General features: G+C 55.0%; 54 protein-coding genes and 1 pseudogene (2 of these 55 running past the window's edge). 18 read left to right on the forward strand and 37 right to left on the reverse strand.

The window, feature by feature from the left end; translation table 11 throughout:
• The 10 genes from C7387_RS07620 to pdxR all read right to left on the reverse strand — a co-directional run.
• A protein-coding gene (locus C7387_RS07620; protein ID WP_120816414.1) for a LysM peptidoglycan-binding domain-containing protein crosses the window boundary here: on the reverse strand, positions 1–6021 show its 5' portion. Its footprint begins 5667 nt before the window's first position; only the first 6021 of its 11688 coding nucleotides appear in the window; its start codon is at positions 6019–6021; its stop codon lies off the left edge, out of view.
• Positions 6021–9689 carry a hypothetical protein gene (locus tag C7387_RS07625; RefSeq protein WP_120816415.1) on the reverse strand — a complete coding sequence of 1223 codons (3669 nt, stop codon included), beginning with the start codon at positions 9687–9689 and terminating at the stop codon, positions 6021–6023. The genes C7387_RS07620 and C7387_RS07625 overlap by 1 nt, the downstream gene beginning before the upstream one ends.
• Before the next feature lie 87 nt (positions 9690–9776).
• The gene (locus tag C7387_RS07630; RefSeq protein ID WP_120816416.1) at positions 9777–10496 is read right to left on the reverse strand and encodes a hypothetical protein; all 720 of its coding nucleotides are present in this window, start codon (positions 10494–10496) and stop codon (positions 9777–9779) included.
• A gap of 547 nt (positions 10497–11043) precedes the next feature.
• Positions 11044–11478, reverse strand: coding sequence for a hypothetical protein (locus C7387_RS07635; RefSeq protein WP_147424896.1), 435 nt, complete (start codon positions 11476–11478; stop codon positions 11044–11046).
• A 603-nt stretch (positions 11479–12081) separates the two neighbouring features.
• Positions 12082–12528: a YcgN family cysteine cluster protein gene (locus C7387_RS07640; RefSeq protein WP_209319596.1), complete on the reverse strand. Its 447-nt coding sequence runs from the start codon at positions 12526–12528 to the stop codon at positions 12082–12084.
• A 93-nt stretch (positions 12529–12621) separates the two neighbouring features.
• A complete protein-coding gene (locus tag C7387_RS07645) occupies positions 12622–13281 on the reverse strand; it encodes a fumarylacetoacetate hydrolase family protein (RefSeq protein ID WP_006819638.1) in 660 nt (219 codons plus the stop codon).
• A 13-nt stretch (positions 13282–13294) separates the two neighbouring features.
• Positions 13295–13570 (reverse strand): YcgL domain-containing protein, encoded by a 276-nt coding sequence (locus C7387_RS07650; protein ID WP_006819637.1) that lies wholly within the window; start codon positions 13568–13570, stop codon positions 13295–13297.
• A gap of 78 nt (positions 13571–13648) precedes the next feature.
• Positions 13649–13894: a DUF2543 family protein gene (locus tag C7387_RS07655; RefSeq protein ID WP_120816418.1), complete on the reverse strand. Its 246-nt coding sequence runs from the start codon at positions 13892–13894 to the stop codon at positions 13649–13651.
• Between the two features lie 28 nt (positions 13895–13922).
• A complete protein-coding gene (locus C7387_RS07660) occupies positions 13923–14405 on the reverse strand; it encodes a cold-shock protein (RefSeq protein ID WP_006819635.1) in 483 nt (160 codons plus the stop codon).
• A gap of 115 nt (positions 14406–14520) precedes the next feature.
• Positions 14521–15990 (reverse strand): MocR-like pyridoxine biosynthesis transcription factor PdxR, encoded by a 1470-nt coding sequence (gene pdxR, locus C7387_RS07665; RefSeq protein WP_120816419.1) that lies wholly within the window; start codon positions 15988–15990, stop codon positions 14521–14523.
• 126 nt (positions 15991–16116) lie between these two features.
• On the opposite strand from pdxR, the gene C7387_RS07670 reads away from it, so the two are divergent.
• The gene (locus tag C7387_RS07670; protein ID WP_120816420.1) at positions 16117–16578 is read left to right on the forward strand and encodes a GNAT family N-acetyltransferase; all 462 of its coding nucleotides are present in this window, start codon (positions 16117–16119) and stop codon (positions 16576–16578) included.
• Positions 16579–16685: 107 nt separating this feature from the next.
• Here C7387_RS07670 and umuC read toward each other — a convergent pair whose 3' ends face one another.
• From umuC to ompW, 5 genes are all read right to left on the reverse strand, one after another.
• Positions 16686–17948, reverse strand: coding sequence for a translesion error-prone DNA polymerase V subunit UmuC (gene umuC / locus C7387_RS07675; protein ID WP_120816421.1), 1263 nt, complete (start codon positions 17946–17948; stop codon positions 16686–16688).
• On the reverse strand, positions 17932–18366 hold the full coding sequence (umuD, locus tag C7387_RS07680) for a translesion error-prone DNA polymerase V autoproteolytic subunit (RefSeq protein WP_040903964.1): 435 nt from the start codon (positions 18364–18366) through the stop codon (positions 17932–17934). Before umuD ends, umuC begins: the two co-directional genes overlap by 17 nt.
• 167 nt (positions 18367–18533) lie before the next feature.
• On the reverse strand, positions 18534–19025 hold the full coding sequence (locus tag C7387_RS07685) for an anti-virulence regulator CigR family protein (protein ID WP_006819629.1): 492 nt from the start codon (positions 19023–19025) through the stop codon (positions 18534–18536).
• 90 nt (positions 19026–19115) lie between these two features.
• Positions 19116–19238, reverse strand: coding sequence for a hypothetical protein (locus C7387_RS23250; RefSeq protein WP_272953339.1), 123 nt, complete (start codon positions 19236–19238; stop codon positions 19116–19118).
• Positions 19239–19358: 120 nt separating this feature from the next.
• Positions 19359–19994, reverse strand: a complete 636-nt coding sequence (ompW, locus tag C7387_RS07690; RefSeq protein ID WP_038258120.1) for an outer membrane protein OmpW — start codon at positions 19992–19994, stop codon at positions 19359–19361.
• A 356-nt stretch (positions 19995–20350) separates the two neighbouring features.
• Here ompW and C7387_RS07695 point away from each other — a divergent pair, with 356 nt between their 5' ends.
• Genes C7387_RS07695 through yciA form a run of 3 tightly spaced genes read left to right on the forward strand, consistent with a single transcriptional unit; the run spans position 20351 to position 22082 of the window.
• The gene (locus C7387_RS07695; RefSeq protein ID WP_006819626.1) at positions 20351–21094 is read left to right on the forward strand and encodes a YciC family protein; all 744 of its coding nucleotides are present in this window, start codon (positions 20351–20353) and stop codon (positions 21092–21094) included.
• Positions 21095–21147: 53 nt separating this feature from the next.
• Complete coding sequence (locus C7387_RS07700; protein ID WP_006819625.1) at positions 21148–21684, forward strand: septation protein A; 537 nt, start codon at positions 21148–21150, stop codon at positions 21682–21684.
• Positions 21684–22082, forward strand: coding sequence for an acyl-CoA thioester hydrolase YciA (gene yciA / locus C7387_RS07705; protein ID WP_006819624.1), 399 nt, complete (start codon positions 21684–21686; stop codon positions 22080–22082). Before C7387_RS07700 ends, yciA begins: the two co-directional genes overlap by 1 nt.
• A gap of 35 nt (positions 22083–22117) precedes the next feature.
• Here yciA and C7387_RS07710 read toward each other — a convergent pair whose 3' ends face one another.
• Entirely contained in the window at positions 22118–22654 is a 537-nt protein-coding gene (locus C7387_RS07710) for a YniB family protein (RefSeq protein WP_120816422.1), read from the reverse strand.
• Positions 22655–22785: 131 nt separating this feature from the next.
• Between C7387_RS07710 and hxpB the strand changes: the two genes are divergently transcribed.
• The 3 genes from hxpB (at position 22786) to C7387_RS07725 (ending at position 25707) form a co-directional block, all read left to right on the forward strand.
• Complete coding sequence (gene hxpB / locus C7387_RS07715; RefSeq protein WP_006819622.1) at positions 22786–23454, forward strand: hexitol phosphatase HxpB; 669 nt, start codon at positions 22786–22788, stop codon at positions 23452–23454.
• Between the two features lie 135 nt (positions 23455–23589).
• Entirely contained in the window at positions 23590–24180 is a 591-nt protein-coding gene (locus C7387_RS07720) for a metal-dependent hydrolase (protein WP_006819621.1), read from the forward strand.
• Positions 24181–24315: 135 nt separating this feature from the next.
• Positions 24316–25707, forward strand: a complete 1392-nt coding sequence (locus C7387_RS07725; protein WP_038258009.1) for an L-cystine transporter — start codon at positions 24316–24318, stop codon at positions 25705–25707.
• Between the two features lie 88 nt (positions 25708–25795).
• On the opposite strand, the gene cedA is transcribed toward C7387_RS07725, so the two are convergent.
• The 8 genes from cedA to osmE form a co-directional block, all read right to left on the reverse strand.
• Entirely contained in the window at positions 25796–26050 is a 255-nt protein-coding gene (cedA, locus tag C7387_RS07730; RefSeq protein WP_258521982.1) for a cell division activator CedA, read from the reverse strand.
• Between the two features lie 123 nt (positions 26051–26173).
• Entirely contained in the window at positions 26174–26932 is a 759-nt protein-coding gene (chbG, locus tag C7387_RS07735) for a chitin disaccharide deacetylase (protein WP_006819618.1), read from the reverse strand.
• A gap of 11 nt (positions 26933–26943) precedes the next feature.
• Positions 26944–28290: a 6-phospho-beta-glucosidase gene (locus tag C7387_RS07740; protein WP_006819617.1), complete on the reverse strand. Its 1347-nt coding sequence runs from the start codon at positions 28288–28290 to the stop codon at positions 26944–26946.
• Positions 28291–28400: 110 nt separating this feature from the next.
• A complete protein-coding gene (gene chbR, locus C7387_RS07745) occupies positions 28401–29225 on the reverse strand; it encodes a transcriptional regulator ChbR (RefSeq protein ID WP_112471413.1) in 825 nt (274 codons plus the stop codon).
• A 30-nt stretch (positions 29226–29255) separates the two neighbouring features.
• Positions 29256–29603 carry a PTS N,N'-diacetylchitobiose transporter subunit IIA gene (gene chbA, locus C7387_RS07750; protein WP_006819615.1) on the reverse strand — a complete coding sequence of 116 codons (348 nt, stop codon included), beginning with the start codon at positions 29601–29603 and terminating at the stop codon, positions 29256–29258.
• 57 nt (positions 29604–29660) lie between these two features.
• Complete coding sequence (gene chbC / locus C7387_RS07755) at positions 29661–31019, reverse strand: PTS N,N'-diacetylchitobiose transporter subunit IIC (RefSeq protein WP_006819614.1); 1359 nt, start codon at positions 31017–31019, stop codon at positions 29661–29663.
• An 87-nt stretch (positions 31020–31106) separates the two neighbouring features.
• Entirely contained in the window at positions 31107–31427 is a 321-nt protein-coding gene (gene chbB, locus C7387_RS07760) for a PTS N,N'-diacetylchitobiose transporter subunit IIB (RefSeq protein WP_006819613.1), read from the reverse strand.
• Between the two features lie 290 nt (positions 31428–31717).
• Positions 31718–32059, reverse strand: a complete 342-nt coding sequence (gene osmE / locus C7387_RS07765; protein ID WP_006819611.1) for an osmotically-inducible lipoprotein OsmE — start codon at positions 32057–32059, stop codon at positions 31718–31720.
• 188 nt (positions 32060–32247) lie between these two features.
• Here osmE and nadE point away from each other — a divergent pair, with 188 nt between their 5' ends.
• Positions 32248–33075: an ammonia-dependent NAD(+) synthetase gene (gene nadE, locus C7387_RS07770; protein WP_120816423.1), complete on the forward strand. Its 828-nt coding sequence runs from the start codon at positions 32248–32250 to the stop codon at positions 33073–33075.
• 48 nt (positions 33076–33123) lie between these two features.
• On the opposite strand, the gene ves is transcribed toward nadE, so the two are convergent.
• From ves to astC, 7 genes are all read right to left on the reverse strand, one after another.
• On the reverse strand, positions 33124–33699 hold the full coding sequence (gene ves, locus C7387_RS07775; protein WP_006819609.1) for an environmental stress-induced protein Ves: 576 nt from the start codon (positions 33697–33699) through the stop codon (positions 33124–33126).
• A 200-nt stretch (positions 33700–33899) separates the two neighbouring features.
• Positions 33900–34388, reverse strand: a complete 489-nt coding sequence (gene spy, locus C7387_RS07780) for an ATP-independent periplasmic protein-refolding chaperone Spy (protein ID WP_006819608.1) — start codon at positions 34386–34388, stop codon at positions 33900–33902.
• Between the two features lie 326 nt (positions 34389–34714).
• Positions 34715–35683, reverse strand: a complete 969-nt coding sequence (gene astE / locus C7387_RS07785) for a succinylglutamate desuccinylase (RefSeq protein ID WP_120816424.1) — start codon at positions 35681–35683, stop codon at positions 34715–34717.
• 9 nt (positions 35684–35692) lie between these two features.
• Positions 35693–37018, reverse strand: a complete 1326-nt coding sequence (gene astB, locus C7387_RS07790; RefSeq protein ID WP_006819605.1) for an N-succinylarginine dihydrolase — start codon at positions 37016–37018, stop codon at positions 35693–35695.
• The gene (gene astD, locus C7387_RS07795; protein ID WP_120816425.1) at positions 37015–38493 is read right to left on the reverse strand and encodes a succinylglutamate-semialdehyde dehydrogenase; all 1479 of its coding nucleotides are present in this window, start codon (positions 38491–38493) and stop codon (positions 37015–37017) included. The genes astB and astD overlap by 4 nt, the downstream gene beginning before the upstream one ends.
• Positions 38490–39524, reverse strand: a complete 1035-nt coding sequence (gene astA, locus C7387_RS07800) for an arginine N-succinyltransferase (protein ID WP_006819603.1) — start codon at positions 39522–39524, stop codon at positions 38490–38492. Before astA ends, astD begins: the two co-directional genes overlap by 4 nt.
• Positions 39521–40741: a succinylornithine/acetylornithine transaminase gene (gene astC, locus C7387_RS07805; RefSeq protein ID WP_120816426.1), complete on the reverse strand. Its 1221-nt coding sequence runs from the start codon at positions 40739–40741 to the stop codon at positions 39521–39523. The genes astA and astC overlap by 4 nt, the downstream gene beginning before the upstream one ends.
• A 448-nt stretch (positions 40742–41189) precedes the next feature.
• Here astC and xthA point away from each other — a divergent pair, with 448 nt between their 5' ends.
• The 6 genes from xthA (at position 41190) to C7387_RS07835 (ending at position 47391) form a co-directional block, all read left to right on the forward strand.
• Positions 41190–41999 carry an exodeoxyribonuclease III gene (gene xthA / locus C7387_RS07810; protein ID WP_006819601.1) on the forward strand — a complete coding sequence of 270 codons (810 nt, stop codon included), beginning with the start codon at positions 41190–41192 and terminating at the stop codon, positions 41997–41999.
• A 6-nt stretch (positions 42000–42005) separates the two neighbouring features.
• The gene (locus C7387_RS07815; RefSeq protein WP_120816427.1) at positions 42006–42680 is read left to right on the forward strand and encodes a TVP38/TMEM64 family protein; all 675 of its coding nucleotides are present in this window, start codon (positions 42006–42008) and stop codon (positions 42678–42680) included.
• A 9-nt stretch (positions 42681–42689) separates the two neighbouring features.
• Positions 42690–43865, forward strand: a complete 1176-nt coding sequence (locus C7387_RS07820; RefSeq protein ID WP_120816428.1) for an ABC transporter substrate-binding protein — start codon at positions 42690–42692, stop codon at positions 43863–43865.
• Positions 43838–45373, forward strand: a complete 1536-nt coding sequence (locus tag C7387_RS07825) for an ABC transporter permease family protein (RefSeq protein ID WP_120816429.1) — start codon at positions 43838–43840, stop codon at positions 45371–45373. Before C7387_RS07820 ends, C7387_RS07825 begins: the two co-directional genes overlap by 28 nt.
• The gene (locus C7387_RS07830) at positions 45373–46005 is read left to right on the forward strand and encodes an ATP-binding cassette domain-containing protein (RefSeq protein ID WP_038258031.1); all 633 of its coding nucleotides are present in this window, start codon (positions 45373–45375) and stop codon (positions 46003–46005) included. Before C7387_RS07825 ends, C7387_RS07830 begins: the two co-directional genes overlap by 1 nt.
• Before the next feature lie 75 nt (positions 46006–46080).
• Positions 46081–47391, forward strand: a complete 1311-nt coding sequence (locus C7387_RS07835) for a sulfurtransferase (protein WP_120816430.1) — start codon at positions 46081–46083, stop codon at positions 47389–47391.
• 45 nt (positions 47392–47436) lie between these two features.
• Here the strand turns inward: C7387_RS07835 and C7387_RS07840 are convergent.
• Positions 47437–48062 (reverse strand): annotated as a pseudogene (locus C7387_RS07840) (CDP-alcohol phosphatidyltransferase family protein).
• Positions 48055–48621: a carboxymuconolactone decarboxylase family protein gene (locus C7387_RS07845; protein WP_120816431.1), complete on the reverse strand. Its 567-nt coding sequence runs from the start codon at positions 48619–48621 to the stop codon at positions 48055–48057. The pseudogene C7387_RS07840 and the gene C7387_RS07845 overlap by 8 nt, the downstream one beginning before the upstream one ends.
• A 78-nt stretch (positions 48622–48699) precedes the next feature.
• On the opposite strand from C7387_RS07845, the gene C7387_RS07850 reads away from it, so the two are divergent.
• Complete coding sequence (locus C7387_RS07850; protein ID WP_038258122.1) at positions 48700–49116, forward strand: pyrimidine (deoxy)nucleoside triphosphate diphosphatase; 417 nt, start codon at positions 48700–48702, stop codon at positions 49114–49116.
• On the opposite strand, the gene C7387_RS07855 is transcribed toward C7387_RS07850, so the two are convergent.
• Positions 49076–49348, reverse strand: a complete 273-nt coding sequence (locus C7387_RS07855; protein ID WP_038258040.1) for a YnjH family protein — start codon at positions 49346–49348, stop codon at positions 49076–49078. The two genes, C7387_RS07850 and C7387_RS07855, sit on opposite strands and share 41 nt — an antisense overlap.
• A gap of 174 nt (positions 49349–49522) precedes the next feature.
• Here C7387_RS07855 and gdhA point away from each other — a divergent pair, with 174 nt between their 5' ends.
• A complete protein-coding gene (gene gdhA, locus C7387_RS07860) occupies positions 49523–50866 on the forward strand; it encodes an NADP-specific glutamate dehydrogenase (protein WP_120816432.1) in 1344 nt (447 codons plus the stop codon).
• Positions 50867–50933: 67 nt separating this feature from the next.
• On the opposite strand, the gene C7387_RS07865 is transcribed toward gdhA, so the two are convergent.
• Both C7387_RS07865 and selD read right to left on the reverse strand, forming a co-directional pair.
• Positions 50934–52868 (reverse strand): DNA topoisomerase III, encoded by a 1935-nt coding sequence (locus C7387_RS07865; protein WP_120816433.1) that lies wholly within the window; start codon positions 52866–52868, stop codon positions 50934–50936.
• Positions 52869–52872: 4 nt separating this feature from the next.
• Positions 52873–53916, reverse strand: a complete 1044-nt coding sequence (gene selD, locus C7387_RS07870) for a selenide, water dikinase SelD (protein WP_040903487.1) — start codon at positions 53914–53916, stop codon at positions 52873–52875.
• A gap of 225 nt (positions 53917–54141) precedes the next feature.
• On the opposite strand from selD, the gene phoC reads away from it, so the two are divergent.
• Positions 54142–54888, forward strand: coding sequence for an acid phosphatase PhoC (phoC, locus tag C7387_RS07875; protein ID WP_038258046.1), 747 nt, complete (start codon positions 54142–54144; stop codon positions 54886–54888).
• Between the two features lie 46 nt (positions 54889–54934).
• Here the strand turns inward: phoC and C7387_RS07880 are convergent, their stop codons facing one another.
• Entirely contained in the window at positions 54935–55486 is a 552-nt protein-coding gene (locus tag C7387_RS07880) for an NAD(P)H nitroreductase (protein ID WP_006819588.1), read from the reverse strand.
• 165 nt (positions 55487–55651) lie between these two features.
• On the opposite strand from C7387_RS07880, the gene sppA reads away from it, so the two are divergent.
• Positions 55652–57258: the 5' portion of a signal peptide peptidase SppA gene (sppA, locus tag C7387_RS07885; protein WP_120816434.1), read on the forward strand. The gene runs 247 nt beyond the window's last position; the window shows 1607 of its 1854 coding nt (coding positions 1–1607); the start codon lies at positions 55652–55654; its stop codon lies beyond the right edge, outside the window.

Raw genomic sequence — 57258 nt, forward strand, 5'->3', positions numbered from 1 at the left:
AGTTTTCCCGGCTGTCAACGGATGTGACTCATTGCCCTTAAACAGATCGTAGAGCGTGAACGGCATCCCCACCGCCGACAGCTGCCCTGTTGTATTCACCCAGTCAACAATACGGTTCCCGGTATCACCGGCAGCCAGCGGGTAACTAAAGTCGCGCAGACCATCACGCATGGCCTGCAGCATCTGGCGCATGATCAGCACAAAGTAGTCACTGAAGATAAAGGCAGCGACCGACAGCTCACTGTTTCGATAAACGCTAAAGGTTTTTTCTCCATCACCGTGGCCCTCCTGCTCTACCTGAACCGCAAGCTGGTTAAAATATTCGCGCAGGAAGGTGACGAAATCATCGCTGACGCTGTTGTATTCAGCGAAGGTATAGTCAATTGCGGCCTGATTGCCGAGGGCTGGCATTGCCAGGTGCAAATCGACCGGCATCGGGAAATAGGCAGCCTCTGCGTTGCCGGCGGTAAGCGGCAGACTTAGCGTCAGACAGAACTGATGACTCATAAATTGCTCGATATCCGTCACGCTGAGCGGCATCGGCACGTTTTCCGCGTCATTGAGATAGCGAATGAACGCTTCCAGAGCCTCAGCGCTGATTACCGTGGCATCGACCTGTTCAGGAGTGAGCGCCGCAGGCTGAATCGCCGCCACGGCCCAGCGCGCCACCATCTTCGCCATTTTCTCAAATGACGTTTCCTGTGCTTCGGCAGAGGCCCGCAGGCGGTTTATGCTGCTATCCCCCGTAGCGGCACCCGGCGCATCAATGAAGAGGCTGGCAACATAGCAAGGGAACTGCTTGCTGAGATCGGCCCCGCCGTTAGCAAACGCATTATCTCCGGCAATACCCGGCGCGAAACCCAGATATCCCGTCAACGTGTTATCGCCGCTGGTCCGGGCCAACAGATGGTTCCAGTTAGGGCTGATATTCTGCGCGGTATAACGAATGCCTACCATGTGGAAAGGATCGGCTTTCATCGTCAGCAGGCGGCCGCCGTCGTTTCTGGCGGTAACCCGCCACGGTGCATCTGACGGGCGTTGCAGATAGCCAAGCGTGAACGACTCCTGAATATGAGCGGAGAAGCTGAAGCTCAGCGAGATTTTAAACAGCCCAAGGTTGATTTCGGCTTTCGCACTAACGCTCACTTCCACCGACACGCTGACAGGGATCGGGGAATAGGAGGCCAGCGTAATCTGCGCGTAGAGCTTCAGATTAATATCGACCGATGCTTTGATTATCACAAAATCGACGGCCCCGTAGAGGTGGCCGATGATGCCAAACGTCCCGCGCAGCTGGAAGTAGTACTGCCCTTCGAGCGACAACGCATTGCTGCTGCCGGTATTGCTGGCGGTGTAAGGGTTCCACTTGGCGAGTATCCCCTCAATGATGCCAAATATCGTCAGACTGAACCCCGCTTTCAGGATCCCGACATCCAGCGATTTTCCGAGGCCCATCTGCGCACCAAAGCCAAATACCAAATTCGGGTTAAAGAAGCCGTTTGACGCCAGCGGCAGATCAGTGACCACCACCGCCGGTAGCTTACCAAAGTAGAAGCCTCCGGAGCCAAGCACCGGGATCCCCGGCGGGATAATGGCCTCGACGGAGAAAGAGCGGGCGAAACTCTGATTCCACGGAAAACCGATATCAAATTTGAAATCACCGTTGGTATACACCTCGACACCGAACGTCGGCAACGTGAGGGTCACCGCGCCAACGTCAATCCGCCGCATCAGCGTAGGTAGCATGATTTCAGCCTGGAATACCCCCAGCCCTTCGCTCAGTTTGCGATAAATTATCTGGAAATCGAGCCCGGCAAAGATTTTGGCCGCCTCGCCTTCCAGCGCAATGCGCAGCGCATAAAGCGTAGGGTCAGTAAAGACCACCTGTAGGGTAAACACATAACCATTGCCCGCGTTTTCGCCTTCAGCCTTCTTATCTTCAATCTTCAGCACGCCGAAATCGGTGGCAAAAAGCCAGTTGTTCGCGGCATCAAAACCAATCTGCGGTGCACTACCGCTGTCCGGTGGCGCAAGCTGCGCCAGCAAGTCGATGGCTTCCTGTACCGAGGTTATCTTCTGCAAATCTTTGACCATCACATGCTGACCCGCCGCCAGCAGGCGTAAATCCAGATACTTGTTGCCACTGCCCGACGGCGACGGCGTCGAGGAGGGATCTGCCGCATTCCACGTCAGGTCACCGTCCTCGGTCAGCACGGCATTGTCGAACCCGAACTCCCAGCGGAAATCACCTTCCAGTTTGACGTTGACGCCTTTATTCTCACCCTGCGGCTGATACTCGAGCGAAAAACCGGTTATCTTCGCGAAAATGAGATCCAGCGGGCCAATATCGACACGGAACTGCACCGAGTTCTCGTTGAAATTCCAGATAAGCGAGAGGTTGGCAAGCGTGATGCTGTTCAATGCATTCCACGGTGCTGCCAGCCCAAAGGAGGAGCCGGTCAGCCACGAGATGAAGGTTTCAACCATTGAACCAAGCGATGTGGAATCGGTAAATTTAAGCGTTGCGATTTTCGTCTGGTTATCAATTTTCGCCGACAGCGGCCCCCAGAAGAAACCGTAAGAGTCATAGCCCTGTTCATAGTTATAAAAAATGGTCAGATCGATATTGTTCCAGAGGATTTGCGCGGAGACGTTACCGTAACGAGGATCGGTGTCCTCCTGTGCCAACAGCAGCATCGGCTTTCGCTGCATCGGGACAATCACACCCGCATCGCTCAGCACCGGCACCAGCGCGCTCCCCACCAGCGAATCATATACCTGTGCTTTTTCCTCTACGCTACCTGAGCCAAACTTACCGATAATGATGGATTTAAAATTGTTGCCAAGCGGCGTATTCCAGACGGTAATCGTGCCGCCCACCATATACGACGTCGCTTTGTCGGCATTCTCCTCACCAGCAGATGTTTTCGCCGACGCCACCTTAAAGAGCAGCTCGCTGATGTCCATATCAGGCATACCATCAACCCACCAGCCCTGCCCCAGATAGGTCTGAATGATTTGCTTCACTTTGATGGCCCGGGCACCCTGTTTACCGCTAAAAGACCAGGCACCGTCACCGAGATAGCTGGCGGTGGCATTCATATCCACCGCGATATCTGGTTGTTCGGAAAACAGCACGGTGTCCGCCGACAGTGAACCCGTGGGGGTTTCAGAACCGGTTCCCTCAATATTCATAAACAGATTGGTGAGGCTAAACGTGGCCACACCCAGAGATAACTCCCAGTCCGTCAGCTTGATCCCCGCGCTGATGGTATAGACGGACTCTGTTCCCTTCTCCCCTGGGTTCACGGTCATGTCGAAGTTTGCGAGGTCGGCATGCAGATTGATGCTGTATTCTGGCGGCAGGAAGAAGAAAATCAGATCCGCCAGAGGGATGGGGGCGCTGTCTTCCGTCAGGCTGGCAGAGGCAGTAAGGTTGGGATAACTCACTGCCACGTCAATACTGCCTGGGCCAATTGCCACCTGGGTATTGGCCTGCCAGCTACAGGTGCGCGCTCCCGTTGGCTCGGCGACCGCCAACGTAAATCTGAGCTGGTTGAGGGTCAGTTTTGGGAACAGCTCCCACGATTTGCTGTTCACCAGCAGCAGCTCGAACAGGTTAATGGAGGACGTGGCGTAGTCGTAGCCAAACTTCAGCCGCTGTAGCTCAATATTTCCCGCACCGCGTATCGCCGCCGGGAGGGTATTCATAAAGTTTATCCCCCCAAGCAGCGCCAGCAGATCGTTGAGTGACGGAGGACGAACGGAAAGATCGCCGTCGAGGACAATTTGTCCTTCTCCCGACGAGGGGAAGTCGATGGTAAAGTCGATGGGATTATCGCCCACCTTGATTTTGCAGGCGATCTGGCCGGTAACACGCTCATCGTTACCCGGGATGGTGGCGTGGACGTTGACGCTGTCGAGCGCAAACCAGGGAACAGCATCCAGGCCAATGTCCCCGAGCGTCAGATAAAACGTGGTGTCAATCGACTGACCGTCGGCATTGACGCTGAATTCAATCTTCACTTCCAGTGAGGTATTCAAAAAATTCAGCGTTGGCCCGGTGACGGTTATCTTATCCCCACCTTCTGGAAAATCGATGACCACCGACTGCTGCGCGGACCCGAGGGTGAAGCTCTTACCGTCGATGATGGTGGTGATAAATTGATAAAACGACCCGGTGGAAAATACGCTGGGGAACAGCGAGAGAACGCCTTTGCTGGTGGCATTCTGCAGCTCGTTGTCAAGTGTCTCGAGTGGATCCTCATCATCGTCTGCAGAAGGTAATCTGCTCAGTCGCTGCATACGGCGGGAGGCGACCTGCTGCTGATTCACCTGCGTCATCAAAAACATCAATGCCTGGAGTAATTTATCGTTCTCGTTGCTGGTGTACCACGCTGTCAGACCTTCAAAGTAGCGCCGCCATTCGCCATCGGTCTTCGCGTTATCTTCCACCAGTGTTACCAGAAAGTCCGACAGCAGTTCCGGCGGCATCTTGCTGGTCTTGCTAAAGCCAGTTTTAAATGCATAGATGCCTACCTGGATGTACTGATACGTGGCGTGGTAAAGCGCTTCGCTTTTCACACTGGGCATGCTGGGTTGCTGTGATGAGGAAGACGTCGTCGCTCCTGAGAGCGGGCTACCAAACGTGCTGGGGTATGGGTTAACGTCTTTTTTGCTTAATTTAAAGAACGGCTTACCGAGGTTTAGCGCCAGATTGGCTGTGCCCTGCCCCTCGAACACTGACGGCAGCACGGCAATTTCATACAGATAATTAAACAGATCCTGCGGTAGTCCGGGCAGATTAATGACAATCACCCCCTTCGTCGCCAGTTGCCCCACCAGCGCGTTTAGCGCATCACCCGTGATATCTGGATTCACATAAATTTGCCCCGGCAACTTGTCATTGGGCTGAGTCAACCCTTTGCTCAGACACCAGCGCTGCGTGTAGTAGGCAATTTTCTCTTCCTGATCCATCTCTGTGGGATCGCCCTCCGGCGGTTTCCCATTGGCTACCGGGATATAGCTTTTCAGTTCGTCAAAGGTCGTCGACTGCAACGGGTTGAGCAGTGCGATGACGACCGGCTGATTAAAGGGTTTGCCGCTTTTTTGCGCCAGGGCGACAGCGGTCGCCAGTTCAAACGGGATCGCGGCCGCACCGCCGATGACCGGTTTGCGCTCCAGCGCCGAGTCGTACAGTCCGTACACCGGCATGAGCTGCGCCTGCTGCTTACGGACCAGTTCCACAAGCGCCTGCGCACGCTTAATCACCGCCGTATCGATTCCGGGAATTTTTTGCAATTGCGCCCAGTCAGGCATCGGCGGTGTTGGCATAGCAAAAGCGCGGTAAGAAAAATCCTTCCCCTGCAGGCTATCCTGTTCCGCCAGGTTGAGAGGTTTCGCCGCATCTTTTGCCAGAATCAGGCTGAGTGGATTATCGGTGGTATTCACCACCTCCCACATGTAAGGCTGAAGCTGCAGGTAGTAGTCGACCTGTAGCGTATTTGCCAGATTCTGGTTAGTGATGCTGGTAACTTCAGCCCCGCCGTTAATGCACAGCGGCAGTTGTTCCTTGAGCCCGTCCACTGAGCGGTTTTCGCCGCCGGATTTCGCCGTTTCCTGATAAGGGTAAAACGTTACCTCTACGCCATTCAGCCGGTAGGGCTGCGGGTTTTTCGGGTTCAGCCCTGGCAGCAGCACCGCCAGCTTGTTGATAACATCGCTCCCTTTCGAAGCGTCGTAGATCAGCTCAACGTTATTACTAAAGCCCAGCGAAATCATTCGTTTGAGCAGATTAATGGTATTGGCCTGATTGCCGTAACCCGATGAACGATACACAAAATAACGCAGCGGTTTATCGCCAATCCACGCCTGCAGGTGAGTCAGCCCCTGCTCGGTAATGATTCTGTTGGTCGACTGGGCGGATGAAGAAAACGCCTTGATCAACTGAGCAAGGTTTTGCCCACCACCACGTTTCAGAACGGCACCTTTTGGAGGCAAAGGCAGGATGGATTCACTCATTACTTGCACTCCCCTTTATCGGTAAGACAAGGCGCCACGTTGTCGCCTGTGGCTTTCGGCTCATTGTTGTAAACGGCATACCAGGCAAGCCCCGTTCGGGATGCCCCCCCGTCGGCGTCGCCAAAGAGGTAAAACGCGGTACTACCGTTAGGTGGGATCTTCAGAATGCCAAAGAACTTGATCGCAATTTCATTAAGAACCAGGATGAACTGTTTACCCGCCACGGCGCTTTTGCCTGACGACCGCGCAGGCACACTTCCCCCCTGCACGGCCTGCAGTCTCAGCGGCTTACGGGAGGTGGGGTGTAACATCTGACCGGGTTTGTCGGTGTAAAGCAGTTGAATGGTGCCGTAGGAAAGTGCAATCACGCTCTGCAGGCTGATAAGTGGGGCGCCGTTGGTCGTCCCCGGCATTTTCAGCCCCGTGCTGGCCTGGTATGACTCTCCGCTACTGTCCGGTGCCCACGCCAGCAACAGCACGGCGTTCAGCCCGGCTTTTCCTGCCAGTTCACCCGCCGTGCCAAGATTGAGCCGGAACTGCAGCCCATGCCAGCCGTCTGTCACCCCGCCCATCCGGATATTTGTCACAACGTCAAGATAACCGAGCGATTCGGGGGTGACATCGCTTTCATCAGCGCTGACCATCCCCATTAATTCCATAGACAATGAATCAAACAGACTGCCTGCCCGGGCGACACTTGCTGCCATGTTGAAGGTTATCTGACTGCTGTCGAACGTAATATGCCGGGTATTCAGCGGATCGGGGGTCTTAAATGCCATGTTCAGACCCAGGTTACTGTAATTTAGCCCAGTACGCGGTCCCCATTGCTCACCTTCAGGACCAAAAGAGTAAAAATCGACCGTCCCGGCTTCATCATCCGTGTGGAAGTCTTCGCCATCCTCATCAGGATCGCTCACCTGCAACTTGTGAAAACTGAGATAGCCGGTTAGGTCAAAGCGAATTTGTGTTTCCGTTTCGTCAGAGCGCACGGTGTTCATCGCTGCCGACACCGTCTCCACTGCGCAAAGTACGTTATTATCAAACTGGAAACAGTAATCGGAGAGGGTCTTCATGCCATAGGTCAGCCTGCCGCTGTTGTTCTGGAAGCTTCCTGACATAATGATTGAGTTGTATTGATTCCCTCCCTCTTCCATTCCCGTCACCGCACTCCCGAACACCTTGTTCAACGTCAGTTGCGTAAAGCTGGAGAACTGCTTCACGCTGGTGTTCTCAAACAACACCTTCAGCGTCAGCGTAATAAAATCATAGTCTTCGCCGTAGGCTGGTGTGACCGGGCTGCCTTCGCTACTGCTGTCATAGTCGCTGTCAATGTAGTGGATAAGCCCATACACCGAACTCTGCTTTTCGATCTGGATCCCTTCTCCCTGTGGATCGCTGGTTATCTGGCTTATTTCCACTGCCAGATGATGGGCAAAAAATCGGTCGGTATTGCGGATACCGGCGGTAATACCGGCTAAATCATCCGGCACTTTGGCTATTCTGGCGCGAAGCACCAGGATCCCGGTCCAGTTGGGATCACGGGCAATCTGACAGAAGCGGCCAAAAAAGTCCTGATCGTCTTCGGCGAACGCCGCGGCGAAATAGTCCTGCAGCCATTGCGACAGATTGACCATCTGCTGCTGGTCAGGCGTTTCGCCGGGCTTCATGGTTGGAGCCGCGAACGTTTCCGCCTGGGTCCATTTAGCCGGATTAGCTATCAGGTTGTCATCGACATTGCCGTCCGGATCCCACAGAGGTCCAGGGATATTTTTTACAATCATCACGTTGGCGTAGTTGCCGTAATCGAGGGACGCTCCGACGTCAGCCTCAATCACCCAGTCGCCGATATTCAACTGATTGGCAAAATGACCCGCTTCGTTGACAAAACTATTGCTGTTGGCCGCCACAAGAAGCAGTTGGTTCGTTTGAAACGCCTGCTGAAGCTCGGGGCTTGGGTTAACAAACGCCAGTTCTTTAACCTTTGGCGTCACCACCTGTCCCAGCAAAATTTTCTCCCATGCGCCCTGCTGGTTGCCCCGATTGAGGCTGGCAATGACACCCGACGGCGTGGTGAAGTTGAGCATATTTTCACCCGGCAGCGACGACTGGCACGGCGATAACCCCGCAACGCGGCGACGCACGGACAGCGCCTGGGACAACGTTTTATTGCCGATGGCTTTACGCCGTGTCGGGCCAATAATCAGGGTTTCAAACTGACGGCTCTGCTGCTGGTTAAACTGGTTAACCCCATCACCTGGCTGGAACCCGCTATAGGGCACCAGTGGAAACGGTGCCGGCCCTTGCTGCGAAAGCACATACCCTGGATCGACATGCCCCAACATGGAAGGATTCTGCTGCCAGACAATATCGTCATAACCAAACAACGCCGCCCCATCTGGCTGGGCCGCATAGGCATTGAATTTCCCCATCGCCGGCAGCACGGTTACCCACGAGGTGACGTAATCGTTGCTGAGCAATGTTGTGCTATCGTTCGGTGCCGCGACCGGAGATGCCGCCGGTGGTGGGAATGTTTGAGCGTATGCCCCCTGCCCTGAAACAAAACGCAGGCGCGAAGCGCTCTCCAGGGTGAAGCCTTGAGTGATCGAGATAAATTCACTGCCTGAAAGCCCGCACAGTATTTCGGCGCTAATACCGTTTGGGCCTGGCCGGGTGCTTATCAGAAAATCACCAAAGGGGGCAGCATGAAAATCCATTTCGCTCTCGCTCACCCGACGACCGAGGGAGAATACCAGCCCGGCGGGTTGAACATTGCCTTGCCCACCCGTTACCGGCGTAAGCGTTACCGCATCCCCGGTTACCGTGACATAGAATGACTGAAGTCGAGTAGGCTGTGTGCTCTGGTTAGTGCCGTCAAATAACAGCCCCGAGCGGTTATGATTTCGATTGTTCAGCGTTTCAGTGATGTTGAGCGGGTTAGCAGGATCAAAATTGGCCGTGAAGTTCAGCATATCGGCAGCGCCATCTGAACCTGAGGCCAGGGGCAACCATTCTGAGGTAAAACCGTCGAACGCGCTTTCTGTCGCGAACAGAAAATGGAATCCCCAGTGCCAGTCGTCATAGAGCGATGAACGGCGGATAGCGGTATTGAAGCTGATACAGCTGCGGTTAATACCGGCAAACGGCAGCGAGGCCGTCACTGCCTTCGTCATTTGCGGTGCCGCGCCCCCGGTAAAGGTGATTTTGCCGTTGCTCAGCGTCAACGTCGTATTTGCAAGGCTCACCTTCATGCCGTTTGGCACAAATAACGTCATGTTGGGCAGGATATTCGCGTTCGCCAGGCCCGACGCTACCGACGAGCCATCATCCGTTAATCCAAGCCAGATGGGGGTGGTAGATTGCGCCAGCGCGTCTATATCCGGCGTTGCCAGCCAGAGGATCCCCCGTGAGGCGGCCTGGCGAGCGGCAATATTCTGTACCGCCGTCACAAAAGCGGCCTGAGTATCACTATCGTCGTGATAATTCAACGCCTGGGGGCAAAAGACAAATATCCCCCCAAGCGAAATACTGCTCAGCGCTTCGGAGAGTTCAATCTCTTTTTCTGTCGCCGGCACATTTACGCCCAAGACGAAGGCCAGCGCCCCCGCGTTATCGCCATTGGTACTGGCCAGATAGAGTGCCGAACTGGCGGCCTGCACAAAAAAAGCCATTGCTCATCCTCCGACGAAGAGACGAAAGGGTTAAGCCAAAGGACAGAGTCCTTTGGCTGCATGAGTTTGCTGGTGTCGAACGTCGGATCAGACGGTAAAGGTGTGTGTTGCTGCCAGGGTGGTCTGCTTCAACTGAGCATCCTGATCGGAGTAACCGGAAGCGAACAGACCCAGCGTGTAGGTCGTACCACGGGTGAGTAAAATCTTGTTAAAAGAGACGGTGCTGCTGGCGTTGCCGCTGGTTGCCACTGCACGCCACTTTGGTTTCTGGTTGTAGGAGGCAGCGACCCCTTCCCAGATCCCCACCCAGGTATTCGAGCCTGCCGGGTTGTATCCTGGCAGCATTTCAATTTTCGCCACGAGCGACGTCGAACCGCGTTTAGCCACATCAACCGTGGATTTTGTCATCTGATAATCACTGCTACCGCTCTTCGGGACAAAGGCGGAAGCAATGACGTTGCTGTATTTTGACCATGCGCCTGTGGTGTTATTCAGCGGCCCAACGGCGTAGCCGATAATGTAGGAATCATCCGTGACATCCAGTCCGCCGAAAGACTGTGTCCCCGAAGGGGAGTTCCCCTCCAACGCATCGGAATGGAGGGCCTCCGTGGACCATGGGATCATATCGCCGGACTGCCAGATATACAGCACATTACCATAGGTGCTGGGTTGGTTAGCATTTGGGCCGTTATATTCAACGGTTATCTGGGTGGCAGTGACGGAATCAGGACCTGTTATCACAACAACATTTTGATCGGCGGTAGCGGCAATGCTCAGGTCAACCTGCAAGGTTTTATCAACGAACATAATACTCTCCTAATATCAAGATGATGATGCTAATGGCCCTCGCCCTGAATAATAAAAAGCAATATTATTCAGACCTCTATATTCAAGAGGGAGCGACGGTCTGACTTTTACACAAGTGATATTAACCGTAGACGATCTTTAAGAGCAATCTCAATGATTTTGAGAAAAATATTATTTTAATAAAGAAAATTAATGTTAATATTTTATAATTCATTTGCAAATCACCAGGTTATACAGAAAATATATTTGATGTGAAAAGCATTTTATGTTGCGATATAAATAGATAATTAAGCATTGCTAACGAATGCTAAAGGGTTATTAATATTCACGCTTACGAACACAGATAACTGCTTGAGTTACAATATATACTTGTATAAGCAAAGAGCGACAGCCCTGCGCCGTAAATGGCGAGGGCTGTCACCCGGCTTTACCTTGAATAGAGGGAGGCATGTATGATCTTCAATATCATGCACATACACGGAAAAAAATCTTTCGTGCGGTTGAGTAATAAATACGCGCTGTGTTTAATCAGCAAGCAATAGCGATGCTACTCCTGCGCTGCATTAAGTGGATACATTTGCCATGCACCTTTAATGTTTTTCAATTCGATATTGCTAATTAAACAGTGATTGGGATTATTTGGTAACGGATCCGCCTTCACCGTCGCATTTTTGTTTATCAAGGTTGAAGCATTCGCGCCCCCCGCCTGCTTCCAGTCCTTTGAGCGGTTAGGATCGGTTTTTATTAAAGCCAAAACCTTTTCCTTACTCACCCCTGAGTTATCCTTCGAGCACAGCGCTGAAACGTTTTGTAATTTACCAGGATAGCCGTCCTGGCCTGCATAGTTAGCATCTGTATTGGCTGCACCATACCGTACGACCAGAGCACCTTTCGGTACTATATTAACATTATCCTCTGCGAAGGTTGATGCAGACATAAGTGCACAAGAAGCGATTAGTAACACATGTTTTATTTTCATCATAGCCCCATCAAAGAGTTGAAATAAACTACATGATATATTCCGCCGTTTTAAACCATGCACCCCAAAACAACAAATTGAAATTTGTTGAATATATCTAAGGCAAAAGCATTAGCCGGGTTTGGATGCCAATTAAGTGTGGGTGTAAAAGTTAGTTTTTACAAGAATAAATAAATTCAGATAATTCAGATGCCTAGTATTTATAAGGATCTTTCCCTTGTTGTGGTGGCTGAGTGCATGATAATGGCGTATTAAATCACCAGAGGTCACCAACATGGACGAAAAGTCCCTCTATACTCATATCCTCAACCTGTCAACCCCATGAGGTGGGTGAGGTATCAACAAAGGAATCGATGCTTAAGGTTGAATTACATAAGCATGAATTGATATTTAAAGGCATAGCCGTTCCTGATAATACTGACTGTAAATAAAGAGGGGATAAAAACAAGAGACAGAATCATCATATAAGTGTTTAACCCTAAAAAGACATACTGGAGCGAATTTTCCCACCATGTGGGACATTTTGAATGCTAATTTTGGAGGTGATGCCCCACTCATGCCCCACGCACAAAACCAGTAAGACAAAACCCCTTTCAATTCAAAGCCTCACCTGGCCCAGTCGGGTTTATTCAGGATATGATCCTGCCAGTCGACGACGTCGGCTTCTTTCACTGCAATATGGCGCACGGAAATGCGTTCACCGTGCATCGCGGCTTTTGAACCGGTCAGCAGAGGATGCCAGGTCGGTAGCGGCTGCCCTTCCGCCAGCAGACGGTAGGCGCAGGTATGCGGCAGCCATTCGAAGGTAGGCAGGTTATCGCGGGTCAGTTTGATGCAATCCGGCTCATACTCGAAGCGGCGTTCGTAGTTACGGCACTGGCAGGTTTTGATGTTCAGCTGCTTGCAGGCGACGTTGGTGAAGTAGATTTCGTCGGTGTCGTCGTCCATCAGCTTATGCAGGCAGCACTGGCCGCAGCCATCACACAGCGACTCCCACTCCGCGTCGGTCATTTCGTCGAGAGTTTTGCTTTGCCAGAAAGGAGTATCGCTCATAAGGGTGTCCGCCATTAAAAATCAGGGTGCACCTTATAACCACTCTGGCACGTCGATGCAAGTTTTGCCGCCCGAAACGGCGGCAAAGCTATTTTACAGTACGCGGGTCGTGAGGGACAGCTGGTTTAAACTCACTTCCAGCTCGTCGCCGCTCTGCAGAGGACCAACGCCTTCCGGAGTACCGGTCAGAATGACGTCACCCGGCTTGAGGGTGAAGAAGCGGCTCATGTAAGCAATCAGCGGCACAATATGATGGATCATATCTGCGGTACTGCCCTGCTGGCGTACTGCGCCATTCACCGTCAGGCTGAGCGTGCTGTTCTGCGGATCGTGTTTAAACTCGGCGGCGGGAATAAAACCGGAGATCGGACATGAATTATCAAATCCTTTCGCCTTTTCCCACGGCTGCCCGGCTTTCTTCATCTCCGCCTGAACGTCACGCAGCGTCAGATCCAGCGCTACACCATAACCGGCAATTGCTTTTCGCACGTGATCTTCTGTCGCCTGACGCAGCGTGGCGCCAATCAGGACCGCCAGTTCAACCTCGTGATGCACGGAACCCAGGTCCTGGGGGATCGCCAACGGCTGGCGGATATCACAAAGCGCCGTCTCTGGCTTAATAAACAGCACCGGATCTTTCGGCGTCGCGCTGCCCATCTCCTTAATGTGTTTAGCGTAGTTACTGCCAACACAAACCACTTTACTTACCGGGTAATCCAGCAGCGCACCCTGCCAGTTATGGTGTTGATACATTCGCTTCCCCTGATTATTTTTTCTCCGCCTTGCCGAGATGCATTTTCAGCAGGTCTTCCGGCGGGGGTGGGAGTTGTAAGTAATAGCCCTGTTCTTCCAGTGCTTTTTTCACTTTCTCAATATCAGCATTAGCCAGCTTTTTTCGTCCGTCCAGCGGCAACAGCATTGCCAGCTGCGGTTGACCAAAGCCACGCATGAGCTCTTCCGGTACACGAGAAAAGTCGTCCTTTTTCTCGACGTACAGGTAGGTTTGCTCGCGTTTAGCACTACGGTAGATAACACAAAACATAATTGACTCTTTTTACTGCCCTGTTTTGGCATAAGCTAACATCTTTGAAACCCGTACCACAAGGCATGGCGTAAGACGTTATTCATTGCCCCAGCGGTTCAGAAACTCGGCGATATCATCGATACGTTTGGCATCGATACCGACTTCACGGGCCATCTCAACCTGCGCCTCTTCGCTAATCTCTTCGTTATTCATTAAGCGGGTCAGCAGCAGCTGGAAGTAGTGCGCCAGCGAGTCATGTTCCGCCTCGCTTACCGGCTGGGCGGCTTCCGTCGCATACTCTTCCGTGATGTCGTAATATTTCAGTGGTATTTCATTGTTCATGAATCGCTCCGGGGCATTAGCGCCCGTGTCAGACCTTAAGCATTTTTACCGTGGCGTCGATGTCTATCTCATCTTCTGAGAAAATTAACGTCGTGCCCTGGAAAGTGGTGATGGCCAGTTTTTTCAGTGAGCGCATCTCACCTGGCTTCGTGTCGGTTTTGGGCCTGATACTGCTCATCAGCACGCCGACAGACAGCACCGCATTCTCTTTATCAATGCGGGTCTCAGCCGGCACTTCTTCACTGTACACGAGGTAAGATTTGATAGAAGTCAGCTTCAGTCGCTCACCGGCGATATAAATGTATTTGCTTTCCGGCACCACTTTTACCGCATACGCCGATAACCCTTTGTTATTGGTCGTGGGTTCGAAAGTGACTTCCGCATCCTTTTTAATCAGATCAGGGTTAGCGACCTTAATCACATGAAAATAGCGGTTGTCACCGTTTTCATCTTTGATAAAACCAAAACCTTTATCTTTAAACCAGGTTGTGATCGTTCCGTTCATCGCCATTGCAGCTTACCTACCTAATCGTTTATCTACTCAGTTTTTTACAGCGCGCAGTGTAATGCACAACGCCCACTCAAACCATGCCTTGCTCTATTCTTAGTTTACTGTCTGCCGTCGTTTAAATCACCTCCGCCAGGCGACGAATACCTTCAACCATCGCCTGCGGAGGATGATTGGCAAAACCAATCAGGATCCCCTCGCGTGAGGTCTCTCCGTGATAATAGTGACTTAATGACTGTATCCCCATCCCCAGTTGACGGGCTTTCACTTCAACCTCATGCCCCGTCAGACCATTATGCAGCCAGCAGACAATATGCACCCCGGAGTCCGACTGCTGGACGGTCATTTTCCCGGAAAGGTGGCGTTGAATCGCCTTTACCACCGCCGTTCGTCGCTCATAGCACGCCTTACGCACCCGTCGCACATGCCGGGCGTAGTGGCCCTCTTCAATGAAGCGCGCCAGCACCGCCTGTTCCAGATAGCCGGTACTGAGATCGGCAAGATATTTGGTGACCACGAACTGCTCTTTTAGCCCGGGGGGAACCACTAAAAATCCAATGCGGAACTCGGGATACATCATTTTTGAGAATGTCCCGGCATAGATGACCCGCTGTTGCGTATCCAGCCCCTGCAGCGCCTGCACGGAGCGATCGGCGTAGCGAAACTCACTGTTATAGTCATCTTCAAAGATCCACGCCTGGTGAGTGTCGGCCCAGTCGAGAAGCTCGCGACGGCGGGATAAGCTCAGCGTCCCGCCTAGCGGGTACTGGTCTGAAGGCACAACATAAGCAAGCTTTGCCAGCGGGAAGCGGCGGATCCCATCACTCACATCCATGCCTTCCTCATCAACCCGAACCGGCCTCACCAGCGCCCCCGTTGACATAAAGACACCACGAGCGCCTTTGTAACCTGGATCATCCAGCCAGACCTCGTCTCCCTTTGAGAGCAGCGCCCGGGCGGTGATACTCATCGCCTGCTGGATCCCATTGACGATAATAATATTATCCTCAACGCAGTTAACGCCGCGCGTCGACTGGATATAGTGGCTGATAGCCCTTCTTAAAGGCAGAAATCCCTGGGAACTGGTGTGCAGGCCGAGTTCATAGCGTGACTCTTTCCAGACCTGCCCGAGCAATCGCCCCCATATTCCATGGGGAACCAGATCCGTACAGCCAACGCCGACGCAAAAAAGTGGATTGCGCTCATCCCCCTCTGGCTCTTCAGACCACAGGTTACGCACGCGCGCGATATCGGCATTTAGCGGGCCATCAGTAGGGATATCCTTCTTTTGCGGCTTTTTTGAGAAACCATTACTGATGTTGCTATCGGGGATACTTTGCGCAACAAAGGTACCAGCCCCCTTCAGCGTGACGATATACCCCTCATCGGCCAGCCTGTCGTAACCGGCGATAACCGAGTTGCGGGAAATGGACATCATCTCTGCCAGCGCGCGGGTTGAGGGGATCTTCGACCCCAACGGCAGACGCTCCTCTACTATCGCGTTACGCAGAGCATGATAGACCTGCTCTTTGATAACACCTTTCTCCAGGAGGAGTTCCTGAAACAGAGGTGCGTTTATTTTTTTCATCGCTCTGACTCTTATGTAAAAAGTGGATCCTATAAATATCCATAAAGTGTCCCTATGCCTCGGCGTGGAAGGCATTTAGGATCGTCTCTACAGAATACCACTGATTATCCAGATATCAGGAGACCTATGAACAATAAAAGTACTGACTCCAGCAAAATAACTATTGAACCCGCCGTACAAGAAGATTTTGCCGACTGGCTACCGCTATGGAAAAATTATCTGATATTTTATCGCACAGAACTCTCAGATAATATGACGCAATTAACCTGGGACCGTTTTCTAAATCCTGTTGAACCTATGTTCTGCGCCGTTGCTAAATACGATGGTAAAATCGTCGGCTTTGTTCATTATCTTTTTCACCGTTCAACCTGGGCGGAATCAGATTATTGCTACCTTGAAGACTTATTTGTGAACGAAGGTGTTCGCGGCAAACATATTGGTAAGCAGCTCATTGAGTATGTTCAACAACATGCCCGTAAACGCCACTCCTCCCGCGTGTACTGGCACACCCATGAGACGAACCTTCGCGGACAGCGGCTTTACGACTGGGTGGCGAAGAAAAGCGGCATGATCGAATACTATATGTGAATATAGAGCACGAATATTTCGATTAATTTTTCTGCGGTCTGATTTACAGGACCGCAGATCGTGCGCCAAATACTTTTCCTCAACCCGAAATAAAAAGAAAACGTCAGCTACCTCGCTACCGGTAAATCGGCGTAGCGGGTGGTATAGCCTGGCGACAGCATTTCACGCTTCATGCTCCAGCTTTTTTGGATCCCCTGTCCGGCGAACCAGATAGTGCCACGCCCGGAATGGTTGAGACTGTCGACAACATCCATCAGCGCATCGCTGTTTTGCCGCGGCTGATATTCATCAAACAAATTAAGTTGCGCGACGCCCTGGCTAAAAAAGTCACTCAGCATCACCCCGGCCTTCATATAACGGAAGCCGTCTTTCCAGATCCGGTCAAGGCCGCTCGTGGCAATACGGATAATATCGCGGGTATCGTTGGTGGGGATAGTCAGGCGACCGCTGGCCTGCGGGCCATAGAAAACTTCGTTTTCCGCATGCGGGCTGGTGCGCATAAAAATACTTATTGCACAACAATACTGCCTTTCGCTGCGTAGCTTCTCTGCGGCGCGCTCGGCGTAGGCGCAGATGGCCTGGTGCATGTCGCGGTATTCCGTGATGCGGTGCCCAAATGAGCGGCTGCAGATTATCTGCTGTTTAGTTGGCGCAAACTCATCCAGCGCCAGGCAGGATTCGCCGCGCAGCTCGCGCACGGTGCGCTCCAGCACAACATTAAAATGGTTACGCATTACCCAGGTGGAGCTGTTCGCCAGCTGTAAGGCATTCTCGATGCCCATCGCGTTGAGCTTTTTGCTGATCCGCCGACCAACCCCCCATACCTCTGCTACCGGAACCAGAGCCAGCAGTTTCCGCTGACGTTCACCGTCGGAAAGATCCACCACCCCCTGCGTTTTACTCCACGTTTTCGCCGCAAAATTCGCTATTTTTGCCAATGTCTTGGTTGGCGCTATTCCCACACCGACGGTGAGCCCGGTATGTTTCAGCACCCGTTCACGCATCTGCTGGCCAAATAGCGCGAGCGACGTGCAGTTCTCTACACCACAGAGATCAATAAACGCCTCGTCGATGGAATAAACCTCAATGGAGGGCGCCATCTCACCCAGCGTCAGCATCACGCGGTGGCTCATATCGGCATACAGCGCATAGTTCGAGCTAAAAACCGCTACCCGCTGGCGGCGCAAATCATCTTTGATCTTGAAATATGGCGCGCCCATTTTGATATCCAGGGCTTTGGCTTCCGACGAACGCGAAATAATACAACCATCGTTATTGGAAACTACCACCACCGGTTTCCCCTGCAGATCGGGGCGAAAAACGGTCTCGCAGGAAGCATAGAAGCTGTTGACGTCAACCAGCGCGAACATATTTGTGCGCTTTAATTGTGTGCGTCACCACGCCAAAGATTTGTAACTCTTCGCCAGCATGAAAACGAATAGGAGAATAGTCAGGGTTATGCGCAACCAGCTGCAGGTATGGTCGCACCTGCAGCTCCTTCACCGTAAATTCACCCGCCACGGCAGCGACCACGATATCGCCATGCTCTGCCGTCAGGGAGCGGTCAACCACCAGCAGGTCGCCATGGCCAATGCCCACGCCAATCATGGAATCACCGCTAACTTTGATAAAGTAGGTTGCACTCGGATGCTTGACCACCAGCTGATTCAGGTCAAGCGTGTCTTCAACGTAGTCCTGGGCCGGGCTTGGAAAGCCGCACGACACCCGGTCAGTGAACAGGGGAAGTTCAACTACCGCTTCCCCTTCTCTGGATGTGAGAAACTGCATAATAATCACCATCAACAATACTGTTTTTATATACAGTAGTTTTATTGAAGGTAATGTTCAAGCCGCGTGTCGTCACGGTTTGCTGGTTTTATCGCCGACGTTATCCTAATGCTCTGGCAAGCCAGCGATTATTGTTTTGTAAATTCCAGCGCAACGCGGTAACGCAATCAGTCAAATACCCCGTTGATGATGGAGGTGACAATCGCGGTGCTGAGGGCGATAAGAACCAGGTTATCCCCAACCACGCGCCATTCATAGCCTGGATAGTGCGGCAACTGGTTGAGCATTGAGGCCGGGACGGTCTTTTTCGCAATACCGGGAGGGAGTGGTTTTCCACGGGCCAGATTTTTGGCGATCCCCGGCGGCAAGGATTTGTATCCGGTCAACCCGTACTGCACAGCGAGTCTTCGCGCATCGGAAAAACTCACATCAGCACCGACGTTCGCCGGGTTACCATTATTCTTATAGCTGCCATGAGATTCGTTATTTTTACCATTATTCCCCTGGGAACTATGGTTACCGCTATTGCCATTATTGCCGCCATTGCCGTTGCCATGACCATTGCCATTTCCGGGATTCGCCAGAACCGGCGTCGACAATAGCGAGGCAATCAGGGAAAGCGCCACAGCGGAAATAAGACCACTACGTTGCGTTGACATAATCCATCCTTAAAAGGCACTGAGATACTTTTAATCTAGAGTCCGCAAGGGTGGGTCGCAATAGTCGTCGTCTTAATTTCCGGGCCAGAATCAGTCGTCATCGCCGCCCAGGAAAATCATATCGCAATCTAACTGATCGATAGCCAGGTAGTACATCGTCACTCCCCCCAGGAAGCAAGCCAGCAGGAGCAAACCGGTACACCACTTCATCATCACTGTTACCATCCTGTCATTGCATCAATGACCGGCATCATACAGGGCCGATAGTTAACGTAAGCTATCAGGAGTGAAGAAAAAAAGCTGGTCTGAGGAGACCAGCTCTGTTGATGGGGCTTAGAAGCGGTAGCCCGCGGAGAACATGAATACCCACGGATCCAGACGAGTACTGACTTTCTGATCCACGCCGCCGGCTTTGAATTTGACGTCGGTGTCGATATCCATGTACCAGACCGACATGTTCAGCAGCCAGTCACGGTTGAGGAGGTAATCAAAACCAACCTGCCCCGCAGCGCCCCAGGAGTCCTTCAGGCTCAGGTCGGACAACCCGGCATCTTTACCCGTATCGTTAAAGTCTGCATTGAAGAAGGTGGTGTAGTTGATACCCGCGCCAATATACGGGCGCATTTTGCTGTTAGCATCGCCAAAGTACCACTGTGCCATTAACGTTGGTGGCAACTGATTCACGGTGGCGATAGTCCCGGTCGGTCCGGTTCCTACCTGGTGGCGGAACGGCGTGGCCGCCAGCAGTTCGATCCCGATGTTATCCGTCGCCATATAGGTGAAGGTTAATCCCAGTTGGGTATTGTTGCTGACGTTAAAGCTGCCGAGGCTGCCCAGAACGTTGTCTGAACCTTCGGTCGGGCGAACCGTCGCCGTCCCCGCTCGGATGAAAAATTCTCCCGCTTCATGCGCCCATGCCCCGCCAGAAAGGCTGCTTAAAACCAGTGCCGCCACTGCAAGTTTCTTCATATCCATTCCCTCATTATGGTTTTTTACAAGCGCGGGCAAATATACCCACAATGAGGTAAAAACGATCCAACTCAGATCACATTAGGTCTAATGATTTAACATTTATTGATCCAGATTAATTTTGACGTCCAATTTGAAGCAACCAAATGGAATTTATATCAATTTTCCGGTTTTCTTCATTACATACACTCACTTTCCCGGCGCCTGCCGAGTGCCCTTCGCCCGGTCATCACGTTTATGCAAACGTCGCCTTTACAAAGATATGCTTTTCCATACCCGAGTTGATGCTGCCACGCGGCGCTCATCTGAGTTACAATTGCGGCCTAATTAACACCTGCAATACTCAAGGAGAGTGCATGTCTATCACGGCGCAGTCCGTTTACCGTGACACGGGTAATTTTATTCGTAATCAGTTTGTTACCATTTTACTGATTGCACTGCTGTGCGCCTTTATCACCGTGGTGTTGGGTCATGCCTTTTCACCGAGCGAAGAGCAGCTCTCTGTACTGCGCGAGGGCGACAACCTGGCAGGCAGCGGCGGGCTGTTCGAACTGGTCCAGAACATGACGCCGGAGCAGCAGCAAATTCTGCTACGCGCCTCGGCGGCGTCTACCTTCTCCGGGTTGATTGCTAACGCCATCCTCGCGGGCGGCGTTCTGTTACTGATCCAGCTGGTTTCAGCCGGGCATCGCGTCAGCGCGCTGCGGGCTATCGGTGCCAGCGCGCCGGTGTTGCCAAAGCTGTTTCTGCTGATTCTGGTCACCACATTCCTGGTGCAGATGGGTGTGATGCTGGTCGTGGTGCCTGGCGTACTGCTGGCCATTGTGCTGGCCTTCGCCCCGGTGATGCTGGTTCAGGATAAACTCGGCATCTTTGGCGCCATGCGCAGCAGCATGAAGCTCGCGTGGGCGAACATGCGTCTGGTGGCGCCGGCGGTTATCTTCTGGCTGCTGGCAAAGACCCTGCTGCTGCTGTTCGCTTCTGATTTTGCCGTGCTGACGCCGTACATTGGCGCGGTGGTGGTAAATACCCTCAGCAACCTGATTTCCGCGGTGCTGCTGGTCTATTTATTCCGCCTGTATATGCTGATTCGCAACTAAACTTATCCCATGGCCCGGCCCGTTGGGCCATGACTGAATGACGGAACCGAAGTATGAAGCAGTTTCTGGATTTTTTACCGCTGGTCGTATTCTTCGCTTTTTATAAGCTGTACGACATCTATGCCGCGACCACGGCGCTGATTATTGCTACCGCCATCGTGCTGATTTACAGCTGGGTGCGCTATCGCAAGGTCGAAAAAATGGCCCTGATCACCTTCCTTCTGGTGGCGGTGTTTGGCGGTCTGACCCTGTTCTTCCACAACGATGAGTTCATCAAATGGAAGGTCACCGTTATCTACGCGCTGTTTGCCGGTGCCCTGCTGATTAGCCAGTGGGTGATGAAAAAGCCGCTTATCCAGCGCATGCTGGGCAAAGAGATCAGCCTGCCGCAGGAAGTGTGGTCGAAGCTGAATATCGCCTGGGCGGTATTTTTCATTCTCTGTGGGCTTGCCAATATCTATATCGCGTTCTGGCTGCCGCAGAATATCTGGGTCAATTTCAAAGTGTTCGGCCTGACGGCGCTGACGCTGGTCTTTACTCTGCTGAGTGGAGTCTATATTTACCGCCACATGCCGCAGGATGATCAATAATGACCGAAGCAACAAACGTTCCGCACGGTGAACTGGTATTACGCACCCTCGCCATGCCTTCTGATACCAACGCCAACGGTGATATTTTTGGCGGCTGGTTGATGTCTCAGATGGATATTGGCGGCGCTATCATGGCAAAAGAGATTGCCCATGGTCGCGTGGTGACCGTACGGGTCGACGGTATGACCTTTTTACGCCCGGTCGCGGTTGGCGATGTGGTGTGCTGCTACGCACGCTGCGTGAAGCGCGGCCAGACCTCGATCACTATCAATATTGAGGTGTGGGTGAAGAAAGTGTCGTCCGAGCCGATTGGCCAGCGTTATAAAGCCACCGAGGCGTTGTTTATCTACGTCGCGGTCGACAGCGAAGGGAAACCCCGCCCGCTGCCAACGCTGTAACCTCTCTCCGGCCGCACTCTGCGGCCGGAATGCTTTTATAAAAAGCCCAGCAATGAAAAGAAGAAGTAGCCCACCACGATAATAATCACCGGCAGGACATACAGTGGAAAGAATTGCAGCAGAATGGTGTGATGCGGCACGACAATCCGCGACTCAACCTGTTCACGCGTCAGCCCCTCTGCCCCTTTTGCCTTCTCAAGGATCATCTGGTCTTCCACCCCTTCACGCAGGAACTTCGCCTGGCGGCTCATTCGGGCTCCGGAGGCCTGCAGCGCCAGCCCGACAAACACCAGCACATAAATAATCCAGAACAGAATATTCAGGCTGTTTTTGAAATCCGGCAGCGGTGAGTTGTACCAGAATACGTTCAAAAAAGGCGTGTTAAAACGCGCCATCTCGATCATGACGTGTGCAAAGTCCTGCATCACGGCGCTGATCCCCGGCTTTTTTTCGCTGTGCTCATACATAAACTTCAGCACGGATATCAGTGTGGAGAGGACTGCCGGAATAAAAATCACCCATCCTGCAAGGCGTTTGAGAATGGCAATACGTCCAGCCTGTTGATACGTCATGAGTTCCCCTTGTAAAGACGCTCCAGTGCTCCTAAGTCTACCCGCAGCCAGCAAATTTCGCCCGATCTTTCAGGTGAAATACGTTACCATGCGCAGAGACTGTTCCCGATAAGCCTGAAGGAGAGGTTCTGATGTCAACCCCGCGCCAAATACTTGCCGCTATTTTCGATATGGATGGATTACTCATTGATTCCGAGCCGTTGTGGGATCGTGCTGAACTGGATGTGATAGCAAGTCTGGGGGTGGATATTTCCCGACGTAGCGAACTGCCGGATACGCTCGGTTTGCGTATCGATATGGTGGTTGATCTGTGGTTCGCCCAGCAACCGTGGGACGGCCCGAGCCGTGCCGAAGTGACGGAGCGCATCATCAGTCGTGCCATTACGCTTGTGGAAGAGAGCCGTCCGCTGCTGCCGGGCGTGCGCGAGGCCGTTGCTCTGTGCAAAGCTCAGGGGCTGAAAGTGGGCCTCGCCTCGGCTTCTCCGCTGCACATGCTGGAAAAAGTGCTGACGATGTTTGATCTGCGCGACCAGTTCGATGCGCTGGCTTCCGCTGAAAAACTGCCGTACAGCAAACCGCACCCGCAGGTGTACATCGACTGTGCTACAAAGCTGGGTATCGACCCGCTATGCTGCGTGGCGCTGGAAGACTCCGTTAACGGCATGATTGCCAGTAAAGCGGCGCGTATGCGCTCGATTGTGGTGCCGGACCACGAGCATCAGAACGACCCCCGCTATGTGCTGGCTGAAGTGAAATTAACCAGCCTGCAGCAGCTGACCGCCGAAAACCTGCTCGGTTAATCACCAGACGGGTAGCAATTCGGCTACCCGCCCTGATTTTACTGGGTTTTGTGACAAAGAGTTACAACGTCACCACTTCCGAATACTGTATAAAAACCCTATACTGGATGTATCGACAGTTTATCGGGTTTTATCATGACGGCAGAAGGTCACCTGCTCTTTTCCATCGCCTGTGCGGTATTTGCCAAAAATGCTGAGCTGACGCCTGTGCTGGCGCAGGGTGACTGGTGGCATATTGTGCCGTCGGCGGTACTGACCTGTCTGCTGCCGGATATCGATCATCCGAAGTCTTTTCTCGGCCAGCGATTGAAGTGGGTCTCCACCCCGGTCGCCCGCGCGTTTGGGCATCGGGGCTTTACCCATAGCCTGCTGGCCGTTTTTGCCGCACTGACCCTCTTCTCTCTGAAAGTGCCGGAAAGCTGGATCATCCCCGCCGACGCGCTGCAGGGTATGGTGCTCGGTTATCTGAGCCATATTCTCGCTGATATGCTGACCCCGGCAGGCGTACCGCTGCTGTGGCCGTGCCGCTGGCGTTTTCGTTTCCCCGTCCTTCGCCCGCAAAAGGGCAACCAGCTTGAACGCGTATTGTGCATGGCGTTATTTGCCTGGGCGATATGGATGCCGCAGTCGCTGCCGGAAAATAGCGCGGTGCGGTGGTCATCCGACATGATTAATTCGCTGCAAATAAACTTCAATCGTTTCATTCATCACCAAAACGAACATTAAACCAACGGAAAAATGATTTTTGTCATAAACCATTCCATTTGGATATAAGCGCCACTAATCACTTCTGCTAACCTTTCGCCATCAGAGTCGGTAATGCTACTAAGCCGACCTTATTTCCATTTCAGGAGAACGGGGATGAACTTTCCATTAATCGCGAACGTTGTTGTGTTCGCCGTATTGCTATTTGCTCTGGCGCAGACTCGCCATAAACAGTGGAGTCTTGCGAAAAAAGTATTAGTGGGTCTGGTAATTGGGGTGGTCTTTGGCCTGGCCCTGCAGCTCATTTATGGATCCGACAGCCAGGTGCTGAAAGATTCTATTCAGTGGTTCAACATCGTCGGCAACGGCTATGTACAACTGCTGCAAATGATCGTCATGCCGCTGGTCTTTGCCTCTATTTTGAGCGCAGTTGCCCGCCTGCATAACGCCTCACAGCTGGGTAAAATCAGCTTCCTGACCATCGGTACCCTGCTGTTTACCACGCTTATCGCGGCGCTGGTTGGCGTGCTGGTGACTAACCTGTTTGGCCTGACGGCGGAAGGTCTGGTTCAGGGCAGCGCCGAAACCGCGCGTCTGAACGCCATTCAGAGCAACTACGTGGGCAAACTGGCGGATCTCACCGTTCCTCAGCTGCTGCTCTCCTTTATTCCGAAAAACCCGTTTGCCGACCTGACCGGCGCGAACCCGACCTCGATCATCAGCCTGGTGATTTTCGCCGCCTTCCTCGGTGTTGCGGCGCTGAAACTGCTGAAAGATGACGAAGCCAAAGGCAAGCGCGTACTGACCGCCATCGATACCCTGCAGGGCTGGGTGATGAAGCTGGTTCGTCTGGTGATGCAGCTGACCCCGTACGGCGTACTGGCGCTGATGACCAAAGTGGTTGCTGGTTCTAACCTGCACGACATCATCAAACTCGGCAGCTTCGTGGTCGCTTCCTACCTCGGTCTGGCAATTATGTTTGTGGTGCATGGCATTCTGCTTGGCGTCAACGGCGTGAGCCCGCTGAAGTACTTCCGTAAAGTCTGGCCGGTGCTGACCTTCGCCTTTACCAGCCGCTCCAGCGCCGCGTCTATCCCGCTGAGCGTCGAAGCGCAGACCCGTCGTCTGGGCATCCCGGAATCTATCGCCAGCTTCTCTGCCTCTTTCGGGGCGACCATTGGCCAGAACGGCTGTGCGGGTCTCTACCCGGCGATGCTGGCGGTGATGGTTGCACCGACGGTGGGTATTAACCCGCTGGATCCGCTGTGGATTGCCACACTGGTCGGGATTGTCACCATCAGCTCCGCAGGCGTTGCCGGTGTGGGTGGCGGTGCAACCTTCGCCGCACTGATCGTGCTGCCCGCAATGGGGCTGCCGGTCACGCTGGTCGCACTGCTGATTTCCGTCGAACCGCTTATCGACATGGGCCGTACCGCACTGAACGTCAGCGGCTCCATGACCGCCGGTACTCTGACCAGCCAGTGGCTGCGCCAGACCGATAAAGCGGTGCTCGACAGCGAAGAAGACGTCGAACTGGCACATCGCTAAACCAATGCAAAAAAGGGCCGATTCGTCGGCCCTTTTTTTATGCTGTTACCAGCCCGGAATAAAGGGATCGGGTGAAGCAGAAACACCCCTACTCTTCGATTTCTCCTTCCTGGCGCATCTGCAGCGCCCAGCGCTGAGCGGACTCAGGCACGCTGAACGCCTGTGAACGGCAGAAATGCTCGCCCATCAATACAAACGCCACATATTTACCGCGCAGCAGCCAGACATCTTTATAACCCTCCACCTTCAGCGCATGCTCAGGGGGAGCGGGCTCAATGCGGGGAACGTAGGAGATAACGCGGCGGTTTTGTTGGCGCAGAGGTTTCATAGGCGGTTGGTTCACACACAGAAAAATCAAAACGGTAAAACGCTATGATAGCCGATCCCGGAGCAAATCGTCGCTCCCTCTGTGCGAACAAGACAAGATTAAACAAAATGCCCGGCTAATTAGCCGGGCACTGGAGGATCAAACGTCCCGATAGGTGCCGAGACGGTAACCACGCTCGGCGACAGCATACTTCAGCGCGTCGGAGGTAAGCACTTCAAGCTCCGTCAGCCGCGGATAGCAGTAGGCGCTCTGCATGATGGTGTGGTCAACAAACGCCGGATGACACATCACCTCAATCGAACGCTCACCGCGAGCGGCGGAATCGTCCAGCGTCTGCAGGAACAACGATTCGGTAACCGCTTCCCCGTAAAACTCGCTGGCAAAACCATCGCTGCTGCGAATACCGCTATCGTCCAGACCGTCACGCTGTACCAGGCTTCTGTCGATACGCATCGCTACGCCATGAGCTTTGGCAAACTCTGCCACCAACGGGAAGATCTGCGGGATCATATGCACATGGTGGTGACCATCGATATGCGTCGGTTCACAGCCGAACAGCTCGACAAAGCGCTGATACTGCAGCGCCAGCTCGTGGGCAATCTCATCCAGCGGCAGCGTGTCTTCTTCAGCCATCTGCCAGATCCACTTCCCGAGTTTACCTTCGCGGGTAAGCGAAGGCATTGGGGAAAGCGGTGTGCCGAGGGTCAGCACAAAGTGCATACCGACCGCGAGCTCCGGAACGCGACGGCTAAGCGCTGCGGCATGTTCAATAGCACCACCGTTCACCAGCGCCGTGGTTGAGGTTACCAGACCATGCTTGCAGGCTTCGACAATTCCGTAGTTCTGCCCCTTGCTGAGGCCAAAGTCATCGGCATTGACTATCAGAATACGTTCCATCTGCCCTCCCGTTACTGCTTCAGTTTTTGAATAGTCGACGCAAAGTTCGGCAACCAGGTCTCGTGCGCGAGGATCATTTCACGCGCCAGCGATTCCGCATCACGGTCGGAGTGGATGAGCGGGCTCAGGTTCAGCGCCAGCAGCACATCGTTCAGTTCACCGCTGATAGCCGCCTGGCTGGCGGCGATTTCAAAGCCTTTAATGGTGTGGATAAGGCCCATGACTTTGTCATCGAAGTGAGTGATGCGCGGATGCGGCTGCGCACCGTCACGACCGAGGATACAGGTCATTTCCACCGCCCAGTCTGCCGGAATATTATCGATATGTCCGTGGTGCGGGACGTTAACGTAATGCTCCGCCTGCTTGTCGTTGTAGATGGCGTTGATAACCTCGCAGGCCGCATCAGAGTAGTACGCCCCACCGCGCAGCTCCAGCTCCTTCGGTTTGATGTTGAGGTTCGGATCTTTATACAGCTCAAACAGCTGCTTCTCGACCTTCTGCACCACCTGCGCACGGGCGCCGCCTTTGTAGTACTCGCCCATTTCAATGGCCAGCATCTCTTTTTGCTTAAAGTAGTACAGCAGATAGGAGCACGGCAGCAGGTTGAGAGAGCGAATCAGACCTTCGCTGAACGGCAGGTCGAAGATGTTTTTCACCGTGTTGGCGGTGAGCGTTCCGGAGGCAACGCCGTCCAGCAGCTCGGCAAAGCGCGATTCACCGTTCACCAGCACGTCACGGATGAACACCATGTGGTTCAGACCGAACAAATCGATGGAGAGGGAGTCTTTTTCGCTGATGTTCAGTACATCGGTGATGAACATCTTCATGCCGATAGGGATGTTGCACACGCCAATAAAACGCTTGAATCCGGTATGACGATAAACCGCCTCGGTCACCATACCGGCCGGGTTAGTGAAGTTAATCACCCACGCATTCGGGCAAATCTCCTGCACGTCTTTAACGATATCGAAAATCACCGGAATGGTGCGCAGGCCTTTGAACAGCCCACCTGCCCCGTTGGTTTCCTGGCCGAGATAGCCATGGCTCAGCGGAATACGCTCATCTTTTTCACGCGCTTTCAGCTGGCCAACGCGCAGTTGGGTGGTAACGAAGTCTGCACCCTCCAGCGCCTGACGGCGGTCGAGAGTTTTATAAACCTTCATCGGTACGCCGGCTTTTTCAACCATGCGCTGGCACAGGGCGTGAATAATATCCAGCTTCTCCTGACCTTCGGCGACATCCACCAGCCACAGCTCGCTGACCGGCAGTTCATGATAACGCTTGAGGAAACCTTCCAGTAATTCCGGGGTATAGCTGCTGCCGCCACCAATAGTGACTACTTTTAATTTCTGGCTCATAACTTTCTCCCTTGTGGTTCCGCAATGTAAACGTGGGGATTCCTCCACGTTTTTATGCGCGGTCAGGCAAATGAAATCTTGAAGTAAGGCGAAAATGTTTTCGCCTGATATTAATTAATACTGGTCAGTTTTTTCCGGTAATTGCTTGGCGTAAATGAAGTCAGCTTTTTGAATGTCTTAATAAAAAGACTAGGGCTACTATAGCCAGACTCGTAAGCAATATCCGTTACTGAATAGTTAGTGATCTCAAGTTGTTTCTTGGCGAAGTTAATGCGGATATCATTAATTATCTGCATCGGGGTTTTACCGTAATAACGCTGGGTAGCCCGGGTTAAATACTCCTGAGATTTTCCCGAGAGCTCGACCATGGTTTCCAGCGCCCCTTCACCAAATTTCAGTTTATCGTGCATATCCTCAACGGTATTTTTTAACCACTGAGGCGTAACGTCCTGGGCGGGTTCTTCGCGATAATGCCGTAAACGGTTAATCACATAAAAAGAGACCAGTTCGATAAACTCATCAAATTCCGTTTCGCGGAAATTGAGCGACGCAATCACCGATTCCACATAGCTGAGAAAGGTACTTTTAACTGAATATACCTGCGATGCGACCAGACCAAACGGTAACAGCGGTTGATAATGTGCTTCGAAGAAGCGTTTGCTGATCCCGACGTTGAGGATCCGGGTAGCACCAAACTCATAGAAACTCTGGTGGTGCGACCCCATCGGGATGAACACAAAATCTCCGCGCTCCAGCAGGACCTTTTTACCGTTGATGACCTGATAGTAACGGCCGGTTAAGACAATGGTAAATTCGTAGTAGTCGTGCTGATGCAAACCGCTGACGCTTTCCGTTTTGTTGTAGATAACCACATGGAAGTTGTTCCCGTTGAAAAGCTGTTGTTCTCTGGCGGTACTGATTTCCATGGTTAACATTTTCGGCTGCCTCATCGCGTTGATAGCCTGTTATTGTACCTTCTCATGCAGCTCAATCAATTCCGCAACCAGTTCGCGTGCCAGCATTGAGGTCATCAGATGATCCTGCGCATGAACCAGCACCAGACTCACCTTCATTTTCCCCTCGCCTTCATCGCTTTCGATGAGCTGGGTCTGCACGCGATGCGCTTCACTGAGCGCAGTGCGGGACTGCTCCATGGTCGCCTTGGCGGTGACAAAATCACCCTGCTTGGCTTGCTTAAGCGCAGTGTATGCCAGGCTACGCGCCTGCCCTGAGTTGATGATAAGCCCCATCACCACCTCTTCGAGGTCGTTCTCCGGGGTTTCCGCGTCCATGATGTTATCCAGATCGAACATAACTTTTCCCTCTTGATTCTGGCGGTGCAGAGGGTGTTCCCTCCACACCGCGCGGCATCAGAATTTCAGTGAATTTGCGATATCTTCTTCGCTTTCTTGCTCATCAATCACGGTCTGCGCCTTGTTGGAGACCACCACGAACGGCAGGTAAACCAGCACCGAGATACCTAAGTTGAACAATGCGACCAACAGTGCAGCGATACTGCCGTTACTGTTAAAGAAGGCGCCGAGGCCGGTAGGCATGGTCCACGGTGCCAGGTTAGTGACCGGTGGAATAATGCCCATCGAGTACGCGGCAAGAGTGATGGCGGCCAGAATCGGCTGCACCAGCACAAACGGAATGAACATCACCGGGTTCATGATAATCGGCAGACCAAACAGAATCGGCTCGTTAATCTGGAAGATGCCGGAAGGCAGCGCCAGCTTAGCAACCTGACGATGGTCAGCGCGACGAGAAGCGATAAAGATAGCGATAATCAGACCCAGCGTCGCACCAGAACCCCCCAGCAGGATGTAGGAGTCGAGCATAGGTTTCGCCCAGAAGTGGAACTCTTTACCTGCAGCGATAGCCGCATCTACCGAGCCATACTGGTTGTACAGTGCGATGTTTTCCAGCGCCCATGGGGTCATGATGCCGTTATCGAGTGCGGTCAGCGCCAGAGAGCCGTGAACACCGAAGAACCACAGCAGTGAGTTGAACACCACGTAAGCCCAGCCAACCACGCTACCCATCGCCGCCAGCGGCGTGGAGATGGAGTCCATGATTATCTGGTGGAAGTTGGTCTGCCAGTGGGTCAGCATCCAGGAGATAATCCCGAATACGGAGAGGATCAGGAAACCTGGGATCAGCGCCGAGAAGGAGCGTGAAACCGAAGACGGCACGCTATCCGGTAACGTGATCACCCAGTTGCGGCGAATAACAAAGGTAAACAGCTCAGCCACCACGAGGCCGATAATCATACCGGAGATAATATTCTGCCCGCCTAACCAGTTAGCACCCACGGCATAGGCTTCGCCCACGCTGTATGGCGTTACGGTCATAAAGGCGGCAACGGATAACAGGCCCGCTGCTAATGGATCAACTTTGCGCTCTTCCGCCAGGGCCATGCCTATAAAAAAAGGCGCCATCAGTGACATAATACCCAATGTACCGTTGTACACGTTGCCACCGATGGCTTTAAAACCATTTAAGGTTTCAATGGTCGAGGGGTCTAGCCGAACACCCAGGGAAAAGAAAAACGAGCCTTCACCAAAACTCAGGAACACGTTGTTAATAAGGACAAACATCGCGCCAGCGAGCGTTAACGGCATTAATTTAATAAAACCGTTTTTGATCGCATTAATGTGAGGCTGCTTTCCTATTTTAACTGCAAAAGGAAGGAGTACCTTTTCAAGCGAACCGATGACTCTACTCATATAAAAATACCCTTAAATGCCGTAATGAGTATTACGGCTCATGTGTGTGAAATTACTCTTTGACGGGAAAAATAATAAAATAAAAAGTTACTGCGCTGCTGCTTTTTTAATTGCTGCAACTGCAGCCTTAAGAACACCTAAACCATCGATCTTGCCGTACAGAATGGAATCAATCACCTCAACCGGTTTATTCGGTAGCAGGCGCTGAATTTCAGGCAACATATACGCAATTTGTGGCCCAAGTAATACGACGTCAGCCTGTTGGCCTTTTTCACCGGCCAGCGTTTCAGGGTAAGCTTCAATAATCACAGGAACTTCGTATTTCTCCGCCTGGGTACGCATTTTAGATACCAACAGCGACGTAGACATTCCCGCAGAGCAGAACAGATAGATGTGTTTCTTTTCCATACACGCTTCCTCAACTTTATTTAATCTGTCGTCTCCCGGCTCGGGATAGCATCCTTACACCACAGAACCGGGCCTGTGTAACCTTTAGTTACTATTGTTGATGAGTTGAGTATACGGCAACGATTTTGCGTAAGATAATTCCTCACAACATAAAATTGTCTCTCATTGACCTCGCGTTTTGACTACCTTCACATTTTGGTCAAATATTTCGCGTAAAAAAATAAGCACAAAAAATAAAAAAAACCCGCCGTTGTTGGCGGGCCTTTCGTAGAGCTCAGGCAAATGTGCGATTACTTCTTAGCAGCCTGCGGGTCAGTGTCATACTCAGAGCAGGTCTGATAGCCAGAGTTGACCACATGTCCCGTGTCATCAAGGGCGACGAAGTAGGTCTCCGTTTTACCATCCCGTTGACCCAGGATATAAGTCTGACAAGTACCACGTGCGTGGATCATCGTTATTTCTGATGAAGGTTTACCGGCAATCTGCTGAACCTGCTGGCGGCTCATCCCTTTCTTCACATCCTTCACCACCGGCTGGGTGAACTGATCTTTGGTGCGATCATAGGCTGTACAACCGGCCAGCATAGTGAGTACTGCCGCTGCGCCTAACATTCCTGCTACGTTCTTGTTCATATTCCGTCCTATTGTTTTTCAGCGTGTTATAAGCCTGGAATAGATCAGACAATTTTTCAACTTCTCTGCCCACTCCATCTCCTGACACCGGTGGATTTTTTTCAGCCAGTTAAAACTGTGATCCTTGTCGTTTAAATGCCAAAGAGGTAGCTTTAACGCATTGCAGGTTCATTCTATGGAGGTGTTGCATGACGCTACAACACGAGATTATTCGCGCACTTGGGGCTAAGCCGCAGGTAGACGCCCAGCTTGAAATACGCCGCAGCGTAGATTTTCTGAAAGAGTATCTGAAAACCTATCCATTCATTAAGTCGCTGGTACTCGGCATCAGCGGCGGGCAGGACTCAACGTTGACCGGCAAACTGTGCCAGATGGCCATTAGTGAACTGCGTGAAGAGAGCGGCGACAGCGCGCTGCAATTTATCGCCGTACGTCTTCCTTTCGGCGTGCAGGCAGACGAAAAGGATTGCCAGGATGCTATCACCTTTATTCAACCCGACCGCGTGTTGACGGTGAATATTAAAGGCGCAGTGCTCGCCAGCGAGCAGGCATTGCGGGAAGCGGGTATTGAACTCAGCGATTTTGTCCGTGGCAATGAGAAAGCCCGCGAGCGCATGAAAGCGCAGTACAGCATCGCCGGGATGACCAAAGGCGTGGTAGTAGGTACCGATCACGCAGCAGAAGCCATTACCGGTTTCTTCACCAAATACGGCGATGGCGGCACCGACATCAACCCTATCTACCGCCTCAATAAGCGTCAGGGTAAACAGCTGCTGGCGGCGCTGGGCTGCCCGGAGCATCTGTATCTGAAAGTGCCAACGGCAGATCTTGAAGACAACCGCCCTTCTCTGCCGGATGAAGCCGCGCTCGGCGTCACCTACGAGAATATCGACGATTACCTGGAAGGGAAAAAACTCGACGACGCTATCGCCCGTACCATCGAAGGCTGGTACGTGAAAACCGAACACAAACGCCGTCCGCCGATCACCGTCTTCGACGATTTCTGGAAGAAATAAGGACAGGAACTCAGGCTGCCCGGGCGGGCGGCCTGATAAAGCAATGAATCAGGCGGAGGCCGCCAGCACCTGTCCTGCAAGCCAGCTTATTTCGCCATACAGCAGTTGCCCTTCCGGCTTCAGCAGCCGCAGCGTGTGGCTTCCCTCCTGCCAGTACGCGCCCTGATCGGCCGTTAACAGCTTATCACCCAGCTGCCACGCCCCGCTCAGCACAAACACAATGCCGCCGCTGGGTGCCCAGGTGGTAAAGGTTCTGTCGGCAAGCCTGACGCTCGCCTTGCAGCGGTCACGGCGCGTCATGACGTTAAAGTCCATCGACATCATGCCTTCGGTGATTTGCGCATTCACCGGCTGTTCACCCGCAAAGTAAAACGGTTGAAGGTGTTTGAGCGTATGACGAAACGCACTACCGCCATCAAGCATCACTTCCCCACCCTCCAGCAGCGTTATGACCCGGTCAACGCCCGGGAAGGCAGAAAAATCGCCGCTGCTGGCAATGGTCGCAATACTGGCGCGCCAGGTGAAATCCCGCGTACCGGCAGGGATACAGCAAAGCTCTCTCGTCTCGCCCCCGCCGTTACGCCAGAGGCTGACCGGCATCTTACGAATATCAAAGTAATCCATCACAACTCCTGAACCGCGCTCACGCATCGGAAGGCAGCCTGAACGGCCACCGTATTATTGTTTTTTTTGCTACCAGATTATCGGCAGATGCGATGTTTTACCTTAGGGGCAAAAAATAAAAAAGAAAAACCGCCGGGCCTGCCCACCGCACGTTAGCGGAATGTGAGCAAGACCGGCGGTCTTGAATGTGTGCTGTGAGGTTACTCAGCAGACATTGGCATTTTACCTTCCGGCGCTGAACGTTCTGTCAGACGCTTCTCAAAATTGGCATTAAATTGCTTTTTCTGTTCCGGAGTCAAAATGTTGTAGATTTTGTTCTGCGCTTCCATACGGGAGAGCATCATGGTTTTGTGCTGCGCCGCCATTTTGTCGATCTGCGCTTCCGCTTTCGCTTTGTCGAAGCTGTCGCTTGCGATCAGGTCATGCATCGCACGGCGTTCTTCAACGGACGGGCGCTTCATGTTTTCACGCTGGGACTTCATGATGTCGCGGACCTGCTGTTTCTGCGCATCGGTCAGGTTCAGCCCCTGGAACATCATGTCGTGCTGCATGCCTTTACCTTTATGGTGCATCATCATCGGTTTGCTGTCAGACGATGCTGCCGGCGCGGTAGTGTCTGCAGCATGCGCCAGGTTAGCGGCACCCAGAGCCAGAGTAGAGGCAACAAACAGAGCAGTAATCTTCTTCATCGGTTATTCCTTACTTTCAGTTATTCTGGCGGCGATTCGCCGCGTTGTCGTGATTAACTTTACGACCTTTAATGTCAATGAGTCAGAACGTAAGTAAAACAATGAAAGTATAGAAAACAATTTTTGCTCAATTGTGGAGAGAATAAGGAATAATGATGAAAAAGAGATAAAAATATTATCATCTTGATGATTTTAAAGGGAACTAAACAAAAGCATAGCGGGAAGAAAAATAAAAATAAAGCGTTTCACCAGGAAAAATCTGTATTTATCAAAATGAGAATGTTAATAAAAAAACCAGGATACTGAGATCCTGGTCTGAATTACCGTTACGCTTCACGGACCAGCATTAAACCGGCGCGTAGCCCCAATGCCACGGAAGGATTCGGGAACAACACATACTCCGTCTCACTCCCCACCGCATAACGCGTGTCGCCGTCTTCCGCCAGCAGAGTTCCCGGCGAAAAGGCCGTGAAGTTGAGCGTATCACCCGACATATGCAGCCTGAAGGCCTCGCTGTGGCGGGTCACCTGCTGTGCCACCCGGTAACGCAGCGGTGGATCAGCGGCCGGTGTCGACGCGCTACCGCTCAAAAGCTGCATCAGCGCCCGCTGCGTCTGTGCAAACTGGCTGAGATCGTTTTGCCCGAACGGCAGCGCTTTACCGAGCTCCAGCGTACAGGCAAGTGCCCGTCCATGCTCACCGCTGAAGTGGCTGAACGTACCGCCTGGCTCTCGATGGAATACCAGCGCCTCCAGCCCGGCATCGCCAAGCCAGCGCAGAAAGTCTTCATCCCAGGGCGTCGTACGTGAAGGCAACACGCCAAAACGCACGTGGTGGGAGCCACGGATCGCCGTATGCAAATCCAGATGCCAGCGCTCACGCTCGTTCCCTCGCCGCCAGAACTGCAGCACGGTTTCCTCCAGCAGCGCCGCCCGCGCGGTTTCTCCGCTCGGCTCAAACTTCTGCCAGCGCCCACCGAACATGCGGTTCATATCGCTGTGCAGATAACGCTGGTTGTCCCTGAGCGCTGCCGGGTTACCCAGCACCACCAGCAGCCGACAACGCAGCGCCAGGGTGCCGTTGAACAAGGCATCCAGCAGTTGCATCACCATCTCTACCGGCGCGGTTTCATTACCGTGAATGCCCGCCGAAAGCACCAGCGAGCGAGCCGCGGGTTCGTGCGGCGTCAGTTGCAGAATGCCCCTGTCGAGCCAGTGCCAGCGAAAATGGTCAGTATCACCATGAAAGCTACCGGGCAGTTTCCCCGTCAGCGTCAGCGCCAGAAAGTCATGCATCGTTGCTCCTTAGCGCTGGAACGGATAAACAGACCCCAGATTCAGGATCTGCGTCAATCTGTCGAGCGCCTCACGCCCTTCACGCAGCAGTTGCGGATCGGCGAGATCAGCCTGGGTTAAGCGGTCACGATAGTGGCGATCGACCCAGTCGTTCAGCGCGTTGAACAGCGTGTCATTCATCAGTACTGCCGGATTCACCGCCGCCAGCTCGCGCTCGTTCAGCACCACCCGCAGGCGCAGACACGCAGGCCCCCCGCCGTTGGCCATGCTCTCACGCAGGTCAAACACCTTCAGCTCGTTAATCGGGTTATCCTGCGCCAGAACCTCATTGAGGTAGCGCCAGACCCCTTCGTGCTGCTGCGACTCTTTTGGCAATACCAGCATCATGCTGCCGTCGGGCTTGCTCAGCAGCTGGCTGTTAAACAGATAAGTAGCAACGGCATCTTCCACCGATACCCGCGCCGCCGGCACCACCACCGGCGTAAAGCCCGGCACACGCGCCAAGAGCTTCGCGAGCAGCCCGCTCTGGTCAACAAAGGCCTGCTCGTGGCAGAACAGCACCTGGCGGTTACTCACCGCAATCACGTCATTGTGGAAGACACCTTTATCGATCACCGCCGGATTCTGCTGGGCGAAGATAAGTTGATGCGGGTTCACCCGGTTTAACCGTGCAACGGCCTGGCTTGCCTCCAGCGTCTGCCGCGCCGGGTAACGCTGCGGGCGCTGCTCACCGTGCTCATCGCGACCATAGACAAACAGCTGCACGCCAGGCTGTCCGTAGTCACCGCCAAAACGGTTGTGGTTGGCTGCGCCTTCATCGCCGAACATCGCAACCTGCGGCAGCGCGCGGTGAACGCTGAAATGGTGCTCATCACGGAAAATCGCCCGCAGCAGTGCTTCCGTCGTCGGGGCTTCACTGGCGCGGTGAAACTTGTTGTTCAGGTTCGCCACCGTCAGATGCACCCGGCCATCAAGGGTATCCGCAGAAGGTGCCACGGTGGCGGCATTTGCCACCCACATTGAGGAAGCAGAGCTGGCGGCAGAGAGCAGGTGCGGCACCTGCGATGCCGCCTTCTCCACCACCTGCTCATCGGTACCGCTAAAACCAATCTGGCGCAGCAGGGCAACGTTCGGCCGCTCCTGCGGCGGGATCACCGCCTGCTTAAAACCGGCGTCAGCCAGCGCCTTCATCTTCAAAAGCCCCTGCTTCGCCGCCAGCTGAGGATTAGAGACCTGAAAGCGGTGCTTCGTCGAGGCTTCATTACCAAAAGAGAGCCCGGCGTAGTGATGCGTCAGCCCCACCAGGCCATCAAAGTTGACTTCCCAGGCGTTCATAATGACTCTCCGCGCGAAAAATCCAGCCCCGGACTGAGGGTAGCCGGTAAGGCAAAAGCGGGTGACTCAAGGCTTGCCATCGGCCATGCGCAGTAGTCTGCGGCATACCAGGCCCCCGGGCGATGGTTGCCCGATGCCCCGGTACCGCCAAACGGTGCCGTACTCGCCGCACCGGTGAGCGGTTTGTTCCAGTTGACGATCCCGGCGCGAGACTCGAGCAGCAGCTGGTCGAATTTTTCCCGCTCGGGTGAAATCAGTCCGCAGGCCAGGCCGTAGCGAGTGGCGTTGGCCATCGCGATCGCCTCGTCAAAATCATCGTAGCGCCAGACGCACAGCAGCGGGCCAAAGACCTCTTCGTCCGCCACCTTACTCACGCCCGTCATCTCGATAATGCCCGGCGTTAATAATGAGGTTCCTGCTTCCAGCACCCGTGGTTCAAGCAGCGTTCTACCGCCGTTCGCCACGTGGGTCAGCCAGGCATTATGTACATGCAGCGCGGCCTGCGGGGAAACTAATCCGCCGAGGAACGGCTGCGGCTGGGCATCCCAGCGGCCCGGGGTCAGGCGGCGTGCGACGTCAACCAGACGGGCCAGAAACGCATCGCCTTCGGCGCCACGTTTCACCAGCAGGCGGCGCGCACAGGTGCAGCGCTGCCCGGCGGTGATGAACGCTGACTGAATCGTCAGATGTACCGCGCCGTCGATATCGCTCGGTGCATCGACAATCAGCGGGTTATTCCCTCCCATCTCAAGGGCCAGCATTTTCTGCGGTTGACCCGCCAGCTGGCGGTGCAGATGGAAACCGGTCGCGGAGCTGCCGGTAAAAAGCACCCCGTCGATATTATCTTCAGCGCTCAGCGCCTCGCCGGTTTCGCGACCGCCCTGCAGCAGGTTTAACACTCCCGCCGGTAAGCCCGCCTGCTCCCATAGCTTCACAACCACCTCACCGCTGCCGGGCGTCAGTTCGCTTGGCTTAAACACCACGGTATTCCCCGCCAGCAACGCCGGAACGATATGACCGTTTGGGAGATGCCCCGGGAAATTATACGGGCCAAACACCGCCAGCACGCCGTGCGGACGGTGGCGCAGAGTGGCTGCACCATCAGGCATTGCGGTTTCCTGCTCGCCGGTACGGCTGTGATACGACTTCACCGAAATGGCGATTTTATTGATCATCGCGGTGACTTCCGTCGCCGCTTCCCAGCGTGGTTTGCCGGTTTCACGGGCGATGGTTTCTGTTACCGCATCTTTATGGCTCTCCAGCAACGCCGCAAACTTTTCTACGATTGCCTGGCGCTCGCTGAACGCTTTTCTCGCCCACTGAGGAAATGCCCGGCGCGCCGCCTGCACCGCCTGCGCCACCTGTTCAGCGTCGGCATCGTTGCCACTCCACAGCAACTCATGCGTCACCGGGTTCGCTTTGCTGCGGGCATTGCCGCGACCGGTGACCCAGTCACCGTTAATCCATAAACTCATTGCTTTTTCTCCTCGGGGCAAAGACGAACCAGACGGATACGATCGCCGGCATGACATTTCAGGGCATCAAGCTGCTGAGCCGTAAGCACCAGCCGTTCACAATGCGGGTCGGCATGAATAAGCATGGCGCGGAATTGCTGATATTGCTCATTGGAGACCAGGCAAGCCGGTAATTCACCCGGTGCCGGCTGTCCTTCCACCACCTCTACCAGGCGGCTTTTACGGATGGCGCGTACCCGGTCGATGTCACACTCAAGCGTCGGGCCACCGTCAAAAATATCGACGTAGTTACGGTAACGGAAACCTTCTTTCTCCAGTACCGCACGAGCTGGCGCAGTTTGCGGATGCACCTGGCCTATCACCGCTTTGGCTTCTTCACTTAAGAAATCGGTATAAATGGGGTGTTTCGGCATAAGTTCGGCGATAAACGCCTTCTGCCCGGTGCCACAAAGATAATCAGCGCGGGCAAACTCCATCGAGAAGAAGCGCTGACCAAGGCTTTCCCAGAACGGTGAATAACCGTGTTCGTCGATAACTCCGCGCATCTCCGCCACCACTTTGTCATTAAAGCGATCGCGGAAGGCCGCCATAAACATGAAGCGCGACTTCGACAACAGATAGCCGTTGCCCTCTTTACGCCATTCCGGGTCAAGGAACAGCGTGCACAGCTCGCTGCTGCCGGTGTGGTCATGAGTGAGGAACAGCGTCGGCAACGCGTTATACACGCCCAGTTCTTTCGAAGCGTGAACCATCGTCCCCACGCGGTAGTTGTACCACGGGTCGTTAAGACCAACCGCGACTTCAATGGCGCAAATCCCCGCCACCGTGCCGGTGGTTGAATCTTCCAGCACAAAAACGTAACCCTGATCGCTTTTCGGCAGCGTACCTTCCCAGGTCGCGATTGCACGCTCAATTCGCGCCGCAAGGGTGGTTTCATCAGCCGGGAGCGAGGTCAGCCCGCCCCCCGTTTTCCCTGCCAGTTTCAACAGTGCAGGCAAATCCTCGCGCCCGACCGGACGGATGACCATCATGATGACTGTCCTTTGATGAAGCGCTCACAGGCAACCGCAAAGCGATCAAGACCAACACTCACTTCTTCTTCACTGATAATCAGCGCTGGGGCGAAACGCACCACGTTGGCTCCAGCTATCAGGATCATCACCCCTTCTTCCGCTGCAAGCTGGCTGATGGCCTTCGCCTTGCCGGCATATTCTTCTTTCAGTACGCAGCCAATCAGCAGGCCCATTCCACGAATTTCCTGGAACAGCCCCAGCTTGTTGTTAATCGCCTGCAAACGTTCACTAAACCACTGGTGACGCTGTTTAACCCCGTTCAGCACTTCACGGGTGTTAATAATAGAGAGCACCTCTCCGGCAACGGCGCTCGCCAGCGGGTTGCCACCGTAGGTCGTGCCATGCGTGCCCACGGTCATCACCGCCGCGCATTTTTCTGTCGTCAGCAGTGCGCCAATCGGGAAACCGCCTCCCAGCGCTTTGGCGGTAGAGAGGAGATCCGGGGTGACGCCGTAGTGCATATAGGCATACAGTTCACCGGTGCGGCCAACGCCGGTTTGTACTTCATCAAAAATCAGCAGCGCGTTGTGTTGATCGCAAAGCTCACGTAGCCCTTTCAGGAACTCCGGCGTTGCCGGGACCACGCCACCTTCCCCCTGCATCGGCTCAACGATCACCGCGCAGGTATTGTCATTAATCAGCTCACGCGCGGACTCCAGCGAGTTATATACCGCATGGCTGATGTCCGGCGGCAGCGGCGTGAAATCCTGAGAATAAGACGGCTGTCCGCCAGCGGAAACGGTAAACAGCGTGCGGCCGTGGAAGGCGTTTTTGAACGCCACAATCCCGCTCTTCTGTTTGCCGAAATGGTCATGCGCGTACTTACGCGCCAGCTTCAGCGCCGCCTCGTTGGCTTCCGCCCCGGAGTTACAGAAGAAAATCCGTTCGGCGAAGGTGGCGTCAATCAGCTGTTTGGCAAGGCGCAGCGCCGGTTCGTTGGTGTAGCCGTTGCCGGTATGCCAGAATTTTTGCGCCTGTTCGGTGAGCGCTTTGACCATCGCCGGGTGCGCGTGCCCCAGGGCGTTAACGGCAATCCCTCCGGCGAAGTCGATGTACTCTTTACCCTGCTGATCCCACAGGCGTGAACCCGCTCCACGCACCGGAATAAAGGCCGCCGGCGCGTAAACCGGCATCATCCATTCATCAAAATTGCTACGCGTAATTGACTGAGACATAGTGACCTCTTCCGGTAAATTATATGTGTAGATAATGTTAAAAATTATGGTGTGTTTGCGCTGTAAATGTAGATTGCACGGTTCGTGCCAGCCAGCGCTAAATTTGCATAACCGGAGGGTGAAAACTAAAAATCAATGAGTTACAGCAAGCCACCATTCACAATGAATGCATAATAAGTGCATAAAAGCGCGAATAAGCGCCATTAGAAGTGCTAATAACTGCAGCATTATGCATTAGTAAAACTGAATTCGTGATTTGTGATCGTCTACGAAATTTATCGCAGAGAGATGCCCCGTTTTAGGGCGAAATGCGTCGCTTTTGGGCACACATTGCACCGTGATGACCAGGTATCGCTGCAATCGGCAGAATATCCTGCGCTAATGCAGTCACCGTGATGAAATTCTGCTACCATTCCTGCACAATTCACCTTGCACAGTGGCAGCGACTATGAAATTTGTTTCTTTTAATATCAACGGCCTGCGCGCCCGCCCTCATCAACTGGAAGCCATCGTCGAGAAACATCAGCCCGACGTCATTGGCCTGCAGGAGACAAAGGTTCACGACGACATGTTCCCGCTCGAAGATGTCGCCAAACTCGGTTACAACGTCTTTTATCACGGGCAGAAAGGCCACTACGGCGTGGCGCTGCTGACCAAAGAAACACCCATTGCCGTACGTCGCGGTTTTCCGGGCGATGACGAAGAGGCCCAGCGCCGCATCATCATGGCGGACATCCCTTCGCCATTCGGCACTGTCACCGTGATTAACGGCTACTTCCCGCAGGGTGAAAGCCGCGACCATCCGACGAAGTTCCCTGCTAAAACCCGGTTCTATCAGGATCTGCAGGATTACCTAACCGGCGAGCTGAATAAGGACAATCCGGTACTAATCATGGGTGATATGAACATCAGCCCGACGGATCTGGATATCGGCATTGGCGAAGACAGCCGCAAACGCTGGCTGCGCACCGGCAAATGCTCCTTCCTGCCGGAAGAGCGCGAGTGGATGCAGCGCCTGCTGGGCTGGGGGCTGGTAGATACCTGGCGCCACGCTAACCCGGATAACCACGACCGCTTCTCGTGGTTCGACTACCGCTCCAAAGGTTTTGACGATAACCGCGGCCTGCGCATAGATCTGCTGCTGGCAAGCAACCCGCTGGCCCAGCACTGCGTCGAAACCGGCATCGACTACGACATCCGCAGCATGGAAAAACCGTCCGACCACGCGCCGGTCTGGGCAACCTTTAAAGGAAAATAAACGCGGTTGAATCGTCATCAGCTCTCGCTGCTGGTTATCCTCATCGTCTGCATCGTCGCGGGGTTTACGCTTATCCCCCGCGACATGCTCTCCCTGAACGCCCTGCAGCAATCTCATCAGGCGCTTAGCGCCGAATGGCACCAGCATCCCCTCCTCGGGGCGGTGCTCTATTTTGCCCTGTACGTGGCGGTGTCCGCGTTATCTATCCCCGGAGCGGCGCTGTTAACGCTGCTTGGCGGGTCGCTGTCCCCGCTGTGGATAGCCATTCCACTCGTCTCGTTTGCCTCAACGCTCGGCGCGCTGCTGGCGATGCTGGCGAGCCGCTATCTGCTGGCAAACTGGGTCTGCGGGCGTTTTCCCCGACAAATGGCGACCGTTAACGCTGGCATCGCGCGCGATGGGGCGTTTTACCTCTTTGCGCTGCGGTTGATGCCGCTGTTACCGTTTTTTCTGGTGAACCTGCTGGCGGGCGTCACGCGAATTGGCGCTATGCGCTACTGGTGGGTCAGCCAGCTCGGTATGCTGCCCGCGACGGTGGTTTATCTGAATGCCGGGCGAGAGCTCGGAAATCTGCACTCATTGCAGGATATACTCTCCCCTGGCCTGCTGGGCGCTTTCGCGCTGATAGGTCTGTTGCCGCTGGTATCGCGCAAGCTGCTGGCCCGTTTTGTTCAACATTAAGGATGCATTATGCGCCGTGTGCGTTATTACCTCCTCCTCACCGCCGGACTGCTCACCGCAGGCCATGCCTTTGCCACCGATAGCTGGCAGCAGATAAAACAGGAAGCCCACGGCCAGACCGTGTGGTTCAACGCCTGGGGCGGCGATCCCGCCGTAAACCACTATCTTGACTGGGTCAGTGGAGAAGTAAAACGCCACTACGCCGTCACGCTTCGCGTGGTGCCGATTGCCGATGCCGCCGACAGCGTTAAACGCATCAAGAGCGAAGCTGCTGCCGGACGTACCCATAACGGCTCGATTGACCTGCTGTGGGTGAATGGCGAGAACTTTCGCAGCCTGAAAGAGGCAAATCTTTTGCGCACCGGGTGGGCGGAAACGCTACCGAACTGGCGCTATGTCGATACCCAAAAACCGGTGCGGGAAGATTTTTCCGTGCCCGTGGACGGAGCGGAATCGCCCTGGGGCAGCGCTCAGTTAACTTTTATCGCCCGTCGTTCAGAAACGTCAGCACCGCCCACCTCACCGGAGGCACTACTGCGCTACGCGCAGGCAAACCCCGGAACGGTAACCTATCCACGCCCGCCGGATTTCACCGCCACAGCGTTTCTTGAACAACTGCTGCTGGCGCTGACGCCGGACCCACAGCTGCTGAAACAACCGCCGGATAACAGCACCTTTGTCGCAGTGACCGCCCCGCTGTGGGCTTATCTCGACAAACTACACCCCTGGTTATGGCGGCAAGGGAAAGACTTCCCGGCGTCTCCTGCGCGGATGGACACCATGCTTGCCCAGGGGACGCTGCGCCTGTCCCTGACCTTTAACCCAATGCATGCCCGGCAAAAAATGGCCAGCGGTGAACTGCCGGACGACAGCTACAGCTTCGGTTTTAAGAAGGGCATGATCGGTAACGTCCACTTTGTGGCGATCCCTGCCAATGCCCGCGCCACGGCAGGTGCTCAGGTGGTGGCAAACTTCCTGCTGTCGCCGGAAGCCCAGTTGCGTAAATCAGACCCGACTATCTGGGGCGATCCGAGCGTGCTCGATCCGGCGAAGCTCGAGCCAGCACTACGGGCAACGCTTGCCTCGCGCCTGCCGCAAAAATCACCACCGGTTCTGGCAGAGCCGCATGCTGCATGGGTTAGCGCACTGGAACAGGCATGGCTGCATCGTTACGGTACTTACTAACCCTCCTGACGCTGGCGGCAATGATGGCGGTTATGCTGCCTTTGCTCCCCGCCGCCGGGCTGCTGTTCTCACCGGCATTTTCGAGCGCGAACTGGCAGGCGTTGTTTGCCGACCCGCAGGTGCCGCAGGCGCTGACGGCAACGCTGGTATCAAGCCTGATAGCGACCGGCGGCGCGCTGATGATTGCGCTGTGCGCCATGGCCGCCCTGTGGCCCTCTGCCGGCTGGCAAAAGCTGATAAGTCGCCTGCCGCTGCTGCTGGCAATACCGCACGTTGCCTTTGCCGCCAGCGCGCTGCTGCTCTTCGCCGAGGGCGGCTGGCTGTTCCAGCTCTGCGGTCGCTGTACGCCGCTGGTGGATCGTTATGGCATCGGTATGGGGTTGACGCTTGCGGTCAAAGAGAGCGGATTCATCCTGTGGGCGATGTATGGCGTACTGGGAGAAAAGCGGCTGGCGCAGCAAACGCTGGTGCTGAAAAGCCTCGGCTACAGCCGCTGGCAGTGTCTGAATATGCTGGTACTCCCGGCCATCGCGCCTGCTCTCGGGCTGGTACTGCTGGCCACGGGTGCGTGGACGCTCTCGGTGGTGGATGTGGCGCTAATGCTGGGGCCAGGAAACCCGCCCACCCTGGCGGTACTCGCCTGGAGCTGGCTAAACCAGATTGATGCTTTGCAGCAGACCAAGGGTCAGCTTGCCTGCCTGCTGCTGGTGATGCTTCTCGCCGTAATGGCGCTTATTATCTTCGGCGGCTGGCGTTTACAGCAACGCCGCGCACCGCGTGCGGATGGTGTACGCCGTCAGCAGAGATCCCATCCTGCAGGGCAGACATTTTCGTTAGCGCTGCCTGGCAGCGGCGTGCTCTGCGTCGTGGTGCTGCTGGCGATGGCACGGCTGGCCTTGCCCACGACAGAAAGTCTGAATAACAGTCTCTGGCTGGCGCTACTCTCCTGCCTGTGTGGCGGCGTTCTGTGCCTGCTCTGGCTTGAATGGGGTATCGCCAGACTCACGCCCTGGCTATTTCTTCCCCTGCTGTTACCCGCACTGCCGCTGGTTGCCGGACAATATCAGCTGGTGCTACACCTGTGGCTCGACGGCAGCTTTATCGCCGTATTCTGGGGGCACTTGTTGTGGGTGGTGCCGTGGATGCTGTTTGTGCTGCATCCGGCGTGGCGGCGGCTCGACCCGCGTCTGCTGCTGATTGCCCGCACGCTGGGCTGGTCGCAGGGGCGGATTTTCCTGCAGGTGAAATGCCCGCAGTTGATGCGCGCTATTCTCTCTGCCCTCGCCGTGGGGTTTTCCGTGAGTATTGCCCAGTATTTACCAACCCTGTGGCTCGGCGGCGGTCGCGTCCCGACGCTGACGACCGATGCCGTCGCGCAAAGCAGCGGCGGCTCGCTGCACTGGCTCGCGATATCCTCGCTCTGGCAACTGCTGCTTCCGGCGCTGATGTTTACCCTGGTCGCCCTGCTTACGCGCGCGGTCGCGCACTATCGACAAGGACTCCGCTGATGCTTATCGTCAATAATCTCACGCTTGCGCTCAATACCGCGCCGCGGCTTAACCATGTCAGCTTCAGCGTTGAGCCCGGAGAAGTCGTCACCCTGATGGGCGCTTCCGGCAGCGGTAAATCTACGCTGTTTGCCTGGATGATTGGTGCGCTGCCCGCGCCGTTTAAGGCACAAGGAGAGCTGTGGCTCAACGACCGTCGGCTGGATGGGCTCACTACTGCCCAGCGGGAAATCGGGGTCCTGTTTCAGGACGCGCTGCTGTTCGACCACTTTAGCGTGGGGAAAAACCTGCTGCTGGCGCTACCGGCGAGCGTGAAAGGCGGTGAGCGTCGGGAAATGGTTGAGGCCGCCCTGACTGAAGCCGGTCTCGCCGGTTTTTACGCCCGCGATCCGGCAACGCTCTCCGGCGGCCAGCGGGCACGGGTTAGCCTGCTGCGCGCGATGCTGGCACAACCGAAAGCGCTGCTGCTTGATGAGCCTTTTAACCGGCTGGATGCCCCCCTGCGCGAGCGCTTTCGCGAATGGGTGTTTGCCGAGCTTTCGGGGCTGGCTATTCCGGTGGTGCTGGTCACCCACGACGCTGCCGATATACCGCCAGGTGGCCGTTGTCTGCAGATTGAAAGCTGGCAATAACCTGCGTTAGCGCAACGTATTTCTCCGAACGGAGCTCCAGAATGACGCTTCAATTTACCTGGGACGGGCAATTCGATGAAACGTGTTTCTCAACTGACCGCGCTGGCCCTGCTTATCGGGCTGACCTCTTCTGCTTCAACGCTGGCCGCTGAAATGGCCTCTGCCCTCACCTTCGCACAGATCCAGCAGCAAAACGGTATCATTATCGATACGCGCCCGAGCGCGTTTTACAACGGCTGGCCGCAGACGGCTAACGGCCCGCAGGGGCATGAACCCGCCGCACGTAATCTGGCCGCTCGCTGGCTTTCAGCAATGAGCGACGAGCAGCTCACCGCCTGGGCGAAAGCGCAGCAGTTGAAGCCGGATACGCCTCTGGCGCTGTACGGTAATCCGGACGACGTCAACGCCGTTACCGCGCGGTTGCACAAAGCGGGCTTTGACCGCACCGCAACCCTGAGCGATGCCCTGAGCTCCCCGGAGCGTCTGCAGAAACTCGCTCACTTCGAGCAGCTGGTCTATCCGCAGTGGCTGCACGACCTGCAGCAGGGTAACGCAGTTACCGCCAGACCGGCCGGTGACTGGAAGGTAATAGAAGCGGGCTGGGGTGCGCCGAAATATTTCCTGCTGAGCCATATTCCGGGCGCGGGGTATATTGATACCAACGAAGTCGAGAGCGAACCGCTGTGGAATAAAGTGCCAGACGCCTTTCTTAAAGCCATGCTGGCGAAGCACGGTATTCGCCACGACACCACGGTGATCCTCTACGGTCGTGATGTTTACGCCGCCGCACGCGTGGCGCAGATCATGCTGTATGCCGGGGTGAAAGATGTCCGCCTGCTCGACGGTGGCTGGAAAACCTGGAGCGACAGCAATCTGCCGGTCGAGCGAGGGACGCCGTCGACGGTAAAAGCAGAGCCTGATTTTGGCGCGCCGATCCCCGGCCAGCCGCAGCTGATGCTTGATATGAATCAGGCCCGCGCGCTGCTGCACCGCCAGGATGCGTCGCTGGTCAGCATTCGCTCGTGGCCGGAATTCATCGGGACCACCAGCGGCTACAGCTACATTAAGCCAAAAGGTGAAATTGCCGGTGCCCGCTGGGGCCACGCCGGTAGCGACTCCACCCACATGGAAGATTTCCACAATCCGGACGGCACCATGCGCAGCGCCGATGACATCAGCGCGATGTGGAAAGCGTGGAATATCCTGCCGTCACAGCAGGTATCGTTCTACTGCGGTACCGGCTGGCGCGCCTCAGAAACCTTCATGTACGCCCGGGCCATGGGCTGGCCGAATATCTCCGTTTATGACGGCGGCTGGTATGAGTGGAGCTCTGATGCCAAAAACCCGGTACAGCGCGGTGAGCGCGGCCCGGGTCAGGAGATGTAATCGGCAATCCCTGCCGGATAGGGTTAACGCCTTATCCGGCAAGATTCACTCGCAGCGCTTTAACGCCAGGTATCCGCTCCAGATACGCGTCAGGGTAGTGAGCCAGCACAGTGCGCCAAACAACCACGCCAGCCACGGAAACCAGGCTGGAAACAGGCTGGAAACAGGCAACACAGTACAAACAGAGCGATAGTTTCGCTACCCTCGGTTAGCCCCCCCAGGTAATAAAACGACTTATGTGCATAGCCTGGGTTATCAATCTGGTGCTTTGCCGCCAGCGCCGCAAAAGCCAGAAAACTGCTGCCGGTACCGATAAAAGCAAACAGCAGCCATCCTCCCGCCAGCGCGTTCTGCGCCGGGGAAGCAAGAATAAAACCAAACGGCACCAGCGCGTAAAACAGAAAATCGAGAGAAATATCGAGAAAGCCCCCGGCATCGCTTAATCCGCGCCGCCGCGCCAGCGCACCGTCCAGCCCATCAAGCAGGCGATTCAGCACTATCACCACCAGTGCCGGAAGGTACCAGCCCAGCGCCAGAAACGGCAGTGCCAGCACGCCGATGGCAAAGCCGGTGAGCGTCACGCCATCGGCGCTCACTCCCGCTTTTTCCAGCGGCAGCGCCAGCGCATTAAGTAGTGGCTTAATTCGTGGGTGCAGATGACGGTCAAGCATCCGGCCGCCCTCCGCTCTGACACAGCCCCTGGGAAGGAATATCCAGCGCTGCGTTGAAGCGTGCCGAAAGATTCTGGAAGGCGATTAACGCCGTCATTTCGCTTATCTCATCCAGGGTAAAATGGCAGGTCAGCTCCGCTTTCAGTGCATCGTCTACCTGCGGAGGCGTCGCCGTCACCGCATCGGCATAGGCCAGCGCCGCACGCTCTTTCTCGTTAAACAGCGACGACTGCGGCCATTCGGCTACTGCCAGCACTTTATCCATCGCCCCGCTGCGCTCTGCCAGCCGCAGGCTGTTGGCATCAATGCAAAAGGCGCAATGACACACCTGCGAGACCCGGGTCATCAGCAGCGCACGCAGCTCCGGCGCCAGCCGCGCACGGCGACGCTCCAGCCAGCCGACAAACAGCGCCACCAGCCAGAACAGGCGAGGCATTCGCCCCCACCAGCGCGTCGGGTTCAGCACTGCGCCATAATGTTTTTTCTGCAGCGAAACGATGGGTTTCAGACTCACGGGAAGCTTATCGAGGGGCGGCACCCATGGCGCATGTTTTTTCACTTCTGACTCCAGGTCACGCTGTTGCTATGAAGAAGAGAGCGATATTATGGCATCCTGCTTTTCAGAATGTTGATTCATATGCTTAAAAAGATTGATGTTGTTGCCGCGATAATCGAGAAAGACGGCAAAATTCTGCTGGCACAGCGTCCTGCACATGCCGATCAGGCAGGCATGTGGGAATTTGCTGGTGGGAAAGTCGAAGCCGGTGAAAGCCAGCCGCAGGCGCTGGTTCGCGAGCTGCAGGAGGAGCTGGGGATCACCGCAACGCCTGGCGTGTACGTAGCCAGCCACCAGCGTGAAATTTCAGGGCGGATTATCCATCTGTACGCCTGGCATGTGCCCGGCTTCAGCGGCGAACTGACGGCGCACTACCACAGCGCGCTGGTGTGGTGTACACCGCAGGCAGCGCTGGATTATACGCTGGCCCCGGCGGATATTCCGCTCCTGGAAGCATTTATGGCTTTACGCGCCGCCAGACCAGCGGATTCGTGCTGATGGCTTTTTCGTCGCGCTGACACTGCAGCAGAACCCCATCGGTCTTAATGACCGCCCCTTCCGAATAATTCTGGTTTTCGTAGATACAGCACTGATTGCAGGGCTGTGCACGCTGGCCGCTGGAGCTGAAAACTTCCGGCGGTACGTTCACTTCAACATCCGGACGGTAACGGTCTGCCTGAGCGCTACCGGCAATCAGCGCCAGTAATCCGGCAATCACGATTCGTTTCATGTTTTATCTTCCTGATAGCTTCTGAACTAACTATATCGGCTCATTCGCGAACATCCTTAAATTTTCCTTGCCAGCCGCGCCGTCGCGGGTGGTATAGTCGGAAAAACGCTCGTTTCCAATAATTATAATCTTAGCAAATACAATTACTAACAATCATAAGAGGTTCTTATATCTATGGAACAGAAACCGTCTCTGGAATCATTTCTCTCAGGGGTACAGCAGCGCGACCCGCATCAGCCGGAATTCGCGCAGGCCGTACGGGAAGTGATGACCACGCTGTGGCCATTCCTCGAACACAATCCGCGCTATCGTCAGATGTCGCTGCTGGAGCGCCTGGTAGAGCCAGAGCGCGTCATCCAGTTCCGCGTCACCTGGGTTGACGATCGTAATCAGGTGCAGGTAAACCGCGCCTGGCGCGTGCAGTTTAGCTCGGCAATCGGTCCCTTTAAGGGCGGCATGCGCTTTCATCCCTCGGTTAACCTGTCGATTCTGAAGTTCCTTGGCTTTGAGCAGACCTTCAAAAACGCCCTGACCACCCTGCCGATGGGCGGTGGTAAAGGCGGCAGCGATTTTGACCCTAAAGGTAAAAGCGAAGGCGAAATTATGCGTTTTTGCCAGGCGCTGATGACCGAGCTGTACCGCCACCTCGGCTCAGACACCGACGTACCGGCGGGCGATATCGGCGTGGGCGCCCGCGAAGTGGGCTTTATGGCCGGGATGATGAAAAAGCTCTCCAACGATACCTCCTGCGTCTTCACCGGTAAGGGGTTGTCGTTTGGCGGCAGCCTGATCCGCCCGGAAGCCACCGGCTACGGCCTTATCTACTTCACCGATGCGATGCTGAAGCGCCACGGTCTGGGCTTTGAAGGGATGCGCGTTGCGGTATCCGGTTCTGGCAACGTGGCGCAGTACGCTATCGAAAAAGCGATGGCGCTCGGCGCCCGGGTGGTCACCGCCTCTGACTCCAGCGGTACCGTGGTAGATGAAGCGGGCTTCAACGCTGAAAAACTTGCTCGTCTTTGCGAGATCAAAGCCAGCCGCGATGGTCGCGTTGCCGACTACGCTCGCGAGTTTGGCCTTCAGTATCTGGAAGGCCAGCAGCCGTGGTCAGTGCCGGTGGATATCGCCCTGCCGTGTGCCACGCAGAACGAGCTGGACGTCGATGCAGCCCGCGCGCTGATTGCGGGCGGCGTGAAGGCGGTGGCAGAAGGCGCGAACATGCCAACCACCATCGCGGCCACCGACCTGTTCCTTGAGGCTGGCGTACTGTTTGCGCCAGGTAAAGCGGCCAACGCCGGTGGCGTCGCGACGTCCGGTCTTGAGATGGCGCAGAACGCGGCGCGCATGGGCTGGAAAGCAGAAAAAGTAGATGCGCGTTTGCACCACATCATGCTGGATATTCACCATGCCTGCGTCGAGTACGGTGGTGAAGGTAAACAAACGCACTACGTGCAGGGTGCCAACATCGCGGGCTTCGTTAAGGTTGCCAACGCGATGCTGGCGCAGGGCGTAATTTAAGTCACGTCGATTGCCGGATGCGCCTTACCCGGCCTACGTTTGCGCGTAGGTCGGGTAAGCGATATCGTCAGGACGCCTCCGGCTCTGCCGGTTTCTTTTTCTTCGCCTTGCTGAAGGTTTTCTTCTTCGGCGTCTCGCCGCCGGGCGCGACCAGCCCCCGGAACTGGCTGACTCGGGTGCCGCGCGCCAGCTCAATCAGCTCGTGCAGTGTGCCGACCAGCGGGTACATAAAGTCCTGATACCGACACTGCTTTTCGCTGATTTGCGTCAGCACCGATTCCCAGTGCGCGGTCATATCCGGGCGCGATGCCAGTTCAGGCAGCGAGTGGATCAGCGCCTTTCCTGGATCGGTTGAGTGAATATAACGCCCTTTCTTGGTCAGGAAGCCGCGCTTGAACAGCAGCTCGATAATTCCGGCGCGGGTTGCCTCCGTCCCCAGGCCGTCGGTTGCGCGCAGCACTTTTTTCAGGTCTTTGTCCTGCACAAAACGGGCGATACCGGTCATCGCCGAAAGCAGCGTCGCATCGGTAAAATGGCGCGGCGGCTGCGTCTGACGTTCAACCACCTCACCCTTTTCGCACAACAGCGTATCGTCTTTCGCGACCACCGGCAGCGGCGTGCCGTCGTTCTCTTCGTCACGCTCCTTTGCGCCTAACAACGTGCGCCAGCCCGCTTCCGCCAGGAAACGTGCTTTGGCGATAAATTTGCCGTTGGCGATATCGAGATCGATCTGACACTTGCGATACACCGCGTCGGTGCAGAACTGCATCAGATACTGACGCGCCACCAGTTCGTACACCCTGGCTTCGTTCTCGCTCAGATGCACGGACGAACTGCGCGCCGTAGGGATAATCGCGTGGTGGGCATCAACCTTTTTATCGTCCCAGCAGCGGTTACGCGTATCGACATCCACCGCAGGCTGCGGCAGCAGGCCAGGCGCGTGCACGCCAATCGCGTTCAGCACCGCGTGACGACCGGCAAAATGCTCTTCAGGCAGGTAGCGGCAGTCGGAGCGCGGATAGGTAATCAGTTTGTGGGTTTCATACAGCTTCTGGCAGATATCCAGTACGTTTTGCGCACTCAGAGCGTAGCGTTTGGCGGCTTCAATCTGCAGGGCCGAAAGTGAAAACGGCAGCGGTGCGGCCTCAGAGTCGCGCTTGTCGTTGTATGCGGTAACGATAGCCGGTTGACCACCGATACGGTTAACCACGTGCTCTGCCAGCGGGCGATGCAGCAGGCGTCCTTCTTCATCCTGGTACGGTTCACAGGCCTCGCTCGGCTGCCAGGTGGCGGTAAAGCGCTCGTCTTTTGGCGTGACGATATGCGCTTTCACCTCGAAGAAGTCTTTAGCGACAAAGTTTGCTATCTCTTCGTCACGGCGAACCACCAGCCCCAGCACCGGCGTCTGTACACGCCCCACCGACAGCACCCCCTGGTACCCGGCATTGCGCCCAAGCAGCGTCCAGGCGCGGGTCATGTTGATGCCGTACAGCCAGTCAGCGCGGGCACGGGCCAGAGCAGATACGCAAAGCGGAATAAACTCGCTGTTGGCACGCAGGCGCGAAATCGCCCGTTCTACCGCCTGCGGGTTGAGATCGTTAATCAGGCAACGCTGTACCTGCTGACGCTTTTCCGGGGACAGCTGCAGGTAATCCAGCACTTCATCCACCAGCAACTGTCCTTCGCGATCCGGGTCTCCGGCGTGAATGACTTCGCTGGCTTCATGAAGAAACCGCTTGATAACGTTGAGCTGTTTGGTCACCGAAGGACGCGGCTGGAGCTGCCACTTCTCCGGCACAATCGGCAGGTCTGCCAGATTCCAGCGGGCGTAGCGGCTGTCGTAGATATCCGGCTGCGCCTGCTCCAGCAGGTGACCGATACACCAGGTCACCACCTGCCCGTTACCACACTCTATATAGCCGTCGCCTTTGCGATGTGGCTTTGGCAGCACATCGGCAATGGCGCGGCCCAGACTCGGCTTTTCCGCAATAAACAGCCGCATCGAATTAACGAATCTCGATCATCGGTCGTCCACCACGCGCGGTGATAAGCTCACCAATAGCGGTCAGCGTAATACCAAACTCAGCCGCGGCGGCCTGCACTTCGGTCTCTGAACCTGGTGCGACGGCCAGCAGTAGCCCACCGGACGTTTGCGGATCGCACATCAGCGCGCGCCACTCATCCGGCATTTCGCCCATCAGATGACCGTAGCTTGCAAAGTTACGCCCGGTACCGCCCGGCACGGCGCCCAGCTTGATGTACTCTTCCACGCCCGGCAGTTTTGGCACATCGGCAAAGCGCACCTGCGCCTGTACACCTGCGCCCTGACACATTTCGCTCAGGTGTCCGAGCAGGCCAAAACCGGTGACGTCGGTCATCGCCTTCACGCCTTCAATGTTGGCAAAAGCGGCGCCCGCGAGGTTCATCTGGCACATCACTTCGGTAGCGAGGCCTTTGTGTTCTGGCTTCAGCAGCGATTTTTTCTCGGCGGTGGTCAGCACACCGATGCCCAGCGGTTTGGTCAGGAACAGCTTGCATCCCGCCTGCGCGGTGCTGTTTTTCTTCACCCGCTCGGTCGGTACGATACCGGTAACCGCGAGGCCGAAAATCGGCTCCGGGGCATCGATAGAGTGGCCGCCGGCAAGGGCTATCCCCGCCTGCTGACAGGCAAAGCGCCCGCCTTCAATCACCTCACGGGCTATCTCCGGCGCCAGTTTTTCGATTGGCCAGCCGAGAATGGCGATCGCCATAATAGGTTTGCCGCCCATGGCAAAAATATCGCTGATGGCGTTGGTCGCGGCGATGCGGCCAAAATCAAACGGATTATCGACGATAGGCATGAAGAAATCGGTAGTGCTGATAACGGAAGTACCGTTACCCAGATCGTAGACCGCCGCGTCGTCGCGGGTCTCGTTACCGACAAGCAGGTTCGGGTCGATAAACTTCGCCTGCTCACTATGCAGGATAGTTTCCAGCACTTTGGGGGAAATTTTACAACCGCAACCGGCTCCGTGGCTGTATTGCGTTAAACGAATGGCTTGCTCGCTCATGGACATCTCCTGTCATTGCAATCCGGATATGTTAGCGCCCAAACGCCGTACAGGTAAGTGTTGCCGTCTGATTTCGCGCACTGTTGCTCATTAAGCAGACAAAACCTGCGTTTTGCGAGCCAGGGCAATGTTTTTAACGTTGATTTTACTTTTACTACAATATGACAGAATTATGACAACGAAACGGTTGTCAGCAGGAGTTTTCCCATTAGAAAGGAATAAATGATGAAGAAACGCGTGATAGCTTTGTGTCTTGCCGGGTTGTTTACCACCAGCGCTTTTGCTCTTGCCCCTTCAGGCAACGATGCCACCACAAAGCCCGATCTGTATTACCTGACCAATGCGCAGGCGATTGACAGCCTGGCACTGCTGCCACCGCCGCCGGAAGTCGGCAGTATTGCGTTTCTGAACGATCAGGCGATGTATGAGAAAGGTCGCCTGCTGCGCGGCACCGAGCGCGGTAAGCTCGCGGCGGAAGATGCCAACCTCAGCGGCGGCGGCGTGGCTAACGCCTTCTCCGGCGCGTTTGGCTCGCCGATCACCGAAAAAGACGCACCAGAGCTGCACAAGCTTCTGACTAACATGATTGAGGACGCGGGCGATCTGGCGACCCGCGGGGCGAAAGAGAAGTACATGCGTATTCGCCCGTTTGCCTTCTACGGCGTATCCACCTGCAACACCACTGAGCAGGATAAGCTGTCGAAAAACGGTTCATACCCGTCGGGCCACACCTCTATCGGCTGGGCTACGGCGCTGGTACTGGCAGAGATAAACCCGCAGCGACAGAACGACATCTTAAAACGCGGCTTTGAGCTGGGGCAAAGCCGAGTGATCTGCGGCTATCACTGGCAGAGCGATGTGGATGCAGCAAGGGTCGTCGGTTCAGCGGTTGTCGCCACGCTGCACACCAACCCGGCATTCCAGCAGCAATTACAGAAAGCGAAAGACGAGTTCGCAAAACAGAAGAAATAAGCATGATGGGCCGGGCAGCAGTGCCCGGCCACAAAAAATCAACGCGTCAGAAACGCACCACGAACGGCGCGGTATCAGCAACGCTAACGGTGGTAGAGGCCTTCAGCTGTGGTGTACCGAGGTACAGGAAGCCGACAATTTTATCTTCCGAACGGCACTTCAGCCCTTCGCGAACGAGGTCGCTTTCGGTCAACGCGCCGCTGCGCCAGATACCGTTAAAGCCCTGCGCCACTGCCGCCATCTGCATTGCCATCACCGCGCAGCCCGCCGACATCTCCTGCTCCCACTTCGGTACCTTGTGATGCTCCTGGCACTTCGCGACGACGGCAATGATGAGCGGCGCGCGGAACGGTGCATTGCGTGCTTTCTCAATCGCCTTTTCGTCCTGCCCGGCAGCGACGGCACCGCGCTCCAGCAGCTGGCTGAAACGCTCGCGCCCCTCGCCTTCAATCACGAAAAATTGCCACGGCTGCAGAGTACCGTGATCCGGGGCACGCATCCCGGCGCGTAAAATATTCTCTAATTGCTCACCCGCCGGGGCCGGTTCGGCCAGACGGGAGGCGCTGCGGCGATTAATCAATAATTCGAGTGCGTCCATTTAAGCTGCTCCTGTGACGTTATTTTTCATAAAATTAACATGCGAGTGGAAATTGTTACAGCACCGGAGGCGATTCCTGCTGACAATCGCTGACGGGAACTTTAGGATAACCCAACGTTGCGCCTGCAGTTGCGCCCTCTTTATCTGTTTTGTCAGGGAGAATACATGCGAACCCTATGGCGAATTTTTGCCGGATTCTTTAAATGGACCTGGCGCTTGCTCAATTTTGTCCGTGAGCTGGTGCTGAATTTGTTCTTTATTCTGATTGTGCTGGTGGTGGTTGGCGTGTGGCTGCAGTTCAGCAGCAGCACCTCTGAACGCACCGCCCGCGGCGCATTAACGCTGAATATTACCGGCGTGGTGGTGGATAAGCCTTCGACCAGCGGTAAAATCGGCGCGCTAAGCCGTCAGCTGCTGGGCGCAAGCTCGGATCGTCTGCAGGAAAACTCCCTGTTCGATATCGTGCAGACCATTCGTCAGGCAAAAGATGATCGCAACATCACCGGTATCGTGCTGGATCTGAAAGATTTCGCCGGGGCCGACCAGCCCTCCATGCAGTATATCGGCAAAGCGCTGCGCGAATTCCGCGACAGCGGCAAACCGGTGTATGCCGTGGGCGATAACTACAGCCAGGGCCAGTACTATCTGGCGAGCTTCGCCAATAAAATTTACCTCTCCCCACAGGGCGTTGTTGATTTACATGGCTTCGCAACCAACGGCCTGTACTACAAAGCCCTGCTCGACAAGCTGAAAGTCTCGACCCACGTCTTCCGCGTCGGGACCTATAAATCTGCCGTTGAGCCGTTTATCCGTGATGATATGTCACCGGCAGCGCGCGAAGCCGACAGCCGCTGGATTGGCGAACTGTGGCAGAACTACCTGACCACCGTTGCCGCCAACCGCCAGATAACGCCGCAGCAGGTGTTCTCGGGTGCGAAAGAGATGCTCGAAGGCCTGCGTAAAACCGACGGTGACACCGCGAAGTACGCGCTTGATAACAAACTGGTGGACGTACTGGCCTCCAGCGCTGAAGTGGAAAAAGCGCTGACCAAACAGTTTGGCTGGAGCAAAGCGGACAAAAACTTCCGTAACATCAGCTTCTACGATTATGCGCTGAAAACACCGTCCGATCAGGGCGACAGCGTGGCGGTTATCTTCGCCAATGGCGCCATCATGGACGGCCAGGAAACGCCGGGGAACGTTGGGGGTGATACCACCGCCGCGCAGATCCGCGACGCGCGCCTTGACCCGAAAGTGAAAGCGATTGTCCTGCGGGTGAACAGCCCGGGCGGCAGCGTGACGGCATCTGAAGTTATCCGTTCGGAACTGGCAGCCGCGAAAGCCGCAGGCAAACCGATTGTGGTATCGATGGGGGGTATGGCGGCATCCGGCGGTTACTGGATCTCCACCCCGGCTAACTACATCATTGCTAACCCAAGCACCCTGACTGGTTCCATCGGCATCTTTGGCGTTATCAATACCGTGGAAAATACGCTTGATTCCGTTGGCGTTCACACCGATGGCGTTGCCACTTCACCGCTGGCGGACGTGTCGCTCACCAAAGCGCTGCCGCAGGAAGTGCAGGAGATGATGCAGCTCAGTATTGAGAATGGCTACAAGCGCTTTATCACCCTGGTGGCGAATGCTCGTAACAGCACACCGGAACAGGTAGATAAAATTGCCCAGGGCCACGTCTGGACCGGTACCGACGCGAAAACCAACGGTCTGGTCGACAGTCTCGGCGACTTCGATGATGCGGTAGCAAAAGCGGC

It is taken from the genome of Yokenella regensburgei (assembly GCF_003634235.1).
GTDB lineage: Bacteria > Pseudomonadota > Gammaproteobacteria > Enterobacterales > Enterobacteriaceae > Yokenella > Yokenella regensburgei.

What these genes read in the sequence shown, in the direction of transcription:
- C7387_RS07645 (WP_006819638.1), bottom strand. Translation starts at nt 13,281, where the DNA reads ATGTATCAACACCATAACTGGCAGGGTGCGCTGCTGGATTACCCGGTA.
- C7387_RS07720 (WP_006819621.1), top strand. Translation starts at nt 23,590, where the DNA reads ATGACGGCAGAAGGTCACCTGCTCTTTTCCATCGCCTGTGCGGTATTT.
- selD (WP_040903487.1), bottom strand. Translation starts at nt 53,916, where the DNA reads ATGAGCGAGCAAGCCATTCGTTTAACGCAATACAGCCACGGAGCCGGT.
- C7387_RS07835 (WP_120816430.1), top strand. Translation starts at nt 46,081, where the DNA reads ATGAAACGTGTTTCTCAACTGACCGCGCTGGCCCTGCTTATCGGGCTG.
- osmE (WP_006819611.1), bottom strand. Translation starts at nt 32,059, where the DNA reads ATGAACAAGAACGTAGCAGGAATGTTAGGCGCAGCGGCAGTACTCACT.
- chbR (WP_112471413.1), bottom strand. Translation starts at nt 29,225, where the DNA reads ATGTTAACCATGGAAATCAGTACCGCCAGAGAACAACAGCTTTTCAAC.
- C7387_RS07685 (WP_006819629.1), bottom strand. Translation starts at nt 19,025, where the DNA reads ATGTCAACGCAACGTAGTGGTCTTATTTCCGCTGTGGCGCTTTCCCTG.
- chbG (WP_006819618.1), bottom strand. Translation starts at nt 26,932, where the DNA reads ATGGAACGTATTCTGATAGTCAATGCCGATGACTTTGGCCTCAGCAAG.
- C7387_RS07820 (WP_120816428.1), top strand. Translation starts at nt 42,690, where the DNA reads ATGCGCCGTGTGCGTTATTACCTCCTCCTCACCGCCGGACTGCTCACC.
- C7387_RS07880 (WP_006819588.1), bottom strand. Translation starts at nt 55,486, where the DNA reads ATGGACGCACTCGAATTATTGATTAATCGCCGCAGCGCCTCCCGTCTG.
- astA (WP_006819603.1), bottom strand. Translation starts at nt 39,524, where the DNA reads ATGATGGTCATCCGTCCGGTCGGGCGCGAGGATTTGCCTGCACTGTTG.
- C7387_RS07655 (WP_120816418.1), bottom strand. Translation starts at nt 13,894, where the DNA reads ATGAACAATGAAATACCACTGAAATATTACGACATCACGGAAGAGTAT.
- astD (WP_120816425.1), bottom strand. Translation starts at nt 38,493, where the DNA reads ATGAGTTTATGGATTAACGGTGACTGGGTCACCGGTCGCGGCAATGCC.
- phoC (WP_038258046.1), top strand. Translation starts at nt 54,142, where the DNA reads ATGAAGAAACGCGTGATAGCTTTGTGTCTTGCCGGGTTGTTTACCACC.
- C7387_RS07630 (WP_120816416.1), bottom strand. Translation starts at nt 10,496, where the DNA reads ATGTTCGTTGATAAAACCTTGCAGGTTGACCTGAGCATTGCCGCTACC.
- astB (WP_006819605.1), bottom strand. Translation starts at nt 37,018, where the DNA reads ATGAACGCCTGGGAAGTCAACTTTGATGGCCTGGTGGGGCTGACGCAT.
- C7387_RS07660 (WP_006819635.1), bottom strand. Translation starts at nt 14,405, where the DNA reads ATGGCGATGAACGGAACGATCACAACCTGGTTTAAAGATAAAGGTTTT.
- umuC (WP_120816421.1), bottom strand. Translation starts at nt 17,948, where the DNA reads ATGTTCGCGCTGGTTGACGTCAACAGCTTCTATGCTTCCTGCGAGACC.
- gdhA (WP_120816432.1), top strand. Translation starts at nt 49,523, where the DNA reads ATGGAACAGAAACCGTCTCTGGAATCATTTCTCTCAGGGGTACAGCAG.
- C7387_RS07740 (WP_006819617.1), bottom strand. Translation starts at nt 28,290, where the DNA reads ATGAGCCAGAAATTAAAAGTAGTCACTATTGGTGGCGGCAGCAGCTAT.
- C7387_RS07825 (WP_120816429.1), top strand. Translation starts at nt 43,838, where the DNA reads ATGGCTGCATCGTTACGGTACTTACTAACCCTCCTGACGCTGGCGGCA.
- C7387_RS07710 (WP_120816422.1), bottom strand. Translation starts at nt 22,654, where the DNA reads ATGACGTATCAACAGGCTGGACGTATTGCCATTCTCAAACGCCTTGCA.
- C7387_RS07670 (WP_120816420.1), top strand. Translation starts at nt 16,117, where the DNA reads ATGAACAATAAAAGTACTGACTCCAGCAAAATAACTATTGAACCCGCC.
- chbC (WP_006819614.1), bottom strand. Translation starts at nt 31,019, where the DNA reads ATGAGTAGAGTCATCGGTTCGCTTGAAAAGGTACTCCTTCCTTTTGCA.
- C7387_RS07625 (WP_120816415.1), bottom strand. Translation starts at nt 9,689, where the DNA reads ATGGCTTTTTTTGTGCAGGCCGCCAGTTCGGCACTCTATCTGGCCAGT.
- C7387_RS07855 (WP_038258040.1), bottom strand. Translation starts at nt 49,348, where the DNA reads ATGAAACGAATCGTGATTGCCGGATTACTGGCGCTGATTGCCGGTAGC.
- C7387_RS07695 (WP_006819626.1), top strand. Translation starts at nt 20,351, where the DNA reads ATGTCTATCACGGCGCAGTCCGTTTACCGTGACACGGGTAATTTTATT.
- ves (WP_006819609.1), bottom strand. Translation starts at nt 33,699, where the DNA reads ATGGATTACTTTGATATTCGTAAGATGCCGGTCAGCCTCTGGCGTAAC.
- C7387_RS07865 (WP_120816433.1), bottom strand. Translation starts at nt 52,868, where the DNA reads ATGCGGCTGTTTATTGCGGAAAAGCCGAGTCTGGGCCGCGCCATTGCC.
- astC (WP_120816426.1), bottom strand. Translation starts at nt 40,741, where the DNA reads ATGTCTCAGTCAATTACGCGTAGCAATTTTGATGAATGGATGATGCCG.
- yciA (WP_006819624.1), top strand. Translation starts at nt 21,684, where the DNA reads ATGACCGAAGCAACAAACGTTCCGCACGGTGAACTGGTATTACGCACC.
- xthA (WP_006819601.1), top strand. Translation starts at nt 41,190, where the DNA reads ATGAAATTTGTTTCTTTTAATATCAACGGCCTGCGCGCCCGCCCTCAT.
- pdxR (WP_120816419.1), bottom strand. Translation starts at nt 15,990, where the DNA reads ATGAAAAAAATAAACGCACCTCTGTTTCAGGAACTCCTCCTGGAGAAA.
- C7387_RS23250 (WP_272953339.1), bottom strand. Translation starts at nt 19,238, where the DNA reads ATGATGAAGTGGTGTACCGGTTTGCTCCTGCTGGCTTGCTTCCTGGGG.
- astE (WP_120816424.1), bottom strand. Translation starts at nt 35,683, where the DNA reads ATGCATGACTTTCTGGCGCTGACGCTGACGGGGAAACTGCCCGGTAGC.
- spy (WP_006819608.1), bottom strand. Translation starts at nt 34,388, where the DNA reads ATGAAGAAGATTACTGCTCTGTTTGTTGCCTCTACTCTGGCTCTGGGT.
- C7387_RS07700 (WP_006819625.1), top strand. Translation starts at nt 21,148, where the DNA reads ATGAAGCAGTTTCTGGATTTTTTACCGCTGGTCGTATTCTTCGCTTTT.
- C7387_RS07830 (WP_038258031.1), top strand. Translation starts at nt 45,373, where the DNA reads ATGCTTATCGTCAATAATCTCACGCTTGCGCTCAATACCGCGCCGCGG.
- C7387_RS07640 (WP_209319596.1), bottom strand. Translation starts at nt 12,528, where the DNA reads ATGAGCGATACTCCTTTCTGGCAAAGCAAAACTCTCGACGAAATGACC.
- C7387_RS07850 (WP_038258122.1), top strand. Translation starts at nt 48,700, where the DNA reads ATGCTTAAAAAGATTGATGTTGTTGCCGCGATAATCGAGAAAGACGGC.
- ompW (WP_038258120.1), bottom strand. Translation starts at nt 19,994, where the DNA reads ATGAAGAAACTTGCAGTGGCGGCACTGGTTTTAAGCAGCCTTTCTGGC.
- nadE (WP_120816423.1), top strand. Translation starts at nt 32,248, where the DNA reads ATGACGCTACAACACGAGATTATTCGCGCACTTGGGGCTAAGCCGCAG.
- hxpB (WP_006819622.1), top strand. Translation starts at nt 22,786, where the DNA reads ATGTCAACCCCGCGCCAAATACTTGCCGCTATTTTCGATATGGATGGA.
- C7387_RS07650 (WP_006819637.1), bottom strand. Translation starts at nt 13,570, where the DNA reads ATGTTTTGTGTTATCTACCGTAGTGCTAAACGCGAGCAAACCTACCTG.
- C7387_RS07725 (WP_038258009.1), top strand. Translation starts at nt 24,316, where the DNA reads ATGAACTTTCCATTAATCGCGAACGTTGTTGTGTTCGCCGTATTGCTA.
- chbA (WP_006819615.1), bottom strand. Translation starts at nt 29,603, where the DNA reads ATGTTCGATCTGGATAACATCATGGACGCGGAAACCCCGGAGAACGAC.
- chbB (WP_006819613.1), bottom strand. Translation starts at nt 31,427, where the DNA reads ATGGAAAAGAAACACATCTATCTGTTCTGCTCTGCGGGAATGTCTACG.
- umuD (WP_040903964.1), bottom strand. Translation starts at nt 18,366, where the DNA reads ATGCAGTTTCTCACATCCAGAGAAGGGGAAGCGGTAGTTGAACTTCCC.
- C7387_RS07635 (WP_147424896.1), bottom strand. Translation starts at nt 11,478, where the DNA reads ATGATGAAAATAAAACATGTGTTACTAATCGCTTCTTGTGCACTTATG.